Raw genomic sequence first — 57671 nt, 5'->3', positions numbered from 1 at the left:
ATCATCACTTGCCTGATGCAGAAATACCAAGGGCTGTAGCCATTTTAAATGCTAAGCAAATTGATTGTAGCTATCCTTACAAAGAGCTTTGTGGTTGTGGTGTAGGTTTTAAACTAATGCAGGCCATAAGCGAACGATTACAGCTACCTGACTCAAGCCATTTACAATACTTAGACCTTGTAGCTACTGCTATTGCAGCAGACATTGTACCTATCACAGGTGAAAATAGAATACTGGCTTTTTACGGCATCAAAAAAGTAAACGAAAATCCTTGTGCTGGCATTAAGGCACTGATAAAATTGTCGTCTGTAACAAAGGAAATGCACATTAACAATTTGGTGTTTGTAATAGCCCCAAGAATTAATGCCGCAGGCAGAATGGATGATGCGAAGAAAGCTGTGCAATTGTTTATAGAACAAGACTTTGATAAAGCATTGGCATTTGCAGAAATATTACAAACAGACAACACTGACCGAAGAGAAGCTGATAGCACCATAACAGAGGAAGCGCTTGCAATGATTGAGGGAAATCCTGATATGCTGCATCGAAAATCGACTGTTGTATATCAATCGCACTGGCATAAAGGCGTGGTAGGTATCGTAGCAAGTAGATTAATAGAAACCTATTATAGACCAACCATAGTACTTACTAAAAGTGGCGATGTTGTTGCAGGTAGTGCAAGAAGCGTTTCGGGCTTTAATTTATACGAAGCAATACATGCTTGTAAGAAACATTTGCTAGGCTATGGCGGGCACTTTGCTGCAGCAGGTATGACATTGCTACCAGAAGAAGTTGATAACTTTAGTAAAGCTTTTGAAAAAGCAGTAGCAGCAAGCATTACACCAGAATTATTAATTCCTGAAATAGTGATTGATGCTGAACTAAAGTTTAGCGAAATTACCCCTACATTTTACAAAATTATTAGTCAGATGGAACCATTTGGTCCAGACAATATGCGACCTGTTTTTGTAACTAGAAAAGTGGTAGAAACTGGCTTTAGCAGAATAGTAAAAGAGCAGCACGTGAAATTTGCGGTACGACAACAAAATGTAACTATGTCTGGCATTGGCTTTAATATGGCTGACAAGTTTCATTTACTGCAAATGAAAGAACCATTAGACATTGTGTACACAATTGACGAAAATACTTGGAATAACGAAACAACCATTCAACTAAAAGTTATTGATATAAAGTTGAGTGTTGAGTAAGTCATAAAATAAAAAACATCCTTCGCATTGCGAGAAGGACGTTTTTATTACTCAAGAAAATGTGTAATTCTATTTAGCGTTTTTCACATACTTATCTAGCCAATTATTCATTTCCCAAAGCATGTGCAATAAGTTTTCTTTACCTCTATAACCGTGCGCTTCAAAAGGTAAGCTCACATATCTTACCACACCACCATGACCTTTGATAGCATTGAATAAACGTTCGCTATTAATAGGAAAAGTACCGGGGTTATCATCGCTATCTCCATGAATTAACAGAATGGGCGTTTTAATTTTATCAGCATAACTGAAAGGGCTCATTTCGTAGTACAATTGAGGGGCTTGCCAATAGGTACGTTCTTCGTTCTGAAAGCCAAACGGTGTAAGTGTTCTGTTATAAGCACCGCTACGTGCTAAACCAGCTTTAAACAGGTTGGTATGTGCTAGCAAATTAGCGGTCATAAATGCACCGTAGCTGTGACCACCAACAGCCATTTTGTTTCTATCACCAACACCCATTTCTGCTAACTTATTAATAGCAGCTTCTGCATTTAATTGTAACTGTTGTACAAAATTATCATTCGGCTTTTTGTCTGTGCTGGCAGCTACAATTGGCATCTCAGCATTGTCTAAAATAGCATAACCTTGTGTTACAAAAAACAATGGTCCACCAGAACTAATTAAGGTAAATTTATTTTGACTACCTCTTACTTGCGCCGCATCAGCGGCACTGTTAAACTCTCTTGGATATGCCCAAATAAATACTGGCAAAGGCCCGTCCTTTTCTTTATTATAGCCTTTTGGCAAATACAAGTCACCTGTTAAATCTACACCATCGGCACGCTTGTATTGAATCTTCTGTTTGGTTACACCTTCTAGTTGTGGGTATGGATTTTTAAACTGCGTTAGTGGTACATCAGCTATTTTTAGTTGCAAGTTTTTGATGTAATAATTAGGCACATCTTTTTGTGATTCTTTTCTAGTTAGTAACACCAACTTATTAGCATCAAGCACATCTGTTACATACTCAAAGTAGCCTTCTTGGCAGCGCCAAATAATGTCATTCTTTTTGCTTGCAACATCAAACTTAGCAAGAAATGGCAAATCACCTTTTGGTGAAGAACCAGTTGTATTATTCATTAAAATTTTAGTGCCGCCATCAGTAGTTAAAATCACATCTCTACCGTATTTATTTTTAGTAGTTACAGGTGCACCAGGGCTATTGTAAGCATCCGTTTGGTTACGCTCAAACAACACTGTTACTGCATTAGATATTGGATTGTACAAGCTAACTTTACTTAATTGTTTTGCTTGTGAGCCTTCTTGAATTAATGCTATCGTTGCATCACCCCATTGAACACCTCTATAGCGCATTTGTGTTTTAAATAATTCTTTGGCTTCGCCAGAAAAAGGTGCAGACAATGCATACACTGCATCATGATAATCCATTTTCTTTTTTATTAACCCACTGTCTAAGGCTGTACACCAAGTAATGGTTGCAGGCTCGTCATCACGCCAATCAAAACTACGTGGCACATTCTGTACATTATCGTAACCACTTGGTCTACTTTCTGTAGAAGGTAAATCTGCCAATACTTTTACCACTTTACCTGACATATCTGTAATGTTAATGGTAGATGGGAAACCTTGCGCAGTTACCAAATATGAAAAGGGCTTATTAATCACTTTGGTCATCAAATATTTTTTATCTGGTGATGGTGAAAATGAAGCATAAATAGCTGGTTTACCTATTATAGTTTCTACACCATTTTTATTCAACACCAATTGTGATGTACCATAAAACTCAAACAATTTTTCGTCATAGGGTGATTTAATTAAGTCTTGAAAAGTTGCGCTTGGTGCGGCTTTTCCAAGATTTTGTTGCACCGTTGGACCACTTGGTGCAAGACTTTTTGCAGGTGAAGCACTTGCTGGTTTAGTAGCCGCTTTATACAAAATAGTATTATCATCAAGCCATGTGTAAGATGCGCCAAGGATAGCATTCACAGGCTGCTTGTTTAGCTTGGTAGCTTTTTGTGTTAGCACATCTACAATGTACAAATCGACCGTTTTACCGTTTGTTTGTGTAAATGCTATTTTCTTCTCATTAGGTGACCAACTTACATTGCTAGCAAGCAATGGCACAGGCAAGCCAACAATTTTAAATTCTTTATTGGCCTTAATGTTTTTAAGTGTAAAATCATTAATAAATGTTTGTCTGCTAAGTGCGTAATTATTAGGATTGATACGCAAGCCTGCAATACGAAATTCAGGCATAGCCAATTCTTCAACTGATGGATACGAATTTCTAGTGCTTAGCAACATCCATTCTGCTTTACCATCAATACTTACGCTTGGTGTAGGTTTAGCCAGTAATAAATCAGCAATGTCTTTAGGTGGTAATTGATAAGTAATTGCGTCTTGAGCTAGTATAGTGCTTGCGCAAAACAAGCTACTCGCAAATAGCAATTGTTTCAATAATCTCATAACTTTTTAGTTTAGGCACTCAAGTTACGTTTATGTCAATTCTGTAAAAACCGCTTATAAAATTTTGTTGGTTTAGGTTTTACCCTATTTTTGCGCCATGAAACAAACAACACATATCCACCACCATCATTTATTACCAAGCTGGTAAGCGATTGGTGTTTTGTGTTACTATTATAAAACATTGAAAGGGCTTACTTACGTAAGTCCTTTTTTATTGCTTTTTACTGAATTATTAAAATAGAATTGATATGAGCGATGCAGCAAATACTTCAGCTTCAAATGAGGTAGGCAAACTAAAATTAGCGATACAAAAAAGTGGACGCTTACACGATGACAGCATGAAGCTATTGAAAGAATGTGGTATAGACATTAGCAATGGTGTAAATAAATTAAAAGCTGAAGCAAGTAATTTTCCATTAGAAGTTTATTTTTTGCGTGACGATGATATTCCTCAATACGTAGAAGATGGCGTTGCAGATATTGGCTTTGTAGGCGAAAATGTGGTGCTTGAAAAGAAGAAAAAAGTAGACTTAGTAGAAAAACTTGGCTTTAGTAAATGCAGATTAAGCATTGCCGTAAGTAAAGGTGTGAACTATGAAAATGCTTCATTTTTAGAAGGCAAAAAAATTGCCACTTCTTACCCTGTTATTGTTCAAGATTTTTTAGATAAAGAAGGTATTAAAGCCGATATACATGAGATTAGTGGTAGTGTAGAAATTGCACCAGGTATTGGTTTAGCAGAAGCTATTTGCGACTTAGTAAGTAGCGGTTCTACCCTATTTATGAATGGCTTAAAAGAAGTTGAAACCATTTTACAATCGCAAGCTATTTTAATTAAAAACAAAAACTTGAACCAAGAACAACAACAAGTGTTAAACAAGATGTTGTTCAGAATTCAATCGGTAAAAAAAGCTAAGAATAATAAGTACGTTTTGCTAAATGCACCTAATGAGAATCTAGAAAAAATCATTAGCATTTTGCCAGGCATGAAAAGCCCAACTGTATTGCCATTGGCAGAAAAAGGCTGGAGCAGCGTACATAGCGTATTGAAAGAAAGTGAGTTTTGGGATATTATTGAGCAATTAAAAGCACTTGGTGCACAAGGCATTTTAGTAGTGCCAATCGAGAAGATGATAATTTAAGCCCTAGCCCTAAAGGGAATTATTAAAGACAGTTTATGCTAACAATTATAGATTTACGAAATTCCAATACCCCCCCTTTAGGGGTTGGGGGCTTACAAAGGCCAGCATTTGATACATCTTCATTAACTGAAAAAGTTAAGAGCGTTTTAAGTGACACCAAGCAGAATGGTGATGCTGCTGTGGTAAAATATACCGCACAATTTGATGGCGTTGCTTTGGAAAGCTTTATAGTTTCTGAAGCAGAAATTACAGAAGCCGTTTCACTTGTAAGTGATGAGTTAAAACAAGCCATTGAACAAGCAGCAACTAATATAAAAGCCTTTCATAGCAAGCAATTAAGCCCAGTTGAAGTTATTGAAACCATGCCTGGTATACAATGCTGGCGCAAAAGTGTAGGCATTGAAAAAGTAGGCTTGTATATACCTGGTGGTTCTGCGCCTTTATTCTCTACTATTTTAATGTTGGGTATACCTGCACAGTTAGCTGGTTGCAAAGAAGTAGTGCTTTGTTCACCACCAAATAAAGAAGGCAAATTGCATCCTGCCATTTTATTTGCAGCACAATTAGTAGGCATTACCAGGGTGTTTAAAATAGGTGGTGTACAAGCTATTGGCGCTATGGCTTATGGCACTGCAACTGTACCACAAGTGTATAAAATATTTGGCCCGGGTAATCAATATGTTACTTGCGCTAAACAATTAATTCAACAAGAAGGTGTAGCAATAGATATGCCTGCTGGTCCTAGTGAAGTTTGTGTATTAGCAGATGATACGGCTGTGCCAGCTTATGTTGCAGCAGACTTGCTAAGCCAAGCTGAACATGGTGCTGATAGTCAAGTTATTTTAGTGAGCACAAGTGCGTCATTGGTCAATAAAGTCATTGAAGCACTAATTGAACAAGTGGCTTTATTAAGTAGAAAAAAGACAGCTTTAAAAGCACTTGAAAACAGTAAAGCGATTATTGTAAATACACTTGATGAAGCGATAGATTTAGTAAACGAATACGCTGCTGAGCACTTAATTATTTCTTACGAAAATGCAGATGCTATTGCTGAGAAAATAATTAATGCAGGTTCAATATTTATAGGTAATTACTCACCTGAAAGTGTGGGTGATTATGCAAGTGGCACTAACCATACATTGCCTACCAATGGCTTTGCAAAAGCTTATAGCGGTGTAAGTGTAGATAGTTTTGTAAAGAAAATTACCATGCAAAAATTATCACAGCAAGGACTGCAAAGCATAGCAAATACAGTAGTAAAAATGGCTGAAGCAGAAGGCTTAGATGCACATGCTAATGCAGTGAAAGTACGTCTGAACTAGGATTTTATAGGATTGTGAGGATTAATAGAAAATAATAACCTTACTTGACATTAAAAATACTGGTTCATAATGCTGCAAAGCGAATAGAACGTACAAGTGTGCGACGCAACGAAGTACAATAGGATTACAAAAGCTGGTAACAAAAAAGAAAAAAATGTTCAACTTAGAGAAACTTACTAGAGACAATATTAAAAGTTTGGTAGCTTATTCATCGGCTAGAGATGAGTTTAGCGGTGAAGCGAAAGTATTTTTAGATGCGAATGAAAATAGCTTGGGTAGCCCATTAACTAAATGGTATAACCGCTACCCTGACCCTCACCAAGTGGCCGTAAAAGCTGCATTAAGCCAAGTAAAAGGCATTGCACCTGACCATATTTTATTAGGCAACGGTAGCGATGAATGTATAGACTTATTGTTTAGATGCTTTTGTAATCCTGGTAAAGACAATGTGATTATTTGCCCGCCTACGTATGGTATGTATGAGGTAAGTGCGAACATTAATGATGTTGAGATTAGAAAAGCACCATTGCTAGAAAATTTTCAGCTAGACTTGATACACTTAGAAACTTTGGTGGATGAAAATACCAAGTTGATATGGTTGTGTTCGCCTAATAACCCTACAGGTAATTCGCTGAACAGAGCAGATATAGAAACTGTGCTGAATAACTTTAATGGCATTGTGGTGGTAGATGAAGCGTACATCAATTTTGCGAAGCAAAAAACGTTTATTCAAGAACTTGGTGAGTACCCAAATTTAGTGGTGTTACAAACCTTTAGTAAAGCATGGGGGCTTGCAGGTTTGCGCCTTGGAATGACGTTTGCATCGAAGGAAATAATTACCATTTTAAACAAAACCAAACCTCCTTACAACATAAATCAAGTAACGCAAGAACTAGCGCTAAAAGCCTTAGAAGAAGTAGGTCAGGTGAATGATATGATTAATGATTTGGTTGATATGCGTGAAGCTTTGGCAGGTGTATTTGTCCAAATGCCAACGGTAGAAAAAGTCTATCCATCTGATGCGAACTTTTTATTGGTGAAAATAAAAGACGCTAGAAAAGTGTACGAATTTTTACTAACCAAAGGCATTGTATTGAGAGATAGAAGCAGTGTGAAACTGTGTGATGATTGCTTGAGAATAACTATTGGTACAGAAAAGGAAAATACCATTTTAGTAGATGCATTAGCTGAGTGGTTTGAGCAAGTGCAGGTTGCTGGGTAGAATGAATGCGTTGCACTATTTCTTTTGTTTGAACTAAATTTTGTTTAATTTCATTGTCATAAATATCACATTATGCTAGGTGAATATCATATCAAAATAAAAAAGGACTACGCATCTGCTGTTATTGAAGATTTGATAAAAATGGATGCAGTAGAAGATATACATGAACTAGAGAGTTTTACACTAAGCCCTAGTGAAATTGAAGCAATAGAACAAGAGCAATCTATCATTGCTCAAAATCCATCTTCGTTAAAAAAATGGGATGACGTAAAAGGGCAATTTAAACGACCATAGATGTACACAATCTACATTAGCCCTAATGCATTGAACGACATTAGTGAAGCTGTTGATTATTGGAATAGTAAAAGAGCGCATCTTGGTTATGATTTTGTAGATGAAGTAGAAGCGAGTTTTACTAGCATTAAACAAATGCCTACTGCTTTTTCAAAACGTTATAAAGAAGTAAGAGGCAAGTTAGTTAAGCGATTTCCTTACCTAATATTGTATCAAACAAATACAGAACAGCAAACAATTGAAGTGCTTCGTATTTTCAATACTTATCAAAATCCTTATTGGAAATAATACAATTAGGACTACACATTATCTATTCGTTAACGTACTGTTTGTAATATGCCACTACATTTGTTAATAGCTATGAAACAGCAGTACGTTAAAATTTTATTCGCTTTTTGGTGTGCATTTATAAGTGCTGCTTCAATGGCACAATCTGGTGTGCAATTATCTGGTGGTGTTTATGCGCAAGATAATACCACTGACATTCCTTATTTACTTAAGAGCGAGAAAGATATTCCTTCTGCGATAGGCAAGAATTTATTTATAAAAGTAAACGTAAGCAAAGAAAAATGCTTTGTGGGCGAGCCAATATTGGTGACTTACAAGCTGTATACAAGACTTCAATCTGAATCGAAATTGCTGAAACAGCCTGATTTTAGAGGTTGTAGCGTTATTGAAATGACCACCACTGATATTGAAGCTGAGAGAGAAGTGATTGGCGGCAAAGTTTTTAAAGGTTACATCATTAGACGAGTGCAGCTAATACCATTGCAAGAAGGCGATATTACGCTTGGTGCTGCAACGCTTGATAACACGATTTCTTTTTACAAAACGATTGATGAAATTACACAACATAGACCATCGATAACGCACACAGCAACCATTAGCAATGCTGCAACAATCATTCATGCTAATAGCTTACCAACTAGCAAAGAAGCCGTGAAATTCACCAATAGTATTGGTACTTTTATGATTAGTGCTAAAGTGCTTAAAACCACTGATACCGCTAATGATAATGATAGTTTGGAAATAAGGATTGATGGCATTGGCAACTTTCAAAACCTCATTTGCCCTACTATTAACTGGCCAAAAAATGTAGACCATTTTGATGTAGAAAGTACTGAATCGCTTGATAAATTCAGCTTTCCAGTTTCTGGCAAAAAGATGTTTACAGTGCCTTTCATTTGCAAGCAAGAAGGTAAGCTAGTAATACCGCCCATTAGCTTTACCTACTTTGATGCAGACAAAAAAGTGTACGCTACCACAAGTACAGACAGTATTCGCATAAACGTATTACCGCAGGCTGAAAAAATAGAAGTTGCCAAAATATCCACAGAAGTAGGCAATGGCAAATACATTTGGATAGTGCCATGTATTGCAGTTGTGGCAGGCATTGTTTTGTGGCTAAGTTTTTTTAGAAAGAAAACCGTTGCAACTACTGTACCTGAAGCCACTATTACAACCATAGAAACTGTGCCGGTTGTAGCTAAAACAGATATAGAACTGCTAAACGAATTGCTGTTGATAGAAGATGATAAGCAATATTTTCAGGAAGCAAAATTGTTAGCTGATAGCCTATTGCAAAATCAGAATGATAACAACAAAGCACTTCAACTACAAAGCGTCATTAATCAGTGTAATGAAGTGTTGTATGCCTACAATAACAGCATTTCTAAAGCACAAATATTTGAGCAACTAGAACAGGTTATAGACAGTTAATCTGTGTATTTGTAACCAACACCACGAATGGAATGAAAGTACTTTGGATTGCGACTATCTTCTTCAAAATACTTTCTAAAGTTGAGTATGAAATTGTCGATAGTTCTTGTTGTTGGGTACACATTGTAGCCCCAAACTACTTGCAATATTTTTTCACGAGTGGTTACTTCACCTTTATTTTCAATTAATAGCTTCAACAACATCGCTTCTTTCTTACTTAATTCAATGGTTTTACCATCATAAGTAATAGCATCTTGTGCTTTAAAATCAATCGTATTATTACCAAACGAATAGGTATCACCTACTGTTTCTTTAACGTTAATCTTCTTGTTTTTGGCAATTAATTTTTCTACTCTAAGCAATAGTTCTTCTAAGTTAAAAGGTTTGGTTAAATAATCATCAGCACCTTTTTTTAAGCCTAATATTCTATCAGCACTAGTGCTTTTTGCACTTAACATCAAAATGGGTGTATCTAAATTATTAACCCGTACGGTTTCTGCAACGCCTATACCATCTATGTTTGGCAGCATTACATCCAATACTATTAAGTCAAAATATTCATTTGCTATGGCTTTTAAGGCTTGTGTACCATCATAAGCACTAGTAACCTCGTAGCCTTCCATTTCTAAGTTTAGCTTTAAGGCTTCATGCAAATTTTCTTCATCGTCTACCAATAAAATACTAGCTCTTTTTTCACTCATAGTTACACATTAAAAGATGCGGTAAAAATACTGCCTTGTGGTTGGTTATTAGTAACTGAAATAGTACCACGATGGCCTTGAATGATTTTTTTACACAAATACAAGCCCAAACCTGTGCCTTTTGTAGTGCGTACATTTTCGTCGCCTGCTCTATAAAACTTCTCAAAAATGCGTTTCTTATCTACGTCAGCAATACTTATACCTTCATCGGCTACTTGCAGCAATACAGCATCTGTATTTTCTTTAAGGCTTATTGTTACAGCACCAGTTTTTGGTGAATATTTCAAGGCATTTTCAATCAAATTATTCACCAACATTTCTATCAAAATCTCTTCACCATTTATGTAGATAGCTTCATCTACGTTGCTGAGAATTTTCCTATCTGTAAAACGTGTAGTAAAATCTTTCACCGAACTTTCTACCAATTCGCTCAAGTTAATTTCTTGCTGCGAGGTTGTATTTAAGCCTGCTTCAAGCTGCGATGCCAGTAAAATATTATTGCACAAACTATTTAGTCTGTTAGTTTCTTGCAGTGTATTTTTAATGAGCTTTTGCTGCGTATCTTCTTGCAATTGTCGTCGCTGCAAGGTTTCTAAATTAAGCTTTGTAACAGCAATCGGCGTTTTCAATTCATGTGTAATGGCCATCATGAAATTTTGCTGCTGTTGTGACAACTTTATTTGCCTGCGCACAGCATTAAATACAAATACAGCACCTAATAATATTAGCGCAAAAAATGTAGCACCTTCACCAATGTATTGGGCGGTTTTACGTGCTTTACTATCTTCAATGGTACTTACTTTTTGTAAATATGCAGGGTCATCTTTATTAATTTCTGCAAGGCGCATATTTGCCATCAATGTATTTTGATTTTGCAACGCAATAAACCACCAAGCCAATGCAGTAATCATGTACAGCAAAAGCACCCAATACACAACTGTTACAAATACTAATTTCTTTTTTGCAGAAAATACACTCATGGCTGAACTTTTTCTACACGAATACCAGCACTAAGCACATAGGGCAAAGGGTCTTCACGCATGGTATGCTGAAGCGTAAAGTGGTAATTACCTTTCTTCAATTTAATAGGCGCACTAGTAATGCGTATGCGATGGTCAAATACATCATCTATACCTGTACCAAGCCATCCTTTAGCATTGTTAGCTAAGGTTAATTCTATTTGTTGGGTTTCTGGCTTGCTAGCAGGTGCTTGTGTAATAATGTTTAGCCACAAATTGTTGTAATGATACGCATCATCGTGCCTTATCACGACATAAATATTGTACAACGCATTGGTATCCGCTATCGTAAAATCAAACGAAGGTTTATCAGTAGATTTCCATTCGTGTTTATCGAAAGAAGCCGATTTTTCAAATACATCAAGCGTATTACAAGCGGTAAACAATACACACAAAACGATAAAAAGCGAACAAGATTTCAAAGCTGTAATTTTCATTCAAAGATAAGTTTAGAACATTTCAATCTATTGCATCAGCCAATTATCTTACAATACATTCAGCACCTGTTCTTTCGCTTTTTCCATTTCATCCTTCATCAGTACCACACATTTTTGTATTTCTGCATCGTAAGCTTTACTACCAGTAGTATTAATTTCTCTGCCAAATTCTTGCAGTATAAACGATAACTTTTTACCCTTACTTTTTTCTTTATCGTTCAATATTGTTTTAAAGTAAGCAATGTGATTTTTCAATCTCACTTGCTCTTCACTAATGTCTATTTTCTCAATATAATAAATCAGTTCTTGCTCTAAACGGTTGGCATCGTAGTTTTCTTTACCTACTTTTTCTTCCAACAGTTTCACCAAATTATCTCTTGTTTTTTGTCGCCTATTAGGCTCTAATACCACAATAGCAGCACTTTGCACTTCAATATTGGCAACACGCAGCAGTAAGTCAGCCTCAAGCGATTTACCTTCATCTAAACGATGTGCATTCAAATCTTCAATGGCATCTTTTAGTATTTTTTGGAAAGCTTTCCAGTCATCATCGTTCAATACCTCAGTTGAGTTTACCACCACTTCTGGCAAGCGTAAAATAGCAGATAACAACTGCTGTGTATCGGCCTGTAATTCAGTAGCAATCTGCGTTACAGAGGTGTAATACGCCTTCAATAAGTCTGTATTAATACTTACAGGTTTTGCTGCACCATTTTGCTTAATATTTATAAAACACTCAACACTACCACGCTCAAGCCCCTCGTTTAGTATACTTCTAATTTCAAACTCAAATGGCTTAAGTAATGCAGGTAATTGCATACGCAAGTCAAATTGTTTACCGTTTAATGAGCGTACTTCTACCAAAAAAGTCTTATCGCCAATCGTTTGTTCGCTGCGGCCGTAGCCTGTCATTGAGTATAGCATAGAAAAAATGATGTTACTAGCTGCATCGCACCTATTAAGCTTCTGTTGCGTCGCACACTTGTACTGTTGATTATTAATTAAGCAGTGCGTAAATGTAAATGAAATCAAGCTGTTCTTTACAAACAAAACCACAACCTATTAAATTATGATTGCTTGGGATTTACATATTTTAGCACCAATGCAACACCAATTAAGATGAAAATGGTGACAGGACTTAACAATGAAAATGAGAATGGCATACATAAAGTTATCACAAAACACCGTTTAACAGCATTTTAAGTAAGAAAAGATTTGTGTTTAACTAAATCCTAACAATATTTGCAGGCATGGCCAATAAGCTCATCATTATTACCGCCCCATCAGGCGCTGGAAAAACCTCAATTACTAAGTATTTATTGCATAAATATCCTACACTTGCATTTTCAATTTCTGCTGCTACAAGGCAGCCACGTGGGCAAGAAAAAGATGGTGTAGACTACTACTTTTTAAGTGCAGAAGATTTTCAGCAAAAAATACAAGACAATGCCTTTATAGAATGGGAAATGGTATATGAAGGTAAATACTATGGCACGCTAAGAACCGAATTAGATAGAATTTGGGCCGAAGGCAAAACGCCAATGCTAGATATAGACGTAAAGGGCGCTATTCATGTACAGCAGCAATTTCCTCAAACATCGCTTAGCTTATTTATAGAACCACCAAGTGTGGATGAATTAAAAATTCGCCTCGCAAGCCGTGGCACAGAAACTGAAGAAAGCTTACAAGCAAGAGTGAATAAGGCATCTTACGAGATTTCCTTCAAGCACCATTTCAATAAAATCATTTTAAATGATGATTTAGAAAAAGCTTGTAAAGAAACTGAAACCGTTATCAGCGAGTTCTTAGGTTGGTAGAACTGATTGCTAGTTACAAGCTACTTGCATTTTGTTTCTTGCAACTTGAATCTTGAAATCTGTAACTTTAAACTTCTAAATTATTGTTGCTATGCCATTTAAAAATAAAACCGTTTTCATAACTGGTGCTAGTAGAGGCATTGGTAAAGCCATAGCGCTTCGCTTGGCAAAAGAAGGTGCTAATATTGTTGTTGCAGCCAAAAGCACCGAAGAAAATCCTAAACTTGGTGGTACTATTTACTCTGCAGCTGCTGAGATAGAAGCTACTGGCAGCAAGGCTTTAGCCATTCAGCTTGATATCAGAAACGAAGCGCAAATTGCCGCAGCAGTCCAACAAACAGTAGATACTTTTGGTGGTATTGATATCCTTATAAACAATGCATCTGCCATACAACTTAGCAGTACAGAACAAACAGAAAGTAAGCGTTTCGACCTCATGCACAGCATCAATGTGCGTGGCACATTTTTAATGACGCAGGCTTGCATACCTTATCTCAAAAAAAGCAGCAATGCACATATTTTAACGCTGTCACCACCTATCAATCTTGCACCTAAGTGGATTGGCCCTCATATTGCTTACACACTTACCAAGTACAATATGAGTATGATGGCTATTGGCTGGGCCGAGGAGTTTAAAAACATTCCTATTGCTAGCAACGCTTTGTGGCCACGCACCACAATAGATACCGCTGCTGTACGTAATTTATTGGGTGGTCAAGCTTTGGCCAATATGAGCCGTACCGTAGATATTATAGCAGATGCGGCTTACTATATTTTACGTCAGCCGGCTGCACAATGCACTGGTAACACCTTTATTGATGAGGCTGTTTTTGCTGCCGAAGGCATCACCGATTTAAGCCAATATTCGGTAGTACCAGGCGGTAAATTGTATCAGGATTTGTTTGTGTAAAAGTAGAATTTTGAAGCGAAAGCAAATATTTACTACATCCGTTTTCCAATTTTATTTTAAGTGAGTGCTTTAAAATTAGAAGTTTACGAAATATTCAAGTCGAAGTTTTCTGAACAGGAAGCTGTAATTGTTATTGAGTATTTTGAAGCAAAAGCAGAACAAAAATATGTTGATAAAAAAGATGTTCTTGCAACAAAGCAAGACCTTTCTGAAGCAAAAGCAGATATCATCAAGTGGATGTTTATATTTTGGATAGGTCAGCTCGCAGCTACTTTTGGTTTAGTACTGTTGTTTTTAAAAAAATAATCTTGCTAATTTCAATTTCTTATTAAATCCACCCCAGTTCTTATTAAACCAACGTCAATTTCTTATTAAACTAGGCATAATTCTTATTAAATTCAGCCTCATTTTTATTAAACCGAGGTTAATTCTTATTAAATGGGGGCTAATTTTTATTAAATCAGCCCCCATTTTTATTATAATAACCTGTGTTTTTATTAAAAGTAGCTTGGTATTTGCCCATTATTTGTTTACCAATACTGTAAACTTACCACTTACAAGTGTAGATGGATTAACTACGGTAATAACGCTATAGCCTTTTACCATACCCAACTGTTCATTAGCGTGTACAATGCTTGGTGTGCCTTTGGTGGTTTTGCCTTTATATACATGCAAGTCGGTAGTACCTATATTGGTAAATGTGCTTCCAATTACAATGCCTGTGCTAGTAATGGTTTCTGCTGCTTTTACAGTACTTGTGCGCAAGCCAGTAGTAGCAGCCGCATCTACAATATCAAAGCCCCAAGCCGTTACTTTTTTAGGGTTGTTTTTGTACAAGCTTAATAAGTAACCTGCTATATCTTTTATTTGTTTAAAGGCAGGTGTCCATATCTCGTCACGTAAGCTAGTTTCTAGCTTGGCATCATCAGCATTTTTTTCGAATGATGTGTGGGCTGTGGTTGCTTTTGCTAAGTCGGCAGTAAGCTTGGTTATATCTACCTCATTAGCTGTAATGTAAGGCTGCAATGGGCTACTATTGTTGGTGTAGTCAGCGTGTTTTTTTAAAAAAGTTTCTACTAGCTTGGCTCTATCTTCAAAGCTAGTGGGGTAAGTTATTTTGCCATTGGTATCTATGGTAATGCCCCATGCGGTAAGCTCTTTGGTGTTGGTTTTATACAGCTTTTTTAAAAACTGTACAAAGCTTTGCAAGTTTGCAAATACGGGTTCAAAAATATTGTCTCTAAGCTTGCGCTGCGTTTCGCTGCTACCTGTAAGCAGTTTGCGGCTTTCTTCGTGTGTAGCGGCGGTAATGCCTGCTGATATTACCTTGCTAAGGTCAATTTTGTTTTGGGTTAAATACGGTGTTAATACACTATTAACGCCATCGACCACATGTTGGTTATTTACTTTGGTGGCAAGGTTTTGCTGCGAAGCAAAATTCTCTGGTAGTATGTTGCGTGCCATAAAAAAATTGGTTTTAGTTAGATAATTTAATAGCAGCAATATAAAACATATTTAGTAATACATATTATGTTGCATCATTTTTATTAAAAAAATATTTTTATAGGTAAATTTTACAAGCAGCAACCCTATCACAACCCACCTCTTACTGCCGATAGTAGTATTTTGATAGTTGTTGCATCACAAAAAGTTCGTTGCACTTATTTATCTGTTAGTTTTGAAGTATTGACTATGAAGAAGATCATCATCATTATGTTACTGTGTTTTGGTTGTAGCCAGTTATCTTTTGGTGCGCACTTAAAAGGCGGCTGGATACAATACGAATACATAGGCCCTGGCGCAGCAGCTGGCACTATTAAATATAAAATTACCGTTAGGCAATACTTATTGTGTTCTTCTTCTGGTGGTCAAATAGATCAAACTATTTACTTAGGTATTTTTGATGGCGTTACTAATGCCCTTGAGCAAAGTGTTTCTGTTCCTTTAAGTTCTGGTGGTACAGATGTATTAAATAAGTCTACTTACGATCCATGTATTAATAATCCGCCAACGGTTTGCTATCGTATTGATAGATACGAAACCACAATAGATTTAAGTGCAAATGCGTCTGGTCATATTTTAGCAGTGCAACGTTGCTGTCGTATACCTGGCATTGTAAACGTATCAAATTCTGGCTCAGTAGGTGTTAGCTATTACAATAAAATACCTGGTACTATTGGTGGTATTGATTATTCTAAAAACAGTAGCCCAGCCTTTGCACAAAAAGATACTGCTGTAATATGCTATGGCACACCTTTTAAGTTTGATTTTAGTGCTATAGATATTGACCCCACAGATTCTATTAGTTATGCTTTTTGCGATGGGTTAACTGGTGGCTCATCATCACCAACAGGTGCCCAACCTAACCCTGCTGCCAATCCACCCTATAGTAGTATACCTTATGCTGCTGGCTTTAGTGGTGGCGCGCCTTTGGGACCGAATGCATCTATCAATTCTAAAACTGGAATTATTTCTGGTATAGCACCATCGGTAACTGGCGATTATGTTGTTGCAGTGTGTGCGTACGAATATAGAGATGGTGTACTGATAGGCATTACTAAAAAAGAAATTCATATTACAGTAGCAAACTGTCAGCTAAGTGGCGCTTCATTACAACCTAGTTACCTTAACTGTAACGATTTAACATTCACTTTCACCAATTTATCATCTGCATCAAACATTGTTAGTTATTTATGGACTTTTGGCGAACCAACAAGAGGTAGTTTAGATAGTTCTACCTCACCTGTGGCAGTGCATACTTATAAAGACACTGGCGTGTTCGTAGCTAAATTAAAAGTAACAGCTTCTGGTGGTTGTGTAGATTCTACCACTACTACAGTGAGCGCTTTTCCAGGGTTTGTGGCTAATTTTAAAGTTGATGGTAGTTGCTTAATCAATCCTTATCAATTTACAGATCTTACAATAAGTAAATATGGCTTGGTAAATAGTTGGACCTGGGATTTTGGCGAAACGACTGTAACTACTGATACTTCTACTTTAAGAAATCCAACGTACAAATACCCTGCATTGGGTAGTAAAACAGCAACGCTTTTGGTAAAAGATAGCAAAGGTTGTTCCTCTACATTTACACAAACATTTAATGTGCCTGACAAACCAAGTATTACGCTACCATTTAAAGACACGCTTATTTGTAGCATAGATACGTTGCAATTATTTGCTACGAGCCCAGGTAGTACATTTTCATGGACATCTTTGGCCGCCATAATAAATCCTAATACCGCCAATCCATTTGTAGCACCAAAAGATACCGCAGTATATTATGTTACAGTTACTAATAAAGGCTGTATAAATAAAGATTCTGTAACCGTGAATGTGCTTGATTTTATTACGGTAAATGCTGGCCCTGATACAGCTATTTGTCAAACAGATATTATACAACTACACCCAATTAGTGATGCATTAAGTTATTCATGGACCTCTTCAACAGGTGTTGCTGTTACGCCTGTTAAAAATCCAAGTATTCAGCCTTTGGTAAATACCACTTATTATGTTACTGCTAATCTTGGTAAATGTCAAGATAAAGACACTTTAAACGTTGTAGTTAATCCATATCCTATTGCAGCGGCAGGTATCGATGCTATAGTATGTTTTGGAAATAGAACACAATTAAGTGCAAGCGTTGTGGCAGATATATTTTCTTGGTCACCAACAAACAGCCTAATTAATAGTAACACACTAACCCCTACTGCTGGACCTGTAAGAACCACAGAGTATATTCTGAGCGTTAATAATACCAGTGGCTGCCTAAAAACCGTCAGAGACACTATTAAGGTAACCGTAATACCGCCCGTAGCTGTATTTGCTGGTAATGATACTAGTGTGGTGGTAAACCAACCGCTGCAATTAACTGCATCAACAAATACCGATACTTTAACGACACGTTATTTATGGACGCCTTCAAGTTGGTTAAACAGTAACACTATTTACAACCCTATCGCTACCATTACTAGCCCTATAGATTCTATAAAGTATAAAGTAAGAGCTACTACTGCTGAAGGCTGCTTTGGTGAAGACGAAATATTTGTACGTGTATATAGAAATGCGCCAGATATTTTAGTGCCTAGCGGTTTTACACCAAACGGTGACGGCAAAAATGACATTATTAAAGCCATACCTATTGGCATTAAAACCTTTCAGTACTTTAATGTGTATAATAGATTTGGACAACTGATGTATTCAAGCCCAGAAATAGGCAAAGGATGGGATGGCAATTTTGCTGGTACGGCACAGCCTGCTGGCACTTATGTTTACAGTACACAAGGTGTAGATTATTTGGGCAATATTATTTTTAGAAAAGGTACAGTGGTGTTGATTAGATAAGTTCGCCTGAACGGGGATCCGATAGCTATCGGATTTGATGGATTTATTGGAATAATTTGATTTTAAAAATAAAGCTATGCGAAGTATCTGACTTCGTATAGCCTATGCTCTTTGGAAGTTTCTTAACTCTAAAAACGTAAAAATAAAAGCCAAGTGGCCTTGTGCCTATGTGGTAAAAAGAAAAAAATTATGAACAAAACGATATTAATTACAGGTGCAACATCTGGTTTTGGTAAAGCCATTGCAGAAAAATTTGCTGCGGCAAGCTACAACTGCATTATTACGGGTAGAAGACAAGATAAATTATATGCAATTGCAGATGATTTGCGCAAGCAATATGGTGTAGATGTATTGCCATTGGTATTTGATGTGCAAGATAGAGAGGCTGTTTTTACGGCCATCAACAGTATTTCTGATGCTTGGCAAAACATAGATGTTTTGGTAAACAATGCTGGGCTTGCACTTGGCAGAGATAGCTTTGAAAATGCTAGCCTTGATGATTGGGATACAATGATTGATAGCAATGTAAAAGGCTTACTGTATGTGAGCAAAGCCGTATTGCCATACATGACAAATCGTAAGCATGGACACATCTTTAATATGGGATCTGTGGCAGCCAAGCAAGTGTATAAAGATGGTAATGCTTATTGTGCTACCAAGCAAGCGGTAGATGCTATTAGCCAAAGTATGCGGATAGATTTATTGCAGTATGGCATTAAGGTTACGGCAATTCATCCTGGTGCTGCTGATACAGAGTTTTCTATGGTGCGCTTTAAAGGTGATGAAGGCAAAGCTGCACAAACCTATCAAGGTTACGAGCCATTACATGCTGTAGATATTGCAGACATTGTGTTTTACTGCGCTACTTTGCCAGCCCATGTTTGCATAAACGATTTGGTAGTTACTTGTACAGCGCAAGCCAATGGTATTTATTTTCACAAGTAAGCATTTTACCACATAGACACAATAGGCTCATAGAAATTGTATCAATAAGTAAACAATGACAAAATGAATGCTCTAGGAGAATTAATCGTTATGGTGATTTACTTAGTTCTAGCAATCAGCGCAGTATTGTGCGTACTAAAAATTATTATTTCAAAAAAGAATGTTGTAAAGTTGTTTTATGCTGGGGGATTCATCTTAAGTCTTTATCTTTTTATTTCTTTCCTTACCAATAATATAAAAAACCATCGCCAGTCAGAATTAGAGTATGTAGGAACGTATAATTTGTCAGATTATCCGAATTGTGATTCTTGCAAGCTAATATTAAAAGAAAACAATACTTACAAAGTGATAAAAGGTGAGAAAAATTTAGAATCTGGAAACTGGCATTATGAAAGTGGCGGTGATTATTGGATTGTTTATATAAATAACAAAGAAGAGCAATTAGGTACAGGACGTTTTAAATATGAAACTTATAAAAATGGATTCGAGCTTGTGAAATAAGATTTAACTTTCAATCATCGGTATCTATCTAAGAATCACAGAATATCATTCAATCAAATCTATCAGCGGTTAATAATGCTTCCAATAGTTAAATCATACATCAACAGTTTTAGCCACCTGCTTTACCCGCATAACTGCGAGGGCTGTGGTACCGATGTTTTGAATGATGATAGCTATTTATGTGCTAAATGTCTACATGATATGCCAGTAACAGGCTTTGTAGCTACCGCCAATAACCCAGTAGAACAAAGCTTTTATGGCCGACTAAAAGTAGAGGCTGCCGCTAGTGGCTTTTACTTTCATAAAGATGGTTTGGTGCAACATTTGGTAACGCAACTAAAGTACAAGAACCATCAAGAGATAGGCATTTTCTTGGGTAAATTAATAGGAAATCAATTAAGCGCTACCGATAGATTTGATGATGTAGATGTTCTTATACCATTGCCACTTAACGATCGAAAAGAAGCCAAAAGAGGCTACAATCAATCTTTACTTATTTGCGAAGGCATTAGTAAAACTTGGCCCAAACCAATTTGTACAGATGCAGTTGAGCGTACCATTTTTACACAATCGCAAACCAACAAAAAACGCATAGACCGTTGGCAAAATATGGAAGGCGTTTTTGCACTAGCTAATGAAGCTAGTATTGCTGGTAAGCATGTACTACTTGTAGATGATATTACCACAACAGGCGCAACGTTAGAAGCTTGTGGCTACGAAATATTACAGGCACCCAATACCAAGCTGAGTATTATCACTGTTGCATTTGCTATTTAATTACGCACTATTTTTACCACATGAGATGTTTTACCCTTGCAATTGCTACGATACTTATCTTGATTGCATCTTCATGTAAAAAAGAAAGCATTATTACGAGTGCCGATGCCTTGTTACGCTTATCAGAAGATACCATACATTTTGATACGGTATTTACAAGTACAGGCTCAACCACACAATATTTTCGCATTTACAATCCTAACAATCAAAGGCTTATTTTAAGTAGTGTGCAGTTAATGGGCGGCAGCAGTTCTTTCTTTAAAATGAATATTGACGGCTATTCTGGCACTAACTTGCCTAATATTGAAATTGCAGCCAATGATAGTATTTATGGTTTTGTAACCGTAAGTATCAATCCTAATGCAGCTAATCTACCTTTTATAGTAAGAGATAGTATTAAAATAAATTACAACGGCAATAATCGTTATTTGCAGCTTGAGACCTTTGGGCAAAATGCTCGTTTTTTACGCAACGCTTCTGTAACCAAAGACACCACTTGGACCAACACTTTACCTATTGTATTGCTTGGTGTATTTACGGTAAATGATGGCAAAACGCTTACCATTAACAAAGGCACAAAAGTGTACTTACATGCAGATGCACCGATGCTTGTAAATGGCACTTTAAAAGCCATTGGCGAAAAATACGACAGCACACGTATCAGTTTTCAAAGCGATAGAATTGATGCGCCTTACAAAGATTATCCTGGTGCTTGGCCGGGTATTTATTTTACCCAAAACAGTAGCAATAATGTAATGCAGTATTGTATTATTAAAAATGCGTATCAAGGTGCCATTGCTCAATCGCCTGCTGCTAGTACCAAACTTACTTTAAACGAATGTATTTTAGATAATATTTACGATGTAGCCATTGGCGGCAACAACAGTAGTATTGCAGCTCGCAACTGTTTGATAAGTAATTGTGGTTACAACCTGTACATTACTAGTGGCGGTACTTATAGCTTTAACCACTGCACATTTGTAACCATCGGTAATAGTTATATTGACCATAAAAATTCAGCAGTAACGCTTAGTAACACCAATAGTAGCAATCAGTTTAATCCGCTTTCAGTTAGCATTCAAAACAGCATTATTTATGGTGAAGGCGGTTTGGCAAATGATGAGATTACACTAGCAAAAAACACCTCAGCAGCTTTTAATGTTACACTTAGCAATGTACTGTACAAAACAAAAACAGATATTTCGGCCAATGCAACTATTGCCAATAGCTTGAAAAATGAATTACCAATTTTTGATAGTATTGATGTGGGCAAACGTTATTTTAATTTTCGCTTAAAAGCTACCTCGCCTTGTATTAATAAGGGTGTAGCTACAGGTGTACTTACCGATTTAGATGGTAATGCAAGAATACTAGGCAATTTGCCAGATTTAGGTTGCTACGAAAAGCAATAGTTTTTTCACCACATAGACACAAAGGCACAGTAGTTTATTTTCTATGAGTCTATACGCCTATGTGGTAAGAATGAACCATTTATCATTTTACCACGTAATTACAACTTTATTCACCCAATTTTGTTTACAATAAAAACTATTACCATGAAATATTTCTTAACACTAGTAGCAGTCGTTATGTTATCAGCATTTACAATGCCAGCAAATAATTCTATCCACAGCTTTAAAGTAAAAAGCATTGATGGCGGCATGATAGATTTTGCAAAATACAAAGGCAAAAAAATCTTAGTTGTTAATGTGGCTTCGCAATGTGGCTACACACGCCAGTACGAAGGCTTACAAAAATTGTACGATGCGCACAAAGACAAATTAGTTATTGTAGGTTTTCCTGCAAATAATTTTGGTAGCCAAGAACCTGGTAGCGATGGCGAAATTGCACAATTCTGTAAAGCACGTTTTGGGGTAACATTTCCTATGGCAAGCAAAATCAGTGTAAAAGGTAACGATGTTGCACCTATTTACAAATGGTTGACTAGTAAAGCTGAAAATGGTGTATTAGATGCGACTGTTGGCTGGAATTTTACCAAATTCTTATTAGACGAAAACGGCAAAATGATTGCAGCTTTTCCTAGTAAAGTAGAACCAGACAGCGAAGAAATTACTAAATGGTTGAAATAATTCGTCTGAACCAAGATTTATAGGATTTGAAGAATAGAAAAAGGATGACCAATTGGTTGTCCTTTTTTTATTTTAAAACTAGTTTGCCACAAATCCTAAATCACAAATCCTAAATCAACTATTATCTTCGCTGCAATGCAGTTTAAAGATGTCATTGGTCAGCATGAGGTAAAGCAACATTTGGTAGAAATGGTGCAGCAAAACCGTTTAAGCCATGCTTTGTTGTTTTTGGGTAAAGAAGGTAGCGGCGCTTTGCCACTTGCCTTAGCTTTTGCACAATTTGTAGTGTGCCAGCCCACAGCCTCGCCTGTAGTAGAAGATTTATTTGGCGGTTTTAGTGCCTTAGAGGCCAAACCAAGTTTTGTTTTACCAGAAGAATTACCAGCACAACCTGGTTTTCAAAGGGCAGAACAATTAATGCATCCAGATATACATTTTGCTTACCCAGTAATACCACGTAAAAGTGGTGACAAACCGAAAAGCACCGATTATATAGCAGAATGGCGAGAATTTATACAGCAATCGCCTTATAGCAATGTGTACGATTGGCTACAATTTTTAGGCGCAGATAATAAGCAAGGCAATATTACAGCTGAAGAATGTAATGACATTATGCGTCAACTAAGCCTTAAAAGCTTTGAAAGCGAATACAAAGTTTTGGTACTTTGGATGCCTGAATATTTGGGTAAAGAAGGTAACAAACTACTGAAGCTGATAGAAGAACCGCCACCGAATACCCTGTTTATTTTGGTGGCAGAAAATGAAGAGCAAATTATACAAACCATTCTTAGCCGCTGCCAGCTTGTAAAAGTGCCTAAGCTTGATGATAGAGAAGTAGAAGCTGCGCTAATAGAACGTGCAAATACCAGCCCTTCTGTGGCGGCACAAACAGCAGCTATTTGCGAAGGCAATTACAGAGAAGCCTTGCAACTACTACAACACAACGAAGAAGATTGGCTTAGCTTGCTTAAGGATTGGCTGAACAGTACCTTACGAGGTGGCCCTGTAGCACAAATAAAATTTACTGAAGACATCAGCAAACTTGGCCGTGAAAAACAGAAACAATTTCTACGTTTTTTTGGTCATTTAATAGAGCAAAGTGTACGCATCAAAGTGTTAGGCGCAGACAGTTTTGCCATTGCAGAAGCACAAAAAGAATTTGCCTTAAGACTCAATAAAATTGCGTCTGTAAGTCAACAACAAGCCATAGTAGAAGAACTAGATAAAGCGGCTTATTACATAGAGCGTAACGCCAATGGTAAAATGCTATTTCAAGCATTAACCATTAAGTTGTTTCATATTTTAAAGAATAGTGTAGTGGTAGATGTGTAAAATAAATGAGCCGCCCTTTTGGGCGGCTCATTTATTTTATCAAAAATATTTTCCTATTGATACAAACCATTAAATAATAACTTAAACGTGCCATAAGGCTGTGCCCTAAACGTAATTTCTGGGCCAAAAGCATACAAATTACCCTTGCCGACTTTGGCGGTAAATGCAGCTACACCACCGTTTAAATAAGATTGCCCCCAAGCCCAACCACTACGCAAACTTTGTGCACTTGCAAACCATGCCAATGGTTTAATTGTGCCTTTCGATTGACCTTCTGGCAAAATATTAAACACAGGGCTTGCATCAAAATACACATCAGCTTGCGATGGCATACCGTAAGCTGCTAACTGTGTGGTATCTACACTTACTTTTAAGATGCTACCAGGTATATAATATTTCTCGCCCGGTAAAGTTTTTTCTACACCGTTTACGGTTTCTACCAAGGCATTTTTTACTGGTAAATTTAAATGATACGCCAAATTGGTACTGCTACCAATGGTGATGATATTACCACCGTCTTCTAAAAATTGTTTCAGTTGAGGGATAGATTTTGCAGCAGTAATTCTACCTAAGCGGTTACGATATTCTTCTGGTATTGAATCTGCTTTTGGCTCGCCAAAACCAAAGCCTCTACCTGCATTAGCTGTCAATGAAGGAATAGCACCGCCCACAAATACAATCACATCGTACTTGGTTTTTAATTTGCCAGTATCAATATCTTTTGCATAAATCACGTCTGCTGCAAAATGGTATTGTTCCATTATCAAACGCAACCAACCAGATGGCATAGAACCACCGTAAGTATCCCAAATGGCAATACGTGCAGGATTTATTTTGGTAAGATTAGTAGGACGTTTTGCCAATGTTACCGCATCCACACCAAGGCTTACTATGGCTTGTTCTACAGCAGCTTTATTTTTACCAGAAGTAGGAATAAAGAATGACCCTTTATTGAAATTATTGTACACAGAATCATTGGTTCTAAATACTTCTATACCTGCTTTTAGCAAATCATTCGCAACTGCAAACGCATTATTGGCACGAGCATTTAATAAGTAACCAGCCGTTTTTGCCGAAGGCGTAATACTACCTTTTGCGGTTTGTAATTCGCCATAAGCAATCTTTTCAAATGGCCCATCAAAAGCATCAATTTGTCTATCAAACTGCACACCCATTTGGTAAGCAAGCGTCCAGCCAGCTGCATCGTATGGTGCTATTGGTGGCCCGCCCGGATATTGAAAATCATTAGGGTGATCTTGTGGTTCAAACATATCTAGTATATGTGGTCTAAAAGCTTGGTTGGTTTTTACAACAAACGAACCTTTAGGGTATGTTTTACCGCCAACGGTAAAATCGGCTGTGGCTTTATGCACTTGCATACCACTGGTAATTAAGGTATTTATAAAATGTGTAGCAGTGGCAAAATCTGGCTGATTAGCGGGAATAATATAACCACGAGCATCACGATACGCTGGCTTTTTTAATACAGAATCATACAGTTTTAATGGTATACTATTTCTGCCTCTACCTTCACCACCTGCTTCTTCTGTTCTTGGTGTAGTAGGCTGTGCTGCTTGTGCTAGTTTAGTTATTTCGGCAGAGAATTTTGGCGACAAGCCCCAATTATCTTTCTCGCCTTTTTGTATAGAGGCTTTGCCCATTTTGTAAATATTATACAGCAATTCATCTCTGTGTCTTACGGCATAATCTAGTACACCATAGTTAAGCGATACTGAATAATCTATTGACTGTCTAAAACGCCATTTTTGAGGCAAAATTGGATAAGGATTCGCACTACTAGGTATTAATCTATCTGGCACTACTGGTATTTCCATAGGTGTAGGGCTACCAATAATTTCGGTTAATAAACCTACCATATTGTGAAAATAAGTAGAGGTGCGCAAGCCGCCATTGTACCAAGTAGAATATACCGAGCCACCTAGTTTGGTATAGCCAGGTTTACCTTCTGCGTTTAAGCGATTAATCATAGATGCGCCAACTGCATCTAGTTCTGTCATCACCAAAGGGTCAAACACGTAGTTAAATGGATCTCTAAATGGTGGGCCAGCCACTACCGTACCAGCAGGGCCAGTTTGGTGGTGGTTGTACATAATTTGCGGTAGCCATTCTACAAACAACTGCCTACCCATATTTTGGCTTTCCTTTAAATTAAACATGTAGAAGTCACGGTTATTATCATGACCAGCATATTTCTCATACAATCTTGGTAAAAAGTTAGTAGTGCGTTTTTCTTGTTTTGCTTCACGCATGTACCAGTTGCTTACCAATTCTTGCCCATCAGGGTTGGCATGTGTCATTAATACAATGGCATTATTTAGCAGGTTTACCGTTTCTGCATCGGTGCGGCTGCTTAGTTGCCAAGCCGTTTCTATTAGTTGATGCGCACCAACCACTTCTGTTGCATGTAAACCACCATCTATCCACACAATGGCTTTGCCTTCACTGGCTAAGGTACGTGCTTGCTCGTCTGTAAGCCCGTCTGCGTGGGCTAGCTGCTGCGAAATGGCTTTGTATTTATCTAGGTTTTTCAAGCTTTCTGGCGAAGAAATAATGAGCATGTATTGCGTTCTACCTTCTTCGGTTTTACCAATATCTACCAGTTTTACACGAGGGCTTGTTTCGGCTAGTTTTTTAAAATAAGCGGCTGTTTGGGTGTACGTAGCTAGTTGGTAATCGTCACCAATAGCAAAGCCAAAATGTTGTTTGGGTGAAGGGATGGTTTGGGCAAATGTGCTGCTAGCGCTTAGCAACAACAGCAAAGCCCAACCGAAAAAGTGTTTTATACTCATAGCAAATAGTTTGTGCTACAAGTTTAAATCATTTGCAAAAGAAAAAGCAAGAACTTATGTGGGCGGTAAGGTTTTGGTTTAATAAACCTGTCAGGTCTTTAAGACCTGACAGGTTTGGTAATACCATTGGAAAACAACTGATTCATTTTTCCAATGCACAACCTTCTATTTGCTTATCAAAATAAATTCTAAATGTCTTAACACTATCTTTTTGTGTGGGTGATAAGAAATTAACGTTTGAACCAGACATATCATCTAAGCATAGTTTGAACAATCTGTACTTCTTGTATATCACTCTCAAACAATAGGAATTTAAGGCCTGCTTCTCTTTAAAACTGGTTTTATTATTGTGAATACAATCGCAGTAATCATTTGCAGCTTGGTTAGCCTCAGACTTAATGTTATTGTTACAAGTAGTTAGTAATAAGCAAATAGATATTCGGTATATGAATTTCATGGTTTAGGAATTATAGCATGATTTAGATGTCGTAAACAAGCTATTCCACAAAAATCCATAGTAATCTTTTATGCTTAAACGTTATTGCATGGAACGAAGCAATCTGGTAATAGCATTTAGGCTGCTTCGTTCCTCGCAGTGACGCTCTTTTTTTGGGAAATTTTTTTACACGCATAAAGCCTTTCCCCAACTTGGGAAATCATTTTTTGCGCTCATAAAGCCCTTCCCTAACTTGAGAGAGCATTTTTTATACGCATAAAGCCTTACCTCAACTTGGGAAACCATTTTTTACGCTCATAAAGCCTTTCCCCAACTTAGAAAACCGTTTTTTATACTCATAATGCGTTTCCTCAACTTGGGAAACTATTTTTTACGCTCATAAAGCCTTTCCCCAACTTAGGGAAGCATATTCTATCTGTATAAAATAATTTCCCCATAAAACTTGGGTGTTTGTGCAATTAATTAATATATTTGGCTAACTAAACAAGCATACTATGAAACTAGCAAACGTAAAAATTAAAGCACTCATTAACACCGAGTTTTTTGGCTTCTTAAAGCAAACCGTAGCCCTATTTACTAAGTACGATGTAGTAAAACTGAAAATTAAAAACAAGGTGGATGCCTTAATGGCTGTATTTGCCCTCTTGGCGGCGGCACTTGATAAGGAACAAGCTAGCCAACTTACCAAGCTATTGAACGAACTAGACAGAAAACGTGATATTTTGATTTCGGGCTTTATTAAATTTTTAGACGCCATGACAGATTACCCCGATGCAGCCATAGCTGCCGATGCGGTAAAACTGTTAGCTTTTGTAAAAGGCTTTGGCAGCAATATTGCACAGCAAAACCAACTATCTGAAACTACCATTCTTACCGCTATTGTAGAAGGCTTTACCAATAATGCAGAACGCAAAGCCGCACTTGCAGCCATGAATGGTACATTGTGGATTACGGCTTTGGGCGAGGTAAACAACGAATTTGCAAAACAATACAGCAACAGAATAAGCGATACCGCTACTAATAATACCATAGAAAGCTTTAGCGAGATACGCAAAAAAGCAACGGCACTTTACACCGAAACCACTGACTTACTAGTAAGCCGCTACACAAGCGACAGAGCCGATGGCCTTGACATTGCGCTATACGAAACTTGCATAGGCGACCTTAACGAACTAATAGCCAAAGCCAATGCACTAGCTGCTACACCAAAACCTAGTACACCACAGCAGGGTGGGTAGGATTGGGGGGAGATAATATTCGTGAGATATAGGTAATTGAAGGATGCGTAGAGTCTCACGACTGCTTTTCTTTATGAGACTTTGCGTGAATGAAAGGCACAAAATTAACTGTCATAAAGTTTGTAATAACTCAATGGACTTAATATGAAATTCAAAAGTATTTTGGTATCATCCCTTTTCTCAATAATTATTTATTCATGTAATTTTATTAGTCTTTGGGCTAGTGATTATGATTTTGAAACAACAGCAGTTTATAATGCACCGAAATCTCGTATAAAAGCTTTTGTAAGAACAACAGGATATGTTAGTATAGATGCTGATTTGGCTACTGAAGCTAATATAGCTGTAAAAATAGTTTTCGAAAAAAGCATAAAAGACACTTTTCAAATCATTTCGAACATATTCAATATTAGATCTTTAAAAATGAATGGTTACTTGAAGCCACTAAGCGATACCAGCAACTATACCGCCAATTTATTTAAATGTGCAGAATGGGCTTCAATCAAAAAAATTACATTAGACAGTATTGAAATTTCAGAACTATCCAATGTAATTTTAGCGACAGGATTAGGTCCAAGAGGCACTCGTTTTAAAGGTCAAACAAACCTAATTACCGTCGACACTGTTTTTCATAAAACGAAATTTAGATAGTCCCTCAAATTATCCACGTCATAAAATAATTAATTACCTATTTTTGAGTTTAGAGGTAAATGTGGTGGTGTTGTATGAGCTTTGTGATAGTTTGATGGAGAGACAGTTGTTTAAGTATCCCGAATGGTTGATGATATAATTGGTTTGATGGGTTTTGATAAAAGGATTTCGCAATTGGTAAACAGTACTATTGCTTGGGCGCATTCGGCATAATGATTCTCTTATTGGTCTATTCTACTGCTTCATTGGCACAATATCTACAAGGGTTTTACGTATCTGTATTACCTAGCCTCAACAAAGAACAAAGCGTACAAGTGTAGATGCTTCGTAAACTCAGCACAGGCTTCATTATGCTACATAGTAGTACTAGCGTTGGTTACAAAAGCATTACGCTACAATAAAATTTTAGTTTAACACAGAAAATGTAATATACAATGGCTTGTGGATCTTGTGGTACCAAACCGGGTGGCTGTAAAAGCAATGGCGGTTGCAGTACTGGTAGTTGTAACCGTATGAATGTGCATGACTGGCTAAATAACTTGCCGATAGCTGACGTAGAAAGCAGTTGTAAGGTGCTTGAAGTGAGTTTTAAACAAGGCAGCCGTAAAGAGTTTTTTAGAAATACATCATCGCACTATTTTGAAAAAGGTGACTATGTAACCATAGAAGGTGTGGGCGGTTTTGATGTGGGTGAAGTAAGTTTGAGTGGCGAGCTTGTGCGCCTGCAACTAAAGAAACGAGGTGTAGATGAGTTTAGTAGCGAAATGAAAAAAGTGCTAAGACCAAGTAACGATAGAGATATTGAAAGCTTTAAAATTAGCAAAGGTCGTGAAGCGAAGATTCAAGCACGTAGCCGCGAGATTGCGATAGAATTGAAGTTGCAAATGAAGTTGAGTGAAATTGACATTCAGGCAGATGGTAAAAAAGCAACATTTTTTTATACGGCCGATGATAGGGTTGACTTTAGAGAAATGATTAAAATGTTTGCCGCAGAGTTTAAGCTGAAGGTAGAAATGCGTCAAATAGGCATCAGACAAGAAGCTGCAAAAGTGGGTGGCATAGGTAGCTGTGGTAGAGAATTGTGCTGTAGTACTTGGTTAACTGAGTTTAAAAGTGTGAATACAACGGCAGCTCGTTATCAAAACTTGTCTATTAACCAAACCAAGTTAAGTGGCCAATGTGGGCGCTTGAAATGTTGCTTAAACTACGAATTAGATACTTATTTAGATGCATTGCAGCAATTTCCAGATAATGCAGACACCATAGAAACCGCTAAGGGTAATGCCTTTTTGATAAAGAAAGACATTTTTAAAAACTTGATGTGGTACATTGTTCAAGGTGGTAGCAAGCATTATCCTTTAACCATTCAGCGTGTAAAAGAAATAAAACGCCTAAATGCACAAGGGATAAGACCTGAAGATTTAGAACCTGTAGATGTAACTACTGGCAAGCCAAAAGAGGTAGAGCCTACGTTTGTAGATGTGGTGGGGCAAATAAGCCTGCAAAGCCTAGAAAAGAACGATAGACGTAGAAGAGACGACGATAGAAACGCTAGAAACCAAGATAGACGTGGCAATAATGAGCAACGTGGTGGCGGTAATGATAGAAGAAATGAGCGCCCTCAACAAGGTGGGCCTAGAGAAGCAAGACCGAACCAAACGTCTCAGCAACAACAAAAGCCACCGCAACAGCAACGTGGGCCACAACAGCCTAGAGAAGGTGGTAATAATAACCAAAGACCACCACAATCACCTAGAGAACAAAGACCTAATGTGCCACAGCGACCGCCACAACAACGTGGGCAGCAGCAGCCTAGAGAAGGTGGTAACAATAATCAAAGACCACAAGGACCAAGGCATAATCAGCGACCACCACAAAACCGTGATAGAGGACCAAGGCCACCTAGAGAAGAAGGTGGTAACAAACCTGATGAAAAGAAAGATTAATTTAAATACAAAAAAGGTGTTTGCCGTTGGCAAACACCTTTTTTGTATTTAAAAGAAATATTGAGTTAAGTCTATTGCAATTTTTTGTAGCTAGTAACTATACCTTTTATTAAAGATGAGCTAAAACCTTGGTGTTCCATTTCGTTTAAGCCAGCAATGGTACAGCCTTTAGGCGTGGTTACTTTATCAATCTCTTGCTCAGGATGCGTATTTTTTTGTAGCAACAATTCAGCCGCACCCTTTACCGTTTGCGCAGCAATTAAAGAAGCAACTGAAGCACTAAAACCAATTTCTATACCACCTTGAATATTAGCTCTTATATAACGCATAGCATAAGCAGTACCACAAGCACCTAGCACCGTAGCTGCATCCATTAGTTTTTCTTCAATAAAAACAGACTGACCAAGTTGGTTAAACAAATCTTTTACAAACTGACGTTGCTCGTTAGTGGTATTGCTATCGCTAATACAGGTCATACTTTCTTGAATGGCAATAGCAGTGTTTGGCATGGCTCTGAAAATGGCAAAATCATTACCCAAAACATCTTGCATATCTTTTACCCAAACACCACTTACCACGCTAATTAATACATGACGCTTGCTATCTAACTTTGGCTTTAGCTGCTCTAGTACTTCTTTAATTTGAAAAGGCTTAATAGCCAAAATGATATAATCTGCAAAGCCAGCAGCTTCTAAATTATTATTACTTACTAAAGCGCCTTTTTCTTCTAATGCACCTAAAGTGCTAATGTTACGCTTCGTAATAATAATATGCTGTGGCACAATAAAGCCACTATTAATAAGCCCTTCAGCTATAGAAGCACCTAAATTTCCGCCGCCGATAATGGCAATTTTTTTATTCATGATTTATAATTGAACCGATTTAGATTTTAAAAACTCTACAGCACCTTCAAAGTCTATTTGTGTGGTCGCAACGTTTATAACAAAGTCATAAGCCTCAGCTTCTGAAAGTGTAAATATTAGCTTATGTAAACGTAACATAGCATCACATGCAATTAACGCTGTACGCTTGTTACCATCAACAAAAGGATGATTCTTTAAAATACTTTCTAAAATTGCTACCGCTTTTTCGTAAGGTGTAGGATATAATTCCTCGCCTGCAAAAGTAGAAAATGGTCTTTCTATTGCACTTTGTAAATAGCCTTCATCTCGTATGCCTTGTGAACCTCCAAACTTTTGAATAGACAATTCGTGAAACCGTAAGACATCTTGTAGCGTTATCATTGTGCCAAACGCTTTAATGTATTCTCGAAACGAGAAACGGTAAAGTCAAATAGTTCTTCAGCCGTTAATCGAGGTTCATTTTCGGCAGCATTAATTAAGTCATTAATTCTATTTAACAAGATTTCGTCTTGCGTATTATCAATTTTTTCTTTGATAATCTCTTTCATCTCTAATACACTCATAACACAACATTTACCCCAAATTTAATAAATTTTATTGGCAGAGAGATAATTGCGTACATAATCGTCTACACCAGCTTCTAAAGTGTAGAAAGGTTCAGTATAGCCAGCGTTGTGTAGCTTTTGCATATTAGCTTCGGTAAAATATTGGTACTTATCTCGAATATCTAAAGGCATGTCTACAAATTCAATATTAGGCTCTAAATCAAGCCCTCTAAAAGTAGCAGAAGCTAATGCATAAAAACTACGAGCTGTGCCAGTACCTAAATTGTAAAGACCATTAGTGAATGGTGAATAGTGAATAGTGAAAGTTGCATCCTTTGACAATTCACCATTGACTATTGACTTTTCCATCATCCACAACATTACTTTTAATAAATCCTTTACATACACAAAATCACGCAGTTGCTCACCATCTTTAAAATTAAGATTATGACTTCTAAATAATTTAACCAAGCCGTTGGCTTTTATTTGCTTGAACGAATGCCAAATGACACTAGCCATTCTGCCTTTGTGGTATTCATTTGGCCCATAAATATTGAAGAACTTTAAGCCCGCCCAAAATGGTGGCGTTTCAGTTTGTTGGATTGCCCATTTATCAAACTCATTTTTACTTACACCATAAGGATTTAATGGCTGTAATTGAAAAGGCAATTCGTGGTTATCATCGTATCCAAACTCACCACCACCGTAGGTTGCAGCCGATGAAGCATAAATTAATGGCACTTTATTTTCTGTACAATACTGCCAAATATTTTGCGAATATTCTACGTTTAATGCTTGATGAATAGCATAGTTAAATTCAGTGGTATCGGTTCTTGCACCAAGATGAATAACTGTAGCTATTTTAGGATTATTTGCAGCTAGCCATTCAAATAAACTTTGTCTTTCAATCGCTTCGGCAAACTGTTTATTTTCCCAATTTCTTCGCTTTTCTTCTACACCAAAATCATCTACAATAATAATGTTGCGATAGCCATTTTCATTTAAAAACTGCACCATGCAAGAGCCAATAAAGCCGGCCGCACCAGTAACAATGATGCTGCCACTGTTGCCCCCAGCCCCTAAAGGTGAGTTTTTAAAACTCTCATTTATGACACTCTCTCTTTCCATTTTTTGTAAATATGATGTATAAAACCCCCTTTAGGGGTTAGGGGCTAGTTTAAATATTTTTCAATAGCTGTATCGTATTTCTCTTTCCAATCGTTGATGCTACCCCAGTTGTTATTGTTTACTACAATAGCACCACTAGTAACTGCACCCAATTCTACAACAGCAATATTACTTGCTTGCGCTGCTGCCTTTATATCTACTGCTTGCGCTGCTGTAGTACTTATCACCACTCTACCTTGTGCCTCACCTAGCCAGTAAGCGTCTGTTCTAATATCTTTATTGGTTGTTGCTACTGAAAAACCTAAGCCTTTCTGAAAACCACTTTCTAGCAGCGTAACAATCAAACCACCTTCACTAACATCATGTGCAGATTGGATAAACTTTTGAGCAATTATATCTTTAATAAATTGCTGTGTGTTAAACTCTTCGTCAATATCAAAATATGGTGCTGGCGAATATTCTACAGCTTTTAGTTTGTGTAAATACTCACTTGAACCAATATCATTTTTTTGATTGCCTACCAGCAAAATCACATCGCCTTCTTGTTTAAAGTACATGGTCATTTTGGTAGTAATATCTTCTAATACACCCACCATACCAATGGTTGGTGTTGGATATACAGGACCATCAGGATTTTGATTATAGAAGCTAACATTACCGCCTGTTACAGGTGTATTGAACTTTCTACAAGCATCACCCATACCTGTTACTGCTTTTACAAATTGGTAGTATAATTCTGGGTCGTAAGGATTACCAAAGTTTAAGCAATTGGTTACACCTAATGGCTCGCCACCGCTGCAAACGATATTACGAGCAGCCTCAGCAACGGCTATCATACCGCCAACATAAGGGTTTGCAAATACATATTTACTGTTGCAATCAACTGTCATAGCTAGTGCTTTACCAGTACCTTTTGCCAAAACAATAGCTGCATCGCTTGGGTCGTTGGTACTCATGTTTGCCGCACCTACCATACTATCGTATTGTGTGTACACCCAACGTTTGCTAGCGATATTTGGTATTTGTATTAATGCTTCAACAGTAGCCTTTAACTCAGCATTGTCTTTAATATCAGTAATACTTTCAAGTTTAAAATCGGCAATTTTTACAAAATATTTTGGCTCAGTATAGTCTCTTGTGTATTGAGGTGCACCACCACCAAGTACCAATTCTTCCGCTGGCAATTCGGCTTCTAAAACACCATTCATGTAAAATTTCAACAAGCCATCATCTGTTACCTCGCCTATGTTACTAGCTGATAAATCCCATTTTTCAAAAATATCTAGTACTTCTTTTTCTCTACCTTTTTCTACTACAATCAGCATACGTTCTTGGCTTTCACTCAATAGCAATTCCCAAGCTTTCATATCTTTTTGGCGAGTTGGTACTTTCTCTAAATCTATACGCATACCTACACCACCTTTTGCACTCATTTCGGCAGTAGAGCATATAATGCCGGCTGCACCCATATCTTGCATACCAACAATAGCATCAGTATCTATCAGTTCTAAACAAGCTTCTAATAACTTTTTCTCTTGAAATGGATCACCCACTTGCACCGCTGGTAGTTCTTGTACAGAATCTGCATTAATATCGGCACTAGCAAAACTTGCACCACCAATACCATCTTTACCCGTAGCACTGCCTACAAAAAATACAGGATTTCCAGTACCTTTTGCTGTGGCGCTAATCATTTTATCTGCCTTCATTATACCAACGCTCATGGCATTTACCAAAGGATTGGTATGGTAGCAATCTTCAAAATACACTTCACCACCTACAGTAGGCACACCAAAGCAGTTGCCATAATGGCCTATACCATGCACCACACCACGTAATAAGTGTTGTGTTTTTTTATCTTTTAGATTACCAAAGCGAAGGCTGTTTAGCGATGCAATTGGTCTTGCACCCATTGTAAAAATATCTCGTTGAATACCACCAACACCTGTAGCTGCGCCTTGAAACGGCTCTAAAGCACTTGGGTGATTGTGGCTTTCTATTTTAAATACTACACCAAAGCCATTACCCATATCCATTAACCCTGCATTTTCTTCACCTGCTGCAACTAAAAGTTTACCGCCTTCTCTTGGCAATGTTTTTAGCCATTTGATAGAGTTTTTATAACTACAGTGTTCGCTCCACATAGCACTAAAGCTACACAACTCAGTAAAGTTTGGTGTGCGACCAAGTTTTTGTTTTATTAACTCAAATTCTTCAGCGGTAAGACGTAATTGCTCGGCGGTTTTAACGGTAATTTCCATTATAAAAGAAAGTTCATTGATAATAGGTAATAGTTCATAGTTTCTACCACGACCTATTTGTCATGAACCATGAACCAATTCGCCGCAAATGTAAGAAACCATGCGTAGGCAGCAAGGCTAAGTTTAAACACAAAAAAGCCACACTTTAAAAAAGCATGGCTTACACAATTTCAAAAAAAGATGAGATTAGAATTTTATAACCTTACCACTACCTGCTATACTTTTAGAAATATTAGTAACCGCACCTGTATAATACACATCACCGCTACCAACTACAGATACTTTTAAACTGCTGCTAGCATTCACTTTTGCACTACCGCTACCAGCAATAGATACTTTTACGTCATCAGCAACTAAGTCTTTACAAATAGCATCACCGCTACCAGCAATACTTACACCAAGCGCTTCAGTTTTACCTTTTAAAACAACATTACCACTACCTGCAATTGAAATACCTACTTTTTCTATGCTTTTAAAATCGAGGTTAATATTGCCGCTACCAGCTACTGAAAAAGTGGTTTTATCATCGTTGGTAAAATTACCAATACCAGTAATATTGCCACTACCAGCTAGCGATATACCAGTAATTTTTGTAAGCGATACGTAGATTTTAATTTTGTTTTTTGACTTTAGATTGACGTAGTTCTCTGTCTTAATATTCAATTTATCGCCTTTAACTTCTGTAATAATATGAGGAATCAAATTCTCATCGGCCTCAATAGTTACGTCTTTATCCGTGCCATAACTAATAATAACATCCCAAGAACCACCTGAGCCAATTGACGTAAAATTGTCAAGTGTTCTTACATTTTTTGTGAGATTGCCATTGCCTTCTATTTTGCTCCATGGCTGGGCAAATGTGGTAAAACTGATAATAGCTAGTAATGCGGTAAAAACTGTTTTCATTGTTTGTTGCGTTTTTTATGATGAATGATGTTTGAACGCAGCAAATAGCAATTAGTTACAGGCAGAAGAAAAACTATTAACCCAAACGCATTAAAAGTTGATTACTACTAATTGTAAATAAGCTGAAAAGCGAACAAAGCGATGCAGTGAGTGACACAACAGGCGCTAAATAGTAGTACAAAAGTTGGTAAACAAAAAAGCCACTCGCTTGCAGACGAATGGCTTTTAAACTAGAATATTTTAGAAAATGGATTATTCGCTACCCGGTTTTACTAAACCTAGTTTAGCCTCAAGGCTAAGTGTAGCATGTGGTACGGCTCTTAAACGGGCTTTATCAATCAGTTTGCCAGTTACACGGCAAACACCATATGTTTTGTTTTCTATACGCATGATGGCTTTTTCAAGGTGGTCAATATAGCTAATTTGACGACCTGCCATTTGGCTCAGTTGTTCTCTTTCCATGCTCATGCTACCGTCTTCCATGGTCATGTAACGAGCTTCATCGTTACCACCACCTTCATCTTTACGTGTAATTAAACCTTGTAAATAAGCTAATTCTTTTTTAGCTGTATCCATTTTTTTATTAATTAAATCACGAAACTCGTTTAAGTCAGCGTCGCTGTATTTAACTAATGGACCGCTTGATTGCGCTGGGGTATTAGGTCTTTTTTCCATGGGTGTGTAAACAGGATTATATGGAACACTTGATTTTGTACTTATTTTACCAACTTTCACCTCTTTTATAGGTTCTAAAGCCTTTTTTATGGGCTTTCTAGGTGTTGCTGGCACTTCTGGTGCTTTTGACTTTGCCATTTTTTTTACCGGTGCAGCTACAGGTTTTTCTTCAACCTTAGCTACTGTTTTTGTTGTTGAAACTACTTTTTTTGCAGGTACTGCAACCACCTTAGCCACTGGCTTAGTAGGTTTTACTACTACTCTGGCCTCAGGCTTAGCTCGCGCTATTTTTTTAGCTATTGCTGGTTTTGCAGCTACTTTAGCCACTGCTTTTTTTACTTCAACCTTTTTAGCTACCACTTTTTTTGTTGATGCGGTTTCTTTTTTGGCTATTGGTTTTGCTACTACTTTTTTAGCAGGAGCTGCTTTTTTTACAGGAGCTTTAGAAACTGATTTTGCTACTTTTTTTGCTGCAACTACTGCTTTTTTCGCTGGTACTTTTGCTACCACCTTTTTAGCAGGCGCAGCTTTTTTTGCAGGAGCTTTTGCAACCACTTTCGCAGTTGGTTTAGCGGCAGGTTTTGCTGCTGGTTTAGATACCTTAGCAGCTTTTTTAGGAGCAGGTTTTTTAACAGCCATAGCTTTTATCCTTTTTTTGTTATGCGTATTTTTAGCATTTCGTCGTTCACTTCAATTTCGATGCCATCCTCAATATCGGCTACCCAAGTGATGTTTTCTGCCAAAATTTCGCGGCAAATGTAATCATTATAGTTTATAATACTTGACTTGAATACAGCATTGTCAAGCAGTTCTACGAATATACGGTCTGTTAATTCAAAACCATTATCTTTTCGAATATTTTGTACACGGTTTACTAACTCCCTAGCATTTCCTTCGTTTTGAAGGTCTTCCGTTATAGTAATATCTAATGCGACTGTTAAACTACCTTTGCTTGCAACGCTCCATCCTGGTATATCTTCTGCTGTAATTTCTACATCAGCAGTTAAAATTTCGAATTTGAGATTTGAAATCTCTAATTCTATAAAGCCATTTTGCTCTAATTCTGAAATTTGATGCTGGCTAAAACCTGCAATGGCGGCAGCAGCAGCTTTCATATTAGCGCCCAATTTAGCACCTAATGTTTTAAAATTGGCTTTTATCTTTTTCTTAATAATACCTTCTGTCTCGGTAATATACTCTAACTCTTTAACATTTACTTCGGCCTTAATTAAATCCTCAATTTTTTCTAATTGCTGCTTCATTGTTGGATTTAAAACAGGAATCAACACCTTTTGTAGCGGCTGACGTACTTTAATGTTCACTTTTTTGCGAAGCGACAATACTAAAGAACATACATCTTGTGCTAATTGCATGCGCTCTTCTAAAGCTGCATCTACTGCATCTGCATTATAAGTTGGGTACAAAGCATGGTGTACACTTTGCACACTAAACCTGCCAGAAACCGCATTTAAGTTGTTAAATACCGCATCACTAAAGAATGGCGAAATTGGCGCCATCAATCTTGTCAAGGTTTCTAAACACTCATATAAAGTTTGGCATGCAGAAATTTTATCGGCTTCGTAATCGCCTTTCCAGAAACGACGGCGACACAAACGCACATACCAATTACTCAAATGCTCGTCTACAAATTCTTCCATTAAACGACCAGCCTGTGTAGGCTCGTAATCGTTCATGGCATCTGTTACTTTTTTAATTAAGGTATTTAAAGACGATAAAATCCAACGGTCAATTTCTGGACGTTCTACCAAAGGCATGTAAGCTTCTTTAAATGCAAAGCCATCAACATTAGCATACAATACAAAAAACTGGTAGGTATTGTATAAAGTACCAAAAAACTTACGTTGTACTTCCTGAATACCGTTGATATCAAACTTTAAATTATCCCAAGGGCTAGCATTGGTAATTAAATACCAACGTGTGGCATCAGCACCAAACTTATCAATGGTTTCAAATGGGTTTACTACGTTACCCAAACGCTTACTCATTTTGTTGCCATTTTTATCTAGCACCAAACCGTTACTTACCACTGTTTTGTAAGCTCTACCATCTACTTTATCTGTAGGCAAACCAGCTTTCTCTAGCTCTTCTATTACACTTTCTTTAATTAAACTACCAATTGCATGTAAGGTATAAAACCAACCTCTAGTTTGGTCTACACCTTCAGCAATAAAGTCTGCCGGGTAGTTTTGTGCAAATAGTTCTTTATTCTCAAAAGGAAAATGCTGCTGTGCATAAGGCATGGCACCACTGTCAAACCATACGTCTACCAAGTCGCTTACACGTTTCATTGGTTTGCCGCTAGGCGATGTTAAAATCACTTCATCTACCTGTGGTTTGTGCAAGTCAGTTACATTTTGTACAGGGCTATCAGCATGTATTAATGATTGCAACTGTGCTATTGAACCAATACAAACTTCTTCGTCACCATCTTCAGTTCTCCATACTGGCAAAGGCGTGCCCCAATAACGGCTGCGGCTCAAATTCCAATCCACCATATTTTCTAGCCAATTACCAAAACGGCCCTCACCTGTGCTTTTTGGTTTCCAGTTGATGGTTTTGTTCAGCTCAACCATTCTATCTTTTAGAGCCGTGGTTTTTATAAACCAAGCATCCAAAGGATAATATAAAATAGGCTTATCAGTACGCCAGCAATGTGGGTAGCTGTGCTCGTATTTTTCTATTTTAAAGGCACGGTTTTTTAGTTTCAACTTCACGCAGATGTCTACGTTTACATCTACATAGTCTTTCTCGTCCTTATAATTCTTTACATATCTACCACTAAACTCACCAAGGCCATCTACAAATTTGCCTTGCTTATCTACCATGGTCAATATACCAATATTATTTTTCTGACCAACTTTAAAGTCATCTGCCCCAAAAGCAGGCGCTGTATGTACTATACCAGTACCATCTTCTGTGGTTACAAAATCACCTAGAATTACTTTAAATGGTTCTGCATTTGGTGTAATAGCTTGGATTGCTTCTAAAGAATTGGCTTCATAAGGCATTAACTGCTCGTAAGTGCAACCTTCAATATCTTTGCCCTTGAATTCTGATAATATTTTCCAAGGCAATAGTTTTACGCCTTCAGCATAATTGTCAAAATCACCGTTTTCACCTTCTGGTTTAAAGTATTTACCCAATAACGCTTTTGCCAAAATCACATTTACAGGTGTGTGTAAATACGGATTGAAGGTTTTCACCAACACATAATCAATATTTGGCCCAACGGTTAAGCCTAAATTTGAAGGAAGCGTCCAAGGTGTGGTGGTCCAAGCCATTAGGAAAGCCCCCTGCCCCTGAAGGGGTGCTTTTAAAAATTCGTTGAAGCCTTTATGGTTTTCATTTGTTCCCTTTAGGGCTAGGGCAAACATCGCCACCGCACTCGTATCCTTTACATCTTTATAAGTACCAGGTTGGTTTAATTCATGCGAACTTAAACCTGTACCAGCAGCAGGTGAGTAAGGTTGTATGCTCACACTTTCGTATAGCAAACCTTTATCGTATAGTTTACTTAAAATCCACCAAAGGCTCTCGATGTAATTATTTTCAAACGTGATGTATGGGCTATTTAAATCTACCCAATAACCCATTTTCTTGGTAATATTATCCCACTCGTTTTTGTAACGCAATACCGCTTCACGGCATTTTTGGTTATAATCTGCTACCGATATTTTTTTACCAATATCTTCTTTGGTAATGCCTAATTCTTTTTCTACACCTAATTCTACCGGCAAGCCGTGCGTATCCCAACCGCCTTTACGTTTTACCTGAAAACCTTGCATGGTTTTGTAGCGGCACACCAAGTCTTTCAATGTACGTGAAATTACGTGGTGAATACCCGGCATACCATTGGCACTTGGCGGCCCTTCGTAAAACACAAACGGCTCGTTACCCTCACGCAAAGCCACACTTTGTTCAAAAGCTTGGCTTTCATCCCACTTCGCTAATATTTCTTTTTCTATTGTTGGTAAATGTAACCCAGAAAATTCTTTGTACTTAACACTCATGATACACTACTGAAAGTTAATGCCTGCAAGGTTTTAGCAACAATGCATGGCTAATTTTTTGATGGCTGCGAAGTTAAGGAAATTGAAGGGGGAAATTTTCACACAAAGAAACAAAGCATAATAACTGACTATCGCTATTTGAAATATTATTTTTTGTTGACCAACTGTATTACTACTATGATGCTTTTGTGTAGCCTGTGCTGAGTGTACGAAGCATCTAACTACCGATAGCTATCGGTATGTACGTTCTGTTCGCTTTGCAGCATTGCAGAGCGCTATTTCTCAATATCAGGTAGCATTTACTGCTGCTTAGCAATCACATTGTCTTATATTTCATTACTTCCTAAAGAAATCAGGTTTTTCAAGTTTGTTTTGCCTTACTTCCAAGAGAAGTAACGCATTTATAACATTTTTTACCCTACTTCTTAAAGAAGTAATACCTAAAATCTATTTTTTGCTTCACTTCATTGTAAAGTGAGGCATTTAAACCATTTTTTGCCCTACTTTATTGTAAAGTGGGGTTTTACAAGTTTGTTTTGCGCTACTTTATTGTAAAGTGAAGCTTTGCAAGTTTGTTTTGCGCTACTTCATTGTGAAGTGAGGCTTTACAAGTTTGTTTTGCGCTACTTCATTGTGAAGTGAGGCTTTACAAGTTTGTTTTGCGTTACTTTATTGTGAAGTGAGGCTTTACAAGTTTGTTTTGCCTTACTTTATTGTAAAGTGCCCTTAACAATAATGGACCTACTTAAAAAAAGTGACCTCATTGCTGAGGCCACTATTCTAGATGTAACTGCAAGTATATTCTAGAATTTATATGATACAGTGGCTACAAACTGCGTAGGCGCAATAGGATTAACACTGTAATTTTCGTGTACATAATAATTAAAGGTGTTAGTAAGGTTAGACACTTTGGTCATAATTGAATATTTCTTGAAGTTATAACCTGCACTAATATCAACCGTTGTAAAACCAAGCACTTCAAAATTGCGAGCATAGGTTTGTGTTTGCCCTTTGGTATTATTAAAACCAGCAAAACGTGTACCTGTAAAAAATGCCGCTGCACCTAGTTTTAAGCCTTTTACCGCACCATTATTAAAGGTATAAAACACACTACCGTTAGCCGTACTTGCAGGATTATTAATCAATCTTTCGCCTTCTATAAAACTACCTTTTGTATCTGGCGTTTTTGTGTAACGAATAAAATTGTAGCTATAACCAGCCAATACATCTAGGCCTTTTAGTGCATGCACACCAAAATCTATCTCTACACCATCGCTTGTGGTTTGCCCAGTTAAGGCTCTCAAACTTGTGTTACTATTAGGCGTTACACCATCAGCAGCAAATAAGGCTGTTTGTGCTAAGTTGTTGTTCACAATTCGGTAAGCTGTCACATTTGCCGATAAGGCACCACCAAAGAAATTATTTTTTACACCTATCTCATATTGGTCAATAATAGAAGGTGCTAAAGCATTGCCATACACATCGGTACCAGAATTAACCGAGAAAGAATTGGCATAGCTTACAAAAGCCGAACTATAGTTGGTGATTTTATATACCAAACCTACTCGCGGCGAAAAAGCTTTGTCTACTTTATTGGTAGTAGCTTGCTTGCGAACACCTGTTGCAAAAGTTATAGTGTCTATAGGTCTTGCATCTTGGTAAGAAAAACGTACACCAGCCAGCAATTTCAATTTTCTAGTAATGCTGATTAAATCTTGCACATAAGCACCAAAACGAATAACAGGTGTGGTAATCATACGCAACTCATTGGCCACCGGTATATCTGTACGAGCGGTATATTTTTTTGCGTCGAAAATATTGATGGTATCGTAAGTGGTTGGGTTGGTATAAGATGTGGCTTTGGTTAAATACCTATCAGCATCTGCACCTACCAATACTGTATGCTGCATACCTGCAATGGTTAGTTTACCATTGGCACTTACTTGTGCTATATAATATTCTTCATGGTTTTTGGTTCTGCTCAATGGTCTTGCCCAGTCACCATTTGCGGCAGCTTGTATACGTTCGGTTGAATAATAATCTCTATCATATTGCTGATAAGATAATGAGCTATTTAACTGCCAAGTATCGCTTAGTTGGTGTTTTAAAGTAGCGGTGGTAGATGTTTGCTGCGTTTTAGCATATTGCCAAGGTGTACCAAAAAATGCAGATCTGCCTACGTTAGGAATTTTAGTATTGTCGTAAGTACCAATGCCAAAATCTGGTGTAAACTCATGGTTTAAGTAATCTGCTTGTAGCAATAATTCTGTGCGGTTGCTCAGCTTAAACAATAAAGATGGGTTTACATAATAGCGTTTAGAATTTGGAATATTACGATAGCTACCTGCACTTTCGTACACACCATTTACTCTGTAAGCTATTTTAGAAGTGATGGGGCCGTAAATATCTACGGCTGGTCGGTACAAATCGAAACTACCTGTACGGAAAGATACTTCGCCGCCTTGCTGAAATTTTGGTTGCTTAGTTACCATATTTAAAATACCGCCCGGCGATACATTGCCATACAAAATAGCCGCACTACCTTTTAATATTTCTACCTTTTCTAAAGAACTGGTTTCTGGCATAGCGCCAGAGTTAATACGAACACCATCTTTAAACATATTCGTACTTGAAAAACTATAGCCACGTGCAGAAAAGTTTTCTTGCGTAGCGCCTCGAGTGCTAGCCAAATACACACCATTTACATTTTTCAATACATCACTTAAACGTTGTGCTTGTTGGTCTTGCAGTACATTTTTACCCACTACTGTAATGCCTTGTGGCAAGTCTAAGGGGTTAATAGCTACACGACCAATAGAAACTGGTGTCGCATTTAAATTGCGTCTTGATTGCACAATTACTTCATCTAATTTTACTGCATTCTCTACCAGTGTTACATCTACCTGCAAAGTAGCATTGGCATTAATGGTAATTGACTTAGTAATAGTTTGCAAGCCTACTAGCGATACTGTCAATTGGTAGTTGCCTACGGGGATATTTTTAAGTTCGTACACACCAAATTCATCTGAAATGGTTGCTAGTTTAGTAGTGTTCAGTTGCACATTTACATAAGCTGCTTGCTTACCATCAGTAGTTACAATTTTACCTTTTAAAGTACCACTTTGCGCTATGGTACTAAGTGTTAGTAGTGCCACAATAGTTGTTAGTATTAGTTTCATTTGCATTGCTTATAATTATCGTGCAAAACAAAGCCACAACTAAAACTATATCATGCCGCATCGGGAAAACCGAATTATAAAATCGGGAAAAATGAATTTCCGCAAAACAAAAATCCCTCTGTAACCATTGCTACAGAGGGATTTTAGAATAATTACACTTATTGGTGTTACTTTTTATCGTCAATAATAATCGGTGTTTTACTACCACCCATTACTATTACTTTACTGTTAGGTGATGTTACCAAGCCCTTCATTACTTGTATTTGTTCGTATTGCAATTGCTTGTCGGTAAGGCCGCTGCTCATAATGCGTTGGTAATCGGCAATACCTTGTGCTTCTACCCTTTTACGTTTAGCTTCTTGCTTTTCTTTTTGCAGTACGAATTCCATTTTTTGTGCTTCTTGTTCAGCTTTTATTTTCTCTTCAATAGATGCTTTTACAGTAGCAGGTAAGGTAATATTACGCACTAATAATTGCTCAAGCACCAAGCCTCTTTTCTTAAAATCTTCTTCTATGGTTTTAAAAATTCTCGCCTGAAACTCGTCACGTTTTACACTGTATAAGTCTACGGCCGTGTAATAAACCGCATTGTCACGAATTTTGGTGCGTGTAATTGGGCGCACAATTTTGTCTTTATAATCTAAGCCCGTTTCTCGAATAATGTTTGGTGCATCTTTCGCCAACACACGATACAATACCGTTAAGTCCATCGTTACTTCAAGCCCATCGGCAGTTAAAGTTTTAATAGCATCATCACCTACTTTATCGCCTTCATCGTGCACACCACTCATGGTGTAATTTTGAGTTTTAATGTCAATTTTGCTTACATCTACTAATGGATTTACCAAGGTTAAACCACTGGTTATTACGTCGTTTTGTACTTTACCAAAAACAGATTTTACGCCTATTTGGCCCGCATCTATTTGTTTAATGCACGATGTAGAAAATCCTAGTAAAATAAGGATAATACCTAAAATTCTTACAGGTCTTACCAGTTGTGTAACGGCTTGATTTTGATTTTTTAAGGCTAAGGCAGCAAAGAATACAATGATGCCAATAATAATGAGTGTCATTTTTGTTAGTTTTTATTGATACACCAAAGGTAGCTAGTGTTTGTGCCTTGATTAGATTATTACACAAACGCCATTATTAACTATGCAAAAACTGAAAAAAATTCTTGGTTGGTATTAATTAGCTATTATCTTTGCTAAACTAACGTTAGTTAGTTTTATTGATTATTGACCTCTAACTATAAACTTGCTTACAGTTGTTTTAGTTGAACATTAAATTTTTAGTTTTGGTTGCTTGCTTAACAGACCCGCCTTTCCAGGCGAGTCTATTTTTTTAAAGTACAAAATGGCAATAAAAAAGGCCTTGCAAATATTTTGCAAAGCCCTTTAATCAAGTAAAATAGGTAAGCTTAGTTGCTACCAAAAATATTGTCAACCGCACCGCCTAACATAGGAAACTTCTCTTTTACAAAGCCTACAATAGTTTGAATTGCCTGTGCAGCTTGCTCGTCTGTTAAGCCAGCTTCTGATTTCAATTTTTCAATTAATTCGTTCATAATGTGTATTTTATAATATTGATGATTCCTTATTAATAGGTAATTACGCTACTTTCAGCATACTCATGTTGGTTTTGCTAAACATACTGTGTGCATATTCAAGCGTAATGTGTAGCTGGGTTTCACCTTTACCTGGCAATTCAAACATTGCATCGGTTAAAATACCTTCACAAATACTACGCAAACCTCTTGCACCTAATTTATACTCAAGTGCTTTTTCTACCATAAAGTCGTACACTGCGTCGTCAAATGTTAGGGCAATTCCTTCCATATCAAACAAGCGTACATACTGCTTTATCACAGAGTTTTTTGGTTCAGTTAAAATGCTACGCAAAGTTTCCGCGTCTAGTGGATTTAAGTGCGTAACTACAGGTAAACGACCCAATAATTCTGGTATTAAACCAAAGCTTTTTAAGTCTTGCGCTGTAATAAATTGAAGCAAGTTTTTACGTTGGTAATCTTGCACATCTTTATTTACATTAAAGCCAATGGCATTGGTATTTACTCTGCGAGCAATAACTTTATCAATACCATCAAAAGCACCGCCGCATATAAACAAGATATTCTTAGTATCTAGTTTTATCATTTTTTGGTCTGGGTGCTTTCTACCGCCCTGAGGTGGTACTAGCACTTCTGTACCTTCAAGCATTTTAAGTAGGCCTTGTTGTACACCTTCACCACTTACATCTCTAGTTATAGATGGATTATCGCCTTTACGTGCAATTTTATCAATTTCATCTACATATACAATACCACGTTCAGCTGCTTGTACATCGTAATTACAGTTTTGTAACAAGCGAGTCAGCATACTTTCTACGTCTTCACCTACATAACCTGCTTCTGTAAATACCGTTGCATCTACAATAGCAAATGGTACATTAAGCAAGCGAGCAATGGTTTTAGCAATTAAGGTTTTACCTGTACCTGTTTCACCCACCATTACAATATTGCTCTTTTCAATTTCTACGTCGTCTTGTAATTGCTTTTGGTTTACACGTTTAAAGTGATTGTAAACCGCCACTGTAATTACTTTCTTAGCGTCATCCTGACCAATAATATACTGATCTAAAAAACTTTTTATTTCTGCAGGCTTCCGTACATTTAGTTTCAAGCTGCTTGCAGGCTGTGCCGCTGCATTGCTACTAGATGCAGACTCACGATTTAACCCTAATTCTTGGGCAATAATATCCTCAGCATGTTCTACACAACTTTCACAAATATGGCCTTCTTGCCCCGCTATTAATATTTTAACCTCATCTCTGCCACGGCCACAGAAAGAACAATGCAGATGATTTTGCTTTGCCATTTATTGTTTTAATTTAAAAATTCACACATAGTACCTAGCACATTTGCGCCAAGCACTTAAACAAAAATACACTCTCTGCCTTGTATCAGAAAGTGTATTTCGGTATATCAGCTATTTTAACAAGCTTAATTACAATTTATCTAACACATGGTCTACTATGCCATAAGCTTTCGCTTCTTCAGCATCCATCCAGTAGTCACGGTCAAAGTCTTTCATAATTTGCTCTACAGTTTTACCACAATTTTCAGCCAAAATCTTCGCACCAATTTCTTTGGTCTTTCTTATTTGTTCTGCCTGAATTTCAATATCAGCCTGCGTTGCCTGAAAATAACCACCAATACTTGGTTGGTGAATCATCACTTCGCCATGCGGATAAATGTAGCGCTTGCCTTTAGTACCTACGCTCAATAAAATTGAACCCATACTTGCTGCCAAACCCATACAAATAGTGCTTACAGGGCTGCTAATCAATTTAATCGTATCGTACAAAACCATACCGCTTGTAACCACACCACCTGGGCTGTTGATATACAATTTAATTTCTTCACCCGGCTTATCAGCATCAAGCAACAATAGTTTCGATACGGCTTCTCTCACCGTTTTATCGTCTACAACACCCCAAAAATAGATGGCACGTTTTTCAAAAAACATTTTCTCCATCTTCTTCATCATCGTAGGGCCTATTTGCTCTTGCTTCTCATCTTTTGGCTTTTCGTCTTCTTCCTCTTCCATCAAAAATGGATTCATATATTTAGACTGTATCATGTTATATAATTTTTACCCAATTAAAGGCTTTAAAAATATTGTTGTTATCAGCTGTTGATTTTCAATGTAGCTGTTGTTGCGTCGCACACTTGTACGTTCTGTTCGCTTGTCAGCTTTTATCTAAGCGTATTTGTTTAACCACAAAGAACACAAAGTTTTTCGCAAAGCACACAAAGCTTGCAGCTTTTTACTTACTACTTGTTATCTACCCTTGTAAAGCCGCAGCTTTTCTAGGATTGGTAAATAATACCTCATCTACCAAACCAAATTCTTTGGCTTCGGTAGCTGTTAGCCAAAAGTCACGTTCGCTGTGTTTTGCTATTTCATCAAGTGTTTTACCAGTATGTAATGCAGTAATTTCATACAACTCATGTTTCAATTTCTTTATTTCACGAGCCGTAATTTCAATATCCGTAGCTTGACCACCAATTGCACCACTTGGTTGGTGCATCATTATGCGACTGTGTTTTAGTGCGGTACGTTTACCTTTTACACCAGCGCACAACAATATTTGACCCATACTTGCAGCAATACCTGTACAAATAGTGCTTACATCTGGGCTTATAAACTGCATTGTATCATAAACGCCTAAACCAGCATAAACGCTGCCTCCTGGGCTGTTAATGTACATTTGAATATCACGAGTTCTATCTACGCTTTCCATAAATAATAACTGCGCTGTGATGATGTTTGCCACATAATCGTTAATGCCTTCACCCAAAAAAATAATTCTATCCATCATCAATCGGCTGAATACATCCATTTGTGCAATGTTTAATGGACGTTCTTCAATAATGTATGGTGTAAGGTTGGTTGGGTTAAAATGCGATTGGTAATTGTGCAGTGTAGCACTGCTTATGCCCTGATCTTTCACGGCAAATTTTTCAAATTCTTTTCCAAAATTCATCTGATACTATTTATAGTTGTTAATCACAAGTGGTAAATTTTTATACAATATATCACCTGCTATTATTTTGCGTTGAAGTTATGAGATTTGATGTTTCAAATAGTATGCATTTATTTTTTTACAGACAACTTGGCGTAATAAATTCAACAGAACGCAGATTATCATGACTTTCAAGATAAATGTTTTGCAAAAACAAAAAAGCTCACAGACAATATTGCTGTGAGCTTTTTATTCTTAGTGTTCTTTGTGTGAACTACTTTACTAATGATGATGGTGGTGTAATTTTTTAGCAAAATCCTCAGCACTTATCGCTTCTTCTTTTGCAGATACCGCTGTTTCTAAGGCTACAAATAATTTCTCAGTACCTATACGTTGGTAGCTATCTTCTACAAATTTTTTGTCTTGCATCATGCGGTTAGCGTAATCATCTACCCATTGGTTATTTTCGCCTAGCATGTTCAATTGGCCACCCATGTATTGGAACAATTGCATTTTTGCAAATTCTCTAATATCATCTGGCAATACCTCAATTTTATTGTCTTCCATTAGTTTAGAGCTAATCAAAGTCCATTTTAATTGATTGGTAAATGTTGGATATTCAGCTTCAGCCTCTTCAGCAGTTTTTGGTTTTTCGCCACCAACTTGTAACCAACGTTTCAAGAATGGTTCTGGAAATTCCATGCTAGTATTGTCTAGCAACGCATGATAAATTTGATCGCTTACTTGGTTACGGCTTTGTGCATCGTAATAAGCAGCAATATCTTCTTTTACAGCAGCACGAAATTCTTCTTCAGTTTTTACTTCTTTAGAAGGATAAGCAGCCGCATAAAACTCATCGTTAAACTCAGCTTTTTCTACAAAGCCAATTTTAGTAATGGTTAATTTAAAATTTTTATCAGCACTTGCAGCTTCGTTTTTATCTAAGCCCAAATCTTCTAAAATAGCTGCACGTTCAGTATCGCCAAACGCTGTAGCAAGGTGTACATTTACTACATCATCTACTTTTAAACCCAAAATATTTTTCTTAAAATCTTCGGTAAAATATTTAACCAAAACGCTGTTAGCTTTATTAATACCGCCTTCAGGTACATTACCTTCAGCATCTGTTTCTGTAAACGTTACGTTTAAAACTTCCTCATCACGAGATACTGTTTCTGGTTCAGTCATTTTACCAAAACGAGTTTGTAAACGAGCCACTTCGTCGTTTATCATCTCTTCAGTAATATCAATTTTGTATTTGGTAACGTTGATGCCAGCAACGTTTACATCAAAAGTTGGCTTAAAACCTATTTCAAAAGTAAAAGCGTAATCTTTTGGATTATTACAATCTAATTGTCTAGCATCACTTTCTACTGGTAATGGCTGTGCAAAAATTTCTAGCTTTTCAACAAATAGGTAGCTGTTTATTTCTTTTTCTACGGTTTTCAATACTTCGTCTTGAAACACGCTAGCGCCATACATTTTACGAATTAAACCAGAAGGCACCATCCCTTTTCTAAAACCAGGAATATTTGCCGTTTTGGCGTATTGTTTTAAATTTTTGTCAAATGCTGGTAAATAATCTGCTGATGAAACTGTAACTGTTAGCTTATCGGTAAGCAAGCCTACATTTTCTCTTGTAACTGTCGCCATTTTAAAAAAGTACCTTGTAGAGAAGGATTTTTTTAATAGTTAATAAAAAAGCCCCTTTTGATGGGGCTTTTGAAGTGCGGATGATAGGGGTCGAACCTACATGCCTCGCGGCGCTAGATCCTAAGTCTAGTGCGTCTGCCAATTTCGCCACATCCGCAATCGGGGCTGCAAATGTATGAGATTGATTGCAAATTACGAATTTGTAGCAAAATATTTTTTTAGAAGCAATTTAAATTTACCACATAGACACAGAAGACATAATAGAAGTTTTACCTTTTAGTTGTTAATATTGCTCGTACACTTGGGTTAAAAAGCGTTCTACACCTCTTCTTATTGCAGTAGCAGATGTTTGGTGATTGTTTACTAATACAGAAAACACCAGAGTTTCACCTCGCTTGGTAATTAAATAGCCACTTAATGCCACCTGACCGCTAAGCGTGCCTGTTTTGGCAAAAATATTTCCAGCTAAGTTTTTATAGTAATTGTTTAATGTGCCTTCGTTACCTGTAGGCAAAATAGTGCTAATACGCTGCCAACTGAAATCGGCTTTCATTTTGCTAAGCACCCATACAAAATCTTGCGGAGTAATTAGATTGTAACGGCTTAAACCACTACCATCTACCCAACGTGGTTTTTGTGGCAAGCCTTTAAAATCTGTTTTTAATAAAGTGTCAATAATTCGCTCGTCATTCATTACACCTAATTTCTCGTTGCTCACCATCAGCAATGTTTGCTCTGCAAAAAAATTATCACTATTGTGCATCATGGGTTTTAAAAGCGAATCGGTGGGTTGAGAGTGGATGATAGATTTAAAAACTGGACGATCACGGGGATCTCTATCGCTATCAATAAATACCTTTTTCGAGAGTGTATCGTTTAACAAATCTGTTAGCGTTGAAGAATACTGATGATTTTCTTTAAAAGAAGTTTCATTAGTAAATGGTACATACTGAAACTTGAATTTGCCTACACTTTTGTGAGCTGAAAAGACATTCTTATCTCTTACTCTTTCAATATTGAAATAGAATTTATACGGTAGGTCATTTTTTTTAAGTGAGCCATTAAATAAAAGAAGAGGAATGCTATAAAATTTTTTTGGTGAAACGTTAATCGTATCGCCTGATAAAAAAAACTTAGCCACATTACCATAGATTGGCAATTCACTTCTTTCTGGCATATAATCACTTAAATAATCATCCCATGCCCATCCTTTACCTAATGGTGAGAATTCTTGTGCATATAAACTGTAGAAATAACCAATTTGAGCCTTGCTTTTTAAAAAATTGTACACAGGTTGGTTGGGAAAATCAGGATGCAAAAAAGTTGGGTCAGCATTTCCAATAATTGTAATGTCGTTATTTTTATCTTCAGAATATCTTAACCCCACTAAACTATCACCCAAATTTTTCATAGCAGCATAGCAGGTAAATAATTTCATATTGCTTGCAGGTACAAAATACTTATCGCTTTGGTAATTGTATAAATATTGCTGCGTTGCAGGATTGTAAATACTAATACCTACATGTGCGGTTGTAAAATTACTATCACTAAAAATGGTTGCTTGTGCAATATCTTGAAAAGTATTCTGCGATTTTACAGCAATATTTTCAGCATTTTTAAATGCCCTTTTTGTATTTACACAACCCATTAGAAAAACTAAGACGAACAAAAACAGATGCGATAACGTAGATTTCATGCCTTCAATATATTTAAAAAAAATCCCTGCATTAATGCATGGATTTATGAGCCTGTTTATTTTTTTTACAGCCGATATTTTAGTCATTTCTTCGGCTGATTCCATCAGCAGTTCATAGTTTCAACATAATCTTCTGTCATTGTCAAACCAAGCGAATGTTCTTTCCACAATCCATCTATTTACAACTGGTTTAAACGGCTGTTTCTTATTATCCTTTCTCAATACAATTGTCATCATAAAATTAAATACCCTTGATTTTCAAGGGCATTTATCGGATAAGGTGGCCATGCCAAGAATCGAACTTGGATCTGGAGCTTCGGAAACTCTTATACTATCCATTGTACTACACAGCCATTACTGCAAATGTAAAACGAACCTTACTTGCCAAATGCAGAAATATTAGTGCTAAATATTTTTACAGCTATTGCTAACAGTATTACGCCAAAAAATTTTCTTACAGCAAGCAAGCCAGCCTCACCTAGCACTCGCTCTATAAAATTTAAACTTCTTAAGCCAATATATATTACCACTAGGTTTAGTAGAATACCTATCACTATTACTAATTCATCATAGTTAGCCTTTAAACTCATTACGGTGGTAAGTGTACCGCTACCTGCTATTACAGGAAAAGCAATTGGTACCACAGTACCTGCTTTGCTATCTTTATCTGCCTTAAATATTTCGTGGCCTAGCACCATTTCTAAGCCAATTAAAAAGATTACGATAGAACCGCCTACGGCAAATGAACGCTTATCCAAACCCAAAATTCGTAAGAAACTTTCGCCGAAAAACAAAAACAATATCATTAATCCACCAGAAACCAAAGTGGCTTTTGCAGAATTAATACCACCCATTTTTTCACGTAACGTAATAAGTAGTGGTATCGATCCTACTATATCTATCACGGCAAATAAGGTAAAAGTTACCGTCAATAATTCGTTAATGGTAAAGTTCATAATGGCGAATTTTTATAAAGATAAACAAGCGAAACTACAATACTTATTGCTTACTGCTATACAGATGGCTTATGCTGTTCTGGTTGAGGCGGTACTATATTGTGTAATATTTGATAGGTAAGCTGTTCGTTGGTGTCAATAAAAAGCTTTACTACACAGCCATAATAGAGCTTAAATACATTAAAGGCTTCTATTAAAGGCGTATTGGTTATGTGCGATAAAATGCTTCTAATAACCCCACCGTGCGCAACAATAGCTATAGGCTTTGGCTGTTGTGTTACTTGCTCAAAACAAGCAATTACCCTGTTATAAAGATCAATATAACTTTCACCACTAGGCATGGCGATATTCACAAAATCTGCTAAGAACGGCTGTAAAGCTTGCTTGGGTATTTCATCCCAATGTTGCATTTCCCACTCACCACAATTTATTTCTTGTAAATGTTCGTGATAAGTAATGGCATGTGTAGGAAATAATGCTTTTGCCAACTTGCTGCAACGCTGCAATGGACTGCTATACACGGTGGTAATGGTGACTGGTAAGTGAGGCTTAATTTGTTCGGCTTCTTGCAAAAAAGTATCTATCACGTCAAGATCTGTTTGTCCGTAGCAAAGCCCCTTTACAATATCTGGTGTGGTATGCCTTATGAGGTATATTTCCATACAGCGAATTTGTAGCAATTGTACCAATAAACCTATGGTAGTTTATTTATCAAAAGGTAAAATATCGCAAAACCAAAAGCCCATGGTACTTGCAGTGCTGTGTTCATCATCTTTGGGCGCATTGTAAGCCCTCAATATAGTTTCACCAATGGTGTAAGAGATGGGATACTTGAAAATAGGACCATCTACTACAAACGTGTGAAACTCACCATTCTCGCCACAAGGGTCTACACCTTTTGGTAAGTCTTTTAGAAAGTCTTTGTCAATTATTCTACCTGCAAAGCTTTTATCAAGCAAATCACTTTTTACGCAGCAAACAATGGTAGTAAAGCCAAGATCAATAAACGCATGTATCAGTTCGGTTGTATTTTTTTGCCACAATGGAAAATATGCTTTAAGACCTACAGCAGCCAATTGAGATTCACGATACTGCCTTAAATCTTCTAAAAATATATCACCATAAACCGCATGGGTGAACCCTTGATTGTGCAGCCCTTGCAGCGTATTTGTCATAGCCTTATTGTATTCATCCATTGAAGGCTGATCGTTTAACCTTAGTTCTTGTAATGGCAGACCAATAGCTACAGCTTGCTGGTGTAATAACTCGGCTCTAACGCCATGCATGGCTACACGATTGTAAGTATTGTTAATGTTGGTCAATAATCGTTCTACGGTAAATTGATTATCTTGTAATAGATGGTACAATGCCAAAGCACTATCCTTGCCGCCGCTCCAATTAAATACTGTTTTATAAGCCATGTAGACAAATATAAAGAACCGCTTAATTCTAAAACAAAAGCTAACTAGATAGAATAATGGTTTGTATACATGAGTGAAGTAGCAGATAAGAAAATACCATGAAAATATTACAAAACAACACTTGCAACAATAAAAAAACATAGCCTAAGAATAGGCTACGCTGTGAATCAAACCAAAACAAACGATATATCAGTGTTCCATTACTGCCTTAATGTATTTGCCAAAACGCGAGTTACCTTACGTAACAACATAGAAGCATTGGCGGTGCATTATTTACATTATGCCTTATTTAATACTTACTACCTAATGCAATAAAAGCACCACCTAAAACTGCATACACCCAAATCTGCTATTGTATACATTTGTTTTTGCGTGTGCGCTTTTGCAAAATTGTGCAGCAATTTGTGGTGGTGTTAAGTAGCTCATACTTACCCGTTCTGGTTGTTTTTGATAGGGCAAAGCTACCTAGGTGCATGAGCCTAAAACATGATTTATATCACTAGAAAAGATATAATACAACAGGGTTTTAGACAATTTATTACCTTTTATTTGAGAGGTTGGGTGGGGAACAAAAACATTATTATTATCCTCTAATTACACCATAATTTCACTACTTACAGAGGGATTAACTAAAAAAAGCTGTTGGCATTCTTGCCAACAGCGGCGGAAAAATGATTTAAACAATATAAAAGTCTACTGTTTTATACACTTCAAAACTGCCATTAGCAAATGTGCGTACAAAGCGAAGTGTTTTGCCATCGCCAGTTCTTTCTACGCTACAAACAATGTTGTTGAACTTATGCTTGACATTCTAATCAGCTTTCACTTCAAATTCGTATTCATACGGCTTATCTAAAATAAAATAACCCCATCGATTTACAATATGAAAACCACTTACATAGTAAAAGTTGGGAATCGGTTCAGTTATTCTAATGCCCGAATCGTCGATTATTGTTCGTTCGCTTTCATCATCACTTTCAATAATGGTAACAACACGATTTTTTTTACTCATTTCAAAAACATACTCTAGTTCTTCACCATAAGTTTCAAACATACACCCATTAAATGATGCGTCAATATCAAAGTGATTTCTTAGAAGTTGGAATTTCTCATAAAATTCGTGTTCTGTCAAATTTGTAATTTCTATAGTGCTCATTAAATCGTTTTTTCAAAATTTTTGAACCAATCCTCGTCAACTTTGACAATTTCTTTCAATTCAACATTTAAACCGAGTTTTAGCTCTTTTAATTTTTCAGCTAGCTTATCACCGTCCATTAAATCAATTGTAGGTGCGCCATCTCTATTTGCCTCGGCAATTGCATCCCTTGTAAATGATGCAGTTGTTATAAATAAGCCTTTATCAGTTCTGCCAACCATTGCACCTCTAAAATCTCTAATGTCCTTTGCACCAACTTTTGAATTCCCTTTATATCTCTTACATTGAAAGATTATGTGAAAACTCAAAATACCATTAATTCTAGCAATACCCCTACCATCGATTCCGCCATCACCAGTTCTACCTGTAACCTCTACTTGTGTAAAACCTTTTTCTCTTAAAAGTCTCTGAATTAATCTTTCAAAAGCAGAAGGCGATAAATGTTCTGTAATTACATCTATAACTGTTTCCTTCCAGTTCTCTTCTTGATTCACCTCTTGGTTAATTTGGGATTCAAGGCTTTTATTTAATCGTAAATTAATTAAAGAAAAATCACCTGTTGAACTTATTGACCAAACCCCTCTTTGCGAATTTTCAAGAAGTCCTTGACTTTTGAGCATTGTTCTTACCCAAGCCATTTGATACTCAAATTCAGTCTGATTTGTATTCTTGTGCATCTCTGCCAATAAATCTTCTGAAATTTTTAATATCTCAATAACCTTATTGTTAATTTCTTCGTTGGTACCAGAACCACCAAGTTCTTGAATAGCTTGAAGCACAGGTTTTAGGAAAAATTCTCTTTTGGGAAACTCTTTAGGCATAATACAAAAATATAGTTAATTGTCTTTAAAAAATAGTTATTGAGGTAATGAAATCAGTAGCGTAACTGAAAATTTATTTTATGAAATGTGACTCAAATACTCAGTTTTTATAAGTATGAAAATAACCTTCTTCTTTCAATCAATAAAAATTATCTCTACTGTTCTTTTATTCTTTATAAAACAAAAAAGCCGTTCCCTAAACTAGAGAACGGCTTTTGTAAATGCTAAGACTTACGATAAATTACCCGTAACGGTTACTATTAATTCGTTACTTTCTTGCCCTATTTCTACATCATCTTCTATATAGTAGGCTTTGTATTTCCAAATGGCGGTTTGCCCTGCGGCAGGTAGTGGGTAGTCGTCTAAAAAGTCTGGTTTGGTATCGGTATATGGCATAGCACCATAGCCTTTACCATCACCTCTATCTACATAAATATGTACCCCTTGGCGGCCGTTCTTTTTCCAAATAATATTGGGCTTGCCAGCTTGT

At 37.0% G+C, this 57671-nt stretch carries 49 protein-coding genes and 2 tRNA genes (2 of these 51 only partly in view); 20 read left to right on the top strand and 31 right to left on the bottom strand.

The genetic code is table 11. The features are described from left to right. Positions 1 to 1208 carry the 3' portion of a single-stranded-DNA-specific exonuclease RecJ gene (recJ, locus tag ACT9TX_RS01155; protein WP_481336285.1) on the top strand. Its footprint begins 493 nt before the window's first position, so only the last 1208 of its 1701 coding nucleotides appear in the window; its start codon lies off the left edge, out of view; it ends in the stop codon at positions 1206 to 1208. Between the two features lie 69 nt (positions 1209 to 1277). Here recJ and ACT9TX_RS01150 read toward each other — a convergent pair whose 3' ends face one another. Next, positions 1278 to 3695 carry an alpha/beta hydrolase family protein gene (locus ACT9TX_RS01150; protein ID WP_481336284.1) on the bottom strand — a complete coding sequence of 806 codons (2418 nt, stop codon included), beginning with the start codon at positions 3693 to 3695 and terminating at the stop codon, positions 1278 to 1280. A gap of 248 nt (positions 3696 to 3943) precedes the next feature. On the opposite strand from ACT9TX_RS01150, the gene hisG reads away from it, so the two are divergent. The 6 genes from hisG (at position 3944) to ACT9TX_RS01120 (ending at position 9394) form a co-directional block, all read left to right on the top strand. Further along, entirely contained in the window at positions 3944 to 4837 is an 894-nt protein-coding gene (gene hisG, locus ACT9TX_RS01145; RefSeq protein ID WP_481336283.1) for an ATP phosphoribosyltransferase, read from the top strand. Between the two features lie 35 nt (positions 4838 to 4872). Further along, the gene (hisD, locus tag ACT9TX_RS01140; protein ID WP_481336282.1) at positions 4873 to 6159 is read left to right on the top strand and encodes a histidinol dehydrogenase; all 1287 of its coding nucleotides are present in this window, start codon (positions 4873 to 4875) and stop codon (positions 6157 to 6159) included. A gap of 154 nt (positions 6160 to 6313) precedes the next feature. Next, complete coding sequence (hisC, locus tag ACT9TX_RS01135; RefSeq protein ID WP_481336280.1) at positions 6314 to 7381, top strand: histidinol-phosphate transaminase; 1068 nt, start codon at positions 6314 to 6316, stop codon at positions 7379 to 7381. A gap of 72 nt (positions 7382 to 7453) precedes the next feature. Further along, entirely contained in the window at positions 7454 to 7675 is a 222-nt protein-coding gene (locus tag ACT9TX_RS01130; RefSeq protein ID WP_481336279.1) for a hypothetical protein, read from the top strand. Continuing rightward, complete coding sequence (locus ACT9TX_RS01125) at positions 7676 to 7963, top strand: type II toxin-antitoxin system RelE/ParE family toxin (RefSeq protein WP_481336278.1); 288 nt, start codon at positions 7676 to 7678, stop codon at positions 7961 to 7963. Between the two features lie 72 nt (positions 7964 to 8035). Continuing rightward, on the top strand, positions 8036 to 9394 hold the full coding sequence (locus ACT9TX_RS01120) for a BatD family protein (protein ID WP_481336277.1): 1359 nt from the start codon (positions 8036 to 8038) through the stop codon (positions 9392 to 9394). On the opposite strand, the gene ACT9TX_RS01115 is transcribed toward ACT9TX_RS01120, so the two are convergent. The 4 genes from ACT9TX_RS01115 to ACT9TX_RS01100 are packed head-to-tail and all read right to left on the bottom strand — an operon-like array spanning position 9391 to position 12475. Further along, the gene (locus tag ACT9TX_RS01115; protein ID WP_481336275.1) at positions 9391 to 10095 is read right to left on the bottom strand and encodes a response regulator transcription factor; all 705 of its coding nucleotides are present in this window, start codon (positions 10093 to 10095) and stop codon (positions 9391 to 9393) included. The genes ACT9TX_RS01120 and ACT9TX_RS01115 overlap by 4 nt on opposite strands. Before the next feature lie 2 nt (positions 10096 to 10097). Further along, the gene (locus ACT9TX_RS01110) at positions 10098 to 11075 is read right to left on the bottom strand and encodes a sensor histidine kinase (protein ID WP_481336274.1); all 978 of its coding nucleotides are present in this window, start codon (positions 11073 to 11075) and stop codon (positions 10098 to 10100) included. After that, on the bottom strand, positions 11072 to 11551 hold the full coding sequence (locus ACT9TX_RS01105) for a gliding motility lipoprotein GldH (protein ID WP_481336273.1): 480 nt from the start codon (positions 11549 to 11551) through the stop codon (positions 11072 to 11074). Before ACT9TX_RS01105 ends, ACT9TX_RS01110 begins: the two co-directional genes overlap by 4 nt. A 48-nt stretch (positions 11552 to 11599) precedes the next feature. Continuing rightward, positions 11600 to 12475, bottom strand: a complete 876-nt coding sequence (locus ACT9TX_RS01100) for a YicC/YloC family endoribonuclease (RefSeq protein WP_481336272.1) — start codon at positions 12473 to 12475, stop codon at positions 11600 to 11602. A 326-nt stretch (positions 12476 to 12801) separates the two neighbouring features. Between ACT9TX_RS01100 and gmk the strand changes: the two genes are divergently transcribed. From gmk to ACT9TX_RS01085, 3 genes are all read left to right on the top strand, one after another. Then, a complete protein-coding gene (gmk, locus tag ACT9TX_RS01095) occupies positions 12802 to 13368 on the top strand; it encodes a guanylate kinase (RefSeq protein ID WP_481336270.1) in 567 nt (188 codons plus the stop codon). A 91-nt stretch (positions 13369 to 13459) separates the two neighbouring features. Then, the gene (locus ACT9TX_RS01090; protein ID WP_481336269.1) at positions 13460 to 14278 is read left to right on the top strand and encodes an SDR family oxidoreductase; all 819 of its coding nucleotides are present in this window, start codon (positions 13460 to 13462) and stop codon (positions 14276 to 14278) included. 60 nt (positions 14279 to 14338) lie between these two features. Beyond that, positions 14339 to 14584 (top strand): hypothetical protein, encoded by a 246-nt coding sequence (locus ACT9TX_RS01085; RefSeq protein WP_481336267.1) that lies wholly within the window; start codon positions 14339 to 14341, stop codon positions 14582 to 14584. Positions 14585 to 14800: 216 nt separating this feature from the next. Here ACT9TX_RS01085 and ACT9TX_RS01080 read toward each other — a convergent pair whose 3' ends face one another. Next, positions 14801 to 15742: a hypothetical protein gene (locus ACT9TX_RS01080; protein ID WP_481336265.1), complete on the bottom strand. Its 942-nt coding sequence runs from the start codon at positions 15740 to 15742 to the stop codon at positions 14801 to 14803. 228 nt (positions 15743 to 15970) lie between these two features. Here ACT9TX_RS01080 and ACT9TX_RS01075 point away from each other — a divergent pair, with 228 nt between their 5' ends. The 7 genes from ACT9TX_RS01075 (at position 15971) to ACT9TX_RS01045 (ending at position 24264) form a co-directional block, all read left to right on the top strand. Next, positions 15971 to 18619 (top strand): PKD domain-containing protein, encoded by a 2649-nt coding sequence (locus ACT9TX_RS01075; protein ID WP_481336263.1) that lies wholly within the window; start codon positions 15971 to 15973, stop codon positions 18617 to 18619. Positions 18620 to 18808: 189 nt separating this feature from the next. Further along, positions 18809 to 19564, top strand: coding sequence for an SDR family NAD(P)-dependent oxidoreductase (locus ACT9TX_RS01070; RefSeq protein ID WP_481336262.1), 756 nt, complete (start codon positions 18809 to 18811; stop codon positions 19562 to 19564). Positions 19565 to 19627: 63 nt separating this feature from the next. Continuing rightward, positions 19628 to 20065, top strand: a complete 438-nt coding sequence (locus ACT9TX_RS01065) for a hypothetical protein (RefSeq protein WP_481336261.1) — start codon at positions 19628 to 19630, stop codon at positions 20063 to 20065. 75 nt (positions 20066 to 20140) lie between these two features. Then, positions 20141 to 20842: a ComF family protein gene (locus ACT9TX_RS01060; protein ID WP_481336259.1), complete on the top strand. Its 702-nt coding sequence runs from the start codon at positions 20141 to 20143 to the stop codon at positions 20840 to 20842. A 20-nt stretch (positions 20843 to 20862) separates the two neighbouring features. Then, the gene (locus ACT9TX_RS01055; protein ID WP_481336257.1) at positions 20863 to 22254 is read left to right on the top strand and encodes a choice-of-anchor Q domain-containing protein; all 1392 of its coding nucleotides are present in this window, start codon (positions 20863 to 20865) and stop codon (positions 22252 to 22254) included. A 144-nt stretch (positions 22255 to 22398) separates the two neighbouring features. After that, complete coding sequence (locus ACT9TX_RS01050; protein WP_481336255.1) at positions 22399 to 22932, top strand: glutathione peroxidase; 534 nt, start codon at positions 22399 to 22401, stop codon at positions 22930 to 22932. A 135-nt stretch (positions 22933 to 23067) separates the two neighbouring features. After that, positions 23068 to 24264, top strand: a complete 1197-nt coding sequence (locus ACT9TX_RS01045; protein ID WP_481336253.1) for a DNA polymerase III subunit — start codon at positions 23068 to 23070, stop codon at positions 24262 to 24264. A gap of 53 nt (positions 24265 to 24317) precedes the next feature. Here ACT9TX_RS01045 and ACT9TX_RS01040 read toward each other — a convergent pair whose 3' ends face one another. Next, positions 24318 to 27074 carry a M14 family metallopeptidase gene (locus tag ACT9TX_RS01040; RefSeq protein ID WP_481336252.1) on the bottom strand — a complete coding sequence of 919 codons (2757 nt, stop codon included), beginning with the start codon at positions 27072 to 27074 and terminating at the stop codon, positions 24318 to 24320. A 951-nt stretch (positions 27075 to 28025) separates the two neighbouring features. Between ACT9TX_RS01040 and ACT9TX_RS01035 the strand changes: the two genes are divergently transcribed. The 3 genes from ACT9TX_RS01035 to ricT all read left to right on the top strand — a co-directional run bounded on the left by ACT9TX_RS01035 (position 28026) and on the right by ricT (position 31366). Further along, the gene (locus ACT9TX_RS01035) at positions 28026 to 28769 is read left to right on the top strand and encodes a DUF6261 family protein (protein ID WP_481336251.1); all 744 of its coding nucleotides are present in this window, start codon (positions 28026 to 28028) and stop codon (positions 28767 to 28769) included. Positions 28770 to 28913: 144 nt separating this feature from the next. Then, positions 28914 to 29420, top strand: a complete 507-nt coding sequence (locus ACT9TX_RS01030; RefSeq protein WP_481336249.1) for a hypothetical protein — start codon at positions 28914 to 28916, stop codon at positions 29418 to 29420. Positions 29421 to 29854: 434 nt separating this feature from the next. Next, the gene (ricT, locus tag ACT9TX_RS01025) at positions 29855 to 31366 is read left to right on the top strand and encodes a regulatory iron-sulfur-containing complex subunit RicT (RefSeq protein ID WP_481336247.1); all 1512 of its coding nucleotides are present in this window, start codon (positions 29855 to 29857) and stop codon (positions 31364 to 31366) included. A gap of 71 nt (positions 31367 to 31437) precedes the next feature. On the opposite strand, the gene proC is transcribed toward ricT, so the two are convergent. The 24 genes from proC to ACT9TX_RS00905 form a co-directional block, all read right to left on the bottom strand. Further along, positions 31438 to 32229, bottom strand: a complete 792-nt coding sequence (proC, locus tag ACT9TX_RS01020) for a pyrroline-5-carboxylate reductase (protein ID WP_481336246.1) — start codon at positions 32227 to 32229, stop codon at positions 31438 to 31440. Positions 32230 to 32232: 3 nt separating this feature from the next. After that, positions 32233 to 32610 (bottom strand): type II toxin-antitoxin system death-on-curing family toxin, encoded by a 378-nt coding sequence (locus ACT9TX_RS01015; RefSeq protein WP_481336244.1) that lies wholly within the window; start codon positions 32608 to 32610, stop codon positions 32233 to 32235. Next, positions 32607 to 32792 (bottom strand): hypothetical protein, encoded by a 186-nt coding sequence (locus ACT9TX_RS01010; RefSeq protein WP_481336242.1) that lies wholly within the window; start codon positions 32790 to 32792, stop codon positions 32607 to 32609. Before ACT9TX_RS01010 ends, ACT9TX_RS01015 begins: the two co-directional genes overlap by 4 nt. Positions 32793 to 32813: 21 nt before the next feature. Then, a complete protein-coding gene (gene rfaD / locus ACT9TX_RS01005) occupies positions 32814 to 33902 on the bottom strand; it encodes an ADP-glyceromanno-heptose 6-epimerase (protein ID WP_481336240.1) in 1089 nt (362 codons plus the stop codon). A gap of 44 nt (positions 33903 to 33946) precedes the next feature. Then, positions 33947 to 36163, bottom strand: a complete 2217-nt coding sequence (gene purL / locus ACT9TX_RS01000; protein ID WP_481336238.1) for a phosphoribosylformylglycinamidine synthase subunit PurL — start codon at positions 36161 to 36163, stop codon at positions 33947 to 33949. Positions 36164 to 36349: 186 nt separating this feature from the next. Beyond that, on the bottom strand, positions 36350 to 37069 hold the full coding sequence (locus ACT9TX_RS00995) for a head GIN domain-containing protein (RefSeq protein WP_481336237.1): 720 nt from the start codon (positions 37067 to 37069) through the stop codon (positions 36350 to 36352). Positions 37070 to 37321: 252 nt separating this feature from the next. Next, positions 37322 to 38383 carry a TraR/DksA family transcriptional regulator gene (locus ACT9TX_RS00990; RefSeq protein ID WP_481336235.1) on the bottom strand — a complete coding sequence of 354 codons (1062 nt, stop codon included), beginning with the start codon at positions 38381 to 38383 and terminating at the stop codon, positions 37322 to 37324. Between the two features lie 5 nt (positions 38384 to 38388). Further along, on the bottom strand, positions 38389 to 41775 hold the full coding sequence (gene ileS, locus ACT9TX_RS00985; protein ID WP_481336233.1) for an isoleucine--tRNA ligase: 3387 nt from the start codon (positions 41773 to 41775) through the stop codon (positions 38389 to 38391). Between the two features lie 803 nt (positions 41776 to 42578). Next, the gene (locus ACT9TX_RS00980) at positions 42579 to 44954 is read right to left on the bottom strand and encodes a TonB-dependent siderophore receptor (RefSeq protein WP_481336231.1); all 2376 of its coding nucleotides are present in this window, start codon (positions 44952 to 44954) and stop codon (positions 42579 to 42581) included. A 167-nt stretch (positions 44955 to 45121) separates the two neighbouring features. After that, positions 45122 to 46027, bottom strand: coding sequence for a prohibitin family protein (locus tag ACT9TX_RS00975; protein WP_481336229.1), 906 nt, complete (start codon positions 46025 to 46027; stop codon positions 45122 to 45124). Positions 46028 to 46374: 347 nt separating this feature from the next. Beyond that, the gene (locus tag ACT9TX_RS00970) at positions 46375 to 46521 is read right to left on the bottom strand and encodes a hypothetical protein (RefSeq protein ID WP_379012546.1); all 147 of its coding nucleotides are present in this window, start codon (positions 46519 to 46521) and stop codon (positions 46375 to 46377) included. A gap of 43 nt (positions 46522 to 46564) precedes the next feature. Next, positions 46565 to 47827 carry an ATP-dependent Clp protease ATP-binding subunit ClpX gene (clpX, locus tag ACT9TX_RS00965; protein ID WP_481336227.1) on the bottom strand — a complete coding sequence of 421 codons (1263 nt, stop codon included), beginning with the start codon at positions 47825 to 47827 and terminating at the stop codon, positions 46565 to 46567. Between the two features lie 129 nt (positions 47828 to 47956). Then, positions 47957 to 48592, bottom strand: coding sequence for a ClpP family protease (locus ACT9TX_RS00960; RefSeq protein WP_481336226.1), 636 nt, complete (start codon positions 48590 to 48592; stop codon positions 47957 to 47959). Between the two features lie 205 nt (positions 48593 to 48797). Then, positions 48798 to 49499 carry a ClpP family protease gene (locus ACT9TX_RS00955; RefSeq protein ID WP_481336224.1) on the bottom strand — a complete coding sequence of 234 codons (702 nt, stop codon included), beginning with the start codon at positions 49497 to 49499 and terminating at the stop codon, positions 48798 to 48800. Positions 49500 to 49760: 261 nt separating this feature from the next. Then, positions 49761 to 51131 (bottom strand): trigger factor, encoded by a 1371-nt coding sequence (tig, locus tag ACT9TX_RS00950; RefSeq protein ID WP_481336222.1) that lies wholly within the window; start codon positions 51129 to 51131, stop codon positions 49761 to 49763. Positions 51132 to 51206: 75 nt separating this feature from the next. Next, a tRNA-Leu gene (locus tag ACT9TX_RS00945) sits at positions 51207 to 51288 on the bottom strand. A 126-nt stretch (positions 51289 to 51414) separates the two neighbouring features. Further along, positions 51415 to 52827 carry a D-alanyl-D-alanine carboxypeptidase/D-alanyl-D-alanine endopeptidase gene (gene dacB, locus ACT9TX_RS00940; RefSeq protein ID WP_481336221.1) on the bottom strand — a complete coding sequence of 471 codons (1413 nt, stop codon included), beginning with the start codon at positions 52825 to 52827 and terminating at the stop codon, positions 51415 to 51417. 281 nt (positions 52828 to 53108) lie between these two features. Further along, positions 53109 to 53180, bottom strand: a tRNA-Arg gene (locus tag ACT9TX_RS00935). A 24-nt stretch (positions 53181 to 53204) separates the two neighbouring features. Further along, positions 53205 to 53783: a MarC family protein gene (locus ACT9TX_RS00930; RefSeq protein WP_481336220.1), complete on the bottom strand. Its 579-nt coding sequence runs from the start codon at positions 53781 to 53783 to the stop codon at positions 53205 to 53207. 56 nt (positions 53784 to 53839) lie between these two features. Then, on the bottom strand, positions 53840 to 54445 hold the full coding sequence (gene cobC, locus ACT9TX_RS00925; RefSeq protein WP_481336218.1) for an alpha-ribazole phosphatase: 606 nt from the start codon (positions 54443 to 54445) through the stop codon (positions 53840 to 53842). A gap of 42 nt (positions 54446 to 54487) precedes the next feature. Continuing rightward, positions 54488 to 55204: a Dph6-related ATP pyrophosphatase gene (locus tag ACT9TX_RS00920; protein ID WP_481336216.1), complete on the bottom strand. Its 717-nt coding sequence runs from the start codon at positions 55202 to 55204 to the stop codon at positions 54488 to 54490. 811 nt (positions 55205 to 56015) lie between these two features. Further along, positions 56016 to 56360 carry a hypothetical protein gene (locus ACT9TX_RS00915; protein WP_481336215.1) on the bottom strand — a complete coding sequence of 115 codons (345 nt, stop codon included), beginning with the start codon at positions 56358 to 56360 and terminating at the stop codon, positions 56016 to 56018. Next, positions 56360 to 57181, bottom strand: coding sequence for a restriction endonuclease (locus ACT9TX_RS00910; RefSeq protein WP_481336213.1), 822 nt, complete (start codon positions 57179 to 57181; stop codon positions 56360 to 56362). The genes ACT9TX_RS00915 and ACT9TX_RS00910 overlap by 1 nt, the downstream gene beginning before the upstream one ends. Positions 57182 to 57412: 231 nt before the next feature. Next, positions 57413 to 57671, bottom strand: the end of a protein-coding gene (locus tag ACT9TX_RS00905) for a hypothetical protein (protein WP_481336211.1). Its footprint extends 443 nt past the window's final position; the window shows 259 of its 702 coding nt (coding positions 444-702); its start codon lies beyond the right edge, outside the window; it ends in the stop codon at positions 57413 to 57415.

This window comes from Parasediminibacterium sp. HNIBRBA5674 (assembly GCF_056745525.1).
Note: the sequence above shows the minus strand (reverse complement) of the source record. Positions and strands in the feature narration are given on the sequence as shown.

What these genes read in the sequence shown, in the direction of transcription:
- ACT9TX_RS01150 (WP_481336284.1), bottom strand. Translation starts at nt 3,695, where the DNA reads ATGAGATTATTGAAACAATTGCTATTTGCGAGTAGCTTGTTTTGCGCA.
- hisG (WP_481336283.1), top strand. Translation starts at nt 3,944, where the DNA reads ATGAGCGATGCAGCAAATACTTCAGCTTCAAATGAGGTAGGCAAACTA.
- hisD (WP_481336282.1), top strand. Translation starts at nt 4,873, where the DNA reads ATGCTAACAATTATAGATTTACGAAATTCCAATACCCCCCCTTTAGGG.
- hisC (WP_481336280.1), top strand. Translation starts at nt 6,314, where the DNA reads ATGTTCAACTTAGAGAAACTTACTAGAGACAATATTAAAAGTTTGGTA.
- ACT9TX_RS01130 (WP_481336279.1), top strand. Translation starts at nt 7,454, where the DNA reads ATGCTAGGTGAATATCATATCAAAATAAAAAAGGACTACGCATCTGCT.
- ACT9TX_RS01125 (WP_481336278.1), top strand. Translation starts at nt 7,676, where the DNA reads ATGTACACAATCTACATTAGCCCTAATGCATTGAACGACATTAGTGAA.
- ACT9TX_RS01120 (WP_481336277.1), top strand. Translation starts at nt 8,036, where the DNA reads ATGAAACAGCAGTACGTTAAAATTTTATTCGCTTTTTGGTGTGCATTT.
- ACT9TX_RS01115 (WP_481336275.1), bottom strand. Translation starts at nt 10,095, where the DNA reads ATGAGTGAAAAAAGAGCTAGTATTTTATTGGTAGACGATGAAGAAAAT.
- ACT9TX_RS01110 (WP_481336274.1), bottom strand. Translation starts at nt 11,075, where the DNA reads ATGAGTGTATTTTCTGCAAAAAAGAAATTAGTATTTGTAACAGTTGTG.
- ACT9TX_RS01105 (WP_481336273.1), bottom strand. Translation starts at nt 11,551, where the DNA reads ATGAAAATTACAGCTTTGAAATCTTGTTCGCTTTTTATCGTTTTGTGT.
- ACT9TX_RS01100 (WP_481336272.1), bottom strand. Translation starts at nt 12,475, where the DNA reads ATGCTATACTCAATGACAGGCTACGGCCGCAGCGAACAAACGATTGGC.
- gmk (WP_481336270.1), top strand. Translation starts at nt 12,802, where the DNA reads ATGGCCAATAAGCTCATCATTATTACCGCCCCATCAGGCGCTGGAAAA.
- ACT9TX_RS01090 (WP_481336269.1), top strand. Translation starts at nt 13,460, where the DNA reads ATGCCATTTAAAAATAAAACCGTTTTCATAACTGGTGCTAGTAGAGGC.
- ACT9TX_RS01080 (WP_481336265.1), bottom strand. Translation starts at nt 15,742, where the DNA reads ATGGCACGCAACATACTACCAGAGAATTTTGCTTCGCAGCAAAACCTT.
- ACT9TX_RS01075 (WP_481336263.1), top strand. Translation starts at nt 15,971, where the DNA reads ATGAAGAAGATCATCATCATTATGTTACTGTGTTTTGGTTGTAGCCAG.
- ACT9TX_RS01070 (WP_481336262.1), top strand. Translation starts at nt 18,809, where the DNA reads ATGAACAAAACGATATTAATTACAGGTGCAACATCTGGTTTTGGTAAA.
- ACT9TX_RS01065 (WP_481336261.1), top strand. Translation starts at nt 19,628, where the DNA reads ATGAATGCTCTAGGAGAATTAATCGTTATGGTGATTTACTTAGTTCTA.
- ACT9TX_RS01060 (WP_481336259.1), top strand. Translation starts at nt 20,141, where the DNA reads ATGCTTCCAATAGTTAAATCATACATCAACAGTTTTAGCCACCTGCTT.
- ACT9TX_RS01055 (WP_481336257.1), top strand. Translation starts at nt 20,863, where the DNA reads ATGAGATGTTTTACCCTTGCAATTGCTACGATACTTATCTTGATTGCA.
- ACT9TX_RS01050 (WP_481336255.1), top strand. Translation starts at nt 22,399, where the DNA reads ATGAAATATTTCTTAACACTAGTAGCAGTCGTTATGTTATCAGCATTT.
- ACT9TX_RS01045 (WP_481336253.1), top strand. Translation starts at nt 23,068, where the DNA reads ATGCAGTTTAAAGATGTCATTGGTCAGCATGAGGTAAAGCAACATTTG.
- ACT9TX_RS01040 (WP_481336252.1), bottom strand. Translation starts at nt 27,074, where the DNA reads ATGAGTATAAAACACTTTTTCGGTTGGGCTTTGCTGTTGTTGCTAAGC.
- ACT9TX_RS01035 (WP_481336251.1), top strand. Translation starts at nt 28,026, where the DNA reads ATGAAACTAGCAAACGTAAAAATTAAAGCACTCATTAACACCGAGTTT.
- ACT9TX_RS01030 (WP_481336249.1), top strand. Translation starts at nt 28,914, where the DNA reads ATGAAATTCAAAAGTATTTTGGTATCATCCCTTTTCTCAATAATTATT.
- ricT (WP_481336247.1), top strand. Translation starts at nt 29,855, where the DNA reads ATGGCTTGTGGATCTTGTGGTACCAAACCGGGTGGCTGTAAAAGCAAT.
- proC (WP_481336246.1), bottom strand. Translation starts at nt 32,229, where the DNA reads ATGAATAAAAAAATTGCCATTATCGGCGGCGGAAATTTAGGTGCTTCT.
- ACT9TX_RS01015 (WP_481336244.1), bottom strand. Translation starts at nt 32,610, where the DNA reads ATGATAACGCTACAAGATGTCTTACGGTTTCACGAATTGTCTATTCAA.
- ACT9TX_RS01010 (WP_481336242.1), bottom strand. Translation starts at nt 32,792, where the DNA reads ATGAGTGTATTAGAGATGAAAGAGATTATCAAAGAAAAAATTGATAAT.
- rfaD (WP_481336240.1), bottom strand. Translation starts at nt 33,902, where the DNA reads ATGGAAAGAGAGAGTGTCATAAATGAGAGTTTTAAAAACTCACCTTTA.
- purL (WP_481336238.1), bottom strand. Translation starts at nt 36,163, where the DNA reads ATGGAAATTACCGTTAAAACCGCCGAGCAATTACGTCTTACCGCTGAA.
- ACT9TX_RS00995 (WP_481336237.1), bottom strand. Translation starts at nt 37,069, where the DNA reads ATGAAAACAGTTTTTACCGCATTACTAGCTATTATCAGTTTTACCACA.
- ACT9TX_RS00990 (WP_481336235.1), bottom strand. Translation starts at nt 38,383, where the DNA reads ATGGCTGTTAAAAAACCTGCTCCTAAAAAAGCTGCTAAGGTATCTAAA.
- ileS (WP_481336233.1), bottom strand. Translation starts at nt 41,775, where the DNA reads ATGAGTGTTAAGTACAAAGAATTTTCTGGGTTACATTTACCAACAATA.
- ACT9TX_RS00980 (WP_481336231.1), bottom strand. Translation starts at nt 44,954, where the DNA reads ATGAAACTAATACTAACAACTATTGTGGCACTACTAACACTTAGTACC.
- ACT9TX_RS00975 (WP_481336229.1), bottom strand. Translation starts at nt 46,027, where the DNA reads ATGACACTCATTATTATTGGCATCATTGTATTCTTTGCTGCCTTAGCC.
- ACT9TX_RS00970 (WP_379012546.1), bottom strand. Translation starts at nt 46,521, where the DNA reads ATGAACGAATTAATTGAAAAATTGAAATCAGAAGCTGGCTTAACAGAC.
- clpX (WP_481336227.1), bottom strand. Translation starts at nt 47,827, where the DNA reads ATGGCAAAGCAAAATCATCTGCATTGTTCTTTCTGTGGCCGTGGCAGA.
- ACT9TX_RS00960 (WP_481336226.1), bottom strand. Translation starts at nt 48,592, where the DNA reads ATGATACAGTCTAAATATATGAATCCATTTTTGATGGAAGAGGAAGAA.
- ACT9TX_RS00955 (WP_481336224.1), bottom strand. Translation starts at nt 49,499, where the DNA reads ATGAATTTTGGAAAAGAATTTGAAAAATTTGCCGTGAAAGATCAGGGC.
- tig (WP_481336222.1), bottom strand. Translation starts at nt 51,131, where the DNA reads ATGGCGACAGTTACAAGAGAAAATGTAGGCTTGCTTACCGATAAGCTA.
- dacB (WP_481336221.1), bottom strand. Translation starts at nt 52,827, where the DNA reads ATGAAATCTACGTTATCGCATCTGTTTTTGTTCGTCTTAGTTTTTCTA.
- ACT9TX_RS00930 (WP_481336220.1), bottom strand. Translation starts at nt 53,783, where the DNA reads ATGAACTTTACCATTAACGAATTATTGACGGTAACTTTTACCTTATTT.
- cobC (WP_481336218.1), bottom strand. Translation starts at nt 54,445, where the DNA reads ATGGAAATATACCTCATAAGGCATACCACACCAGATATTGTAAAGGGG.
- ACT9TX_RS00920 (WP_481336216.1), bottom strand. Translation starts at nt 55,204, where the DNA reads ATGGCTTATAAAACAGTATTTAATTGGAGCGGCGGCAAGGATAGTGCT.
- ACT9TX_RS00915 (WP_481336215.1), bottom strand. Translation starts at nt 56,360, where the DNA reads ATGAGCACTATAGAAATTACAAATTTGACAGAACACGAATTTTATGAG.
- ACT9TX_RS00910 (WP_481336213.1), bottom strand. Translation starts at nt 57,181, where the DNA reads ATGCCTAAAGAGTTTCCCAAAAGAGAATTTTTCCTAAAACCTGTGCTT.